The following is a 57,671-nucleotide window of genomic DNA, read 5'->3' as shown; positions in this document are numbered from 1 at the left end:
GGCAGGATCGTCATCATTTTCAAAGATACGATAGGTCAAAATCTTGTCAATCATACGCTGAGCAGTGGCAAAATTATCTTCATGACCTAAGCCAATATACGCCAATACCCCATGATCGATAGTACCAATACACTGCTCATCAACATCGACACTGGCGCGTTTTACCCGTTGTATAAGTGCTTTCATTTACTGAATCCTTAACAGATTATGCTCAGACAATAATATGCTGTCCATGATAAAATACTGACATTCACTTGCCTATTTATTAGGGCGTGTTTGATATTCACAAATAGGTACTGCTGATCGCTAAAACTGTTTCAGACAAGGCGTAAAACGACGGTAATGCTCATGCCTTGACTAGGTTTACAACGTAGTATGGAGCAATTTTAGCCACTGTCAGTGCCATGGTCGAATGTCCAACACGCCCTTATTACACTACATCCTATTTTGGTAGCTTTATTATGAATGTATTTACCACCTTACAACAGCTAGTACCGCAGCAAAAACTGAGTAAAGTCGCTGGACGTCTCGCTGCTAGTCGCCATCCTTATGTTAAGCGTACCTTTATCCGTAGCTTTGCCAAAGCTTATAATATCAGCTTGGACGAGTACGAGCGCCAAAGTCTCAATGCGTATGAGAGCTTCAATGACTTTTTTACCCGTGAATTAAGAGACGATGCGCGCACCATCGATGCCACTGCAAATGGCATTGTCAGTCCTGCTGACGGTATCATCTCTCAGCTTGGACAGATCGAAGATCACAAACTGCTACAGGCAAAAGGTCGTCACTATGATGTTGGCCAACTGCTTGCTGATAGCGAAGATGGCCATTATTTTGCTGATGGTAGCTTTGCGACTATCTACTTAGCACCTAGCAATTACCACCGTGTCCATATGCCGTTTTCTGGTACCTTGACCAAGACTCGCTACGTACCGGGTACGCTGTTTTCGGTCAATAATACTACGGCGGCTAACGTTCCAGACTTGTTTGCACGCAATGAGCGTCTGGTCTGTATGTTTGATACCAAATATGGCAAAGCTGCCGTGGTGATGGTTGGTGCGATGATCGTCGCTGGTATCGAAACGGTCGCAACTGGCAAAATTACTCGTACTGACGACATTCAAGAAGCCGATCATGACATGCAGTTTGCCGCAGGTGATGAGCTTGGACGCTTCTATCTAGGCTCAACTGCTATCGTAGTTTTGCCAAAAGCAGCAAAATCGGACTGGCTAGACAGCATGCAAGCCGATAGCATCGTACAAATGGGACAGTTACTCGGCACAGCCAACGCGTAATAAGCTTATAGTACTGATACCTATAAAAATAGAGCCCAGCCATGCATAACCTATTATGTATGGTTGGGCTTTTTTAGTTCAGTCAATCATATCCGTACTAGGCATCAATCAACCACCCTTGCTGGGTCGCATAGTCAATATTTTTTGACAGCCAATCATGAATAGGTGGAAAGCTGTCTTTGATAAAAGCAAGCGCGGCCGCCACTTGCGAACGCGTAACCTTAGCATCAACCCACGTTTTTCCCTCAGTATTGAGATTGAGTAAAAATGGCAATAATCGATCGACGACTCTGAGCAGCTGGCTCTCTTTACTATCGCCTGTCTCTTGCTCCTCCCAAACCGCGCTTAACTTCGCAATACCGTTACCCCTTTCTGCTTGCAATCGAGCTATACCTTCACGTTCTTCGATGTGTGCCTCGCTACGACTACTTGCGAATAAAAACGTATCCCCCGCATCAATCTCACCCAAGTCATGTACCAGTGCCATTTTAAGTAGTTTTTCATGACTGACATCTAGCTCAAACTGTTCAGCGATCGACCAGCATGCCATGGCCAAATGCCAAGAATGCTCGGCAGAGTTTTCATGGCGAGTCGTATTCGTCACATAGCTGCGACGATTGACACGTTTAAGCGCATCAAGTTCTAATAAGAAATGGGTGACATCATCTATGTCGATATTTGCAGCAGATTTTGAGTTGGTTAACGATATAGAACTGGTTTGTGACATTGATTTTCTCTGGTTATGAATTTTTTATACTTATAAACTTTATGCTGATGGGCTTTAACGATTAATAGTCTATGACAGTCATCAAAAAAAATAGCGCTTATTGTATCAAGCGCTATCGATTATGAGTTTGCAAATAAATGATTGTTTTATTATCTACTTAATCAGATTGCTAATGGTTTTGAACGCAGGGTCTTCACTGCTACGGCATAGCTCAAACAAAATGGTTTCAACCGTGGTAATCACTCCGCCAGCACGGCGAATACGGCGGATGGCTTGCTTTTTATCATAAGAAAAACGTGATCCAACGGCATCTCCAATGATGACTGGCTGCATACCATTATCCAGCAGATCAAGCGCGGTCTGTAGCACACAAACATGGGCTTCTACCCCAAATAACAAAACCACGCTACGGTTCTGCTGTGCCAGATGATTCCATGAGTCCTTGTTATCACAAGCGCTAAACGTGACTTTTTCAAAGCCCTTGGCGTTATTACCTTCTAATACTTCCCGTACCTCTGGCAAGGTATCACCCAGTCCTTTTTTATATTGCTCATTGAGCATAATGGGAATATTAAGTTCTTGCAGCCCTTTGATTAGAGTGACTGTTTTTTTGACGATATTTTCGTGATCATAGATATGCGGTGTTAGGCGTTCTTGTACATCGACGATCATCGCTTGGGTATCTTCACGAGCGATTCGATAAGTACGATCGGTAATCATAGTAGACATAGCACACTCCTTGTACTGACATTTATCATTAGAATCTATGTTAGCTCTATTGTTTATATTATCCCTATTAAGCCAACTCTTATTTAGTCACAGTTTCATGAATGCGTCAATGGAGATAATTTTTAATCATGATACATATGCTATTTTTGACCTCTTAAATCATTCATTGGCTAAGTATAGAGTTACCCATAAAAAAACCTCCAGCCATGATGACTAGAGGTTTTATTTATTAGCAAGTAGCTGCTTATTGCGTATTTAAATTATTGAGCATTCAAATAATTTTGTTCACATCAGTGAGACAATATTAAACACGCTCAATGATAGTAGCAATACCTTGGCCAAGACCGATACACATCGTTGCTAGACCGATTTCAGTATCCGACTGCTCCATTGCGTTTAGCAAGGTAACCGTGATACGAGCGCCTGAACACCCTAGTGGATGACCCAGTGCAATCGCACCGCCGTTGATGTTGACGATGTCTTGCTTGTCGGTCAAGTTCAACGCTTTCAGTACTGACAAGCCTTGAGCTGCAAATGCTTCGTTTAGCTCAATGGTTTGCATGTCACTGATGCTCATGCCAGCACGCTTAAGTGCTTTTTGGGTCGCAGGTACAGGACCATAACCCATGATAGCAGCATCACAACCAGCAACAGCCATACTACGAATACGAGCACGTGGCTTTAGACCTAGGTCTTTGGCTTTTTGTGCGCTCATGACTAGCATCGCAGATGCACCGTCAGACAATGCAGATGAGGTAGCCGCTGTTACCGTGCCGCCTTTTGGATCAAAGGCTGGGCGTAGCTTTTGCATTTGTTCCATCGTCGCATCTGGACGAATCACTTCATCAACCGTACACAGTTGCAGACGACCCGCAGCATCATGACCTTCGATACCGATGATTTCATTGTCAAAACGACCTTCGGTAGTCGCAGCCCATGCACGGCGATGTGACTCAAGACCGAAAGCATCTTGCTCTTCGCGAGTGATACCATTCATACGGCCCAGCATCTCAGCAGTCAAGCCCATCATGTTTGACGCTTTTGCATAATGCTTAGAAGCAGCAGGGTTTAGATCAACACCATGCATCATGCCGACGTGGCCCATATGCTCAACACCACCGATGATAAAGATATCACCTTGGTTGGTCATGATTTGCGCCGCAGCGGTATGTAGAGCCTGCATAGAAGAACCACACAGACGGTTGACCGTTTGGCCACCAGCCGTTTTTGGGATACCAGCTAGCAGGCCGATGTTGCGACCGATGTTTAGACCTTGCTCTAGCGTCTGGTTCACACAGCCCCAGATAATGTCTTCGATATCATTGGCATCAAAGTCATTACGTTCTACTAAGGCACGTACCAATTCAGCTGACATACTATCAGCACGTACATGGCGGAACATACCGTTTTTGGTTTTGCCCATTGCCGAGCGTACGCCATCTACGATGACCACATCTTTTGGACTTAAAGTTGTCATACTATCTTCCTTTTCAATTTTTATTATCAGTGTAGTCAGTTTATGTCAATGCTATGATTCATGCATCGGGCGTCAATCATTATGTTTCATGTATCTTGACGCTTGATGCCATTTATCAAATCTGACACAAACTGGCTAAAACAGTACGTCTACGTTTAGAAAATATCGAAATATCCATTACTATTTCTATTTTAGTAGACGTACCACACTTATCCTAATACGGTATGTTCATTAAGCGACTGAGTAAAAAGTCTCGCCAGCGGCTGCCATGTCGCGGATTCTTTGCGGCGCTTCATAGGCTTTGCCAAGGTATGCGTATTTTTCACACAATGCCAAGTAGTTCTCTAGACCCATTTGGTCAACATAACGGCAAGGGCCACCACGGAATGGTGGGAAACCTACGCCCATGATCATGGCCATGTCAGCTTCAGCAGGCGTGCTCACGATGTTGTCTTCTAGGCAGCGAACCGTTTCGTTGCAGAATGCAATCATGGTGCGGTCAATGATGGCTTGATCGTCAAACGTCTGCGTTTCGCTATCAGTCGTGGTTTTTAGCAGCTCATAAGTGGCTTCGTCAGCAACTTTCTTTGGCTTGCCGCGTTTGTCCATTTCATACTTATAAAAACCAACACCGTTTTTCTGACCTAGGCGTTTGTTTTCATATAAAAGCTCAATAGCACCTTTATAATCAGGCTTCATGCGATCAGGGAAACCATCTGCCATGACTTCTGCGCCATGAACACCTGTGTCTAAACCGACGACGTCGATTAGATATGCAGGACCCATTGGCCAGCCGAATTTTTCCATAACTTTATCGACATGAGCAAAGTCAGCGCCTTGTTTAAGTAGCAAGTCAAATGCACCAAAGTATGGGAACAGAACACGGTTCACGAGGAAACCTGGGCAGTCATTGACCACAACTGGCACTTTGCCCATTTTAGTTGCAAGAGCAACGGTGGTCGCAACCGCTTCTTCAGATGATTTTGCGCCACGGATAACTTCTACCAATGGCATACGATGTACTGGGTTAAAGAAATGCATACCGACGAAGTTTTCTGGACGCTCAAGCGCTTCAGCTAGGAAGGTAATAGAGATGGTCGAGGTGTTTGACGCTAGGATACAATCGTCTTTAACCAAGCCTTCTACTTCTTTTAGTACCGCACGCTTCACGTTTGGATTTTCTACAACTGCTTCGATAACGATGTCAGTCTCGCTAAAGTCACCATAGTTAAGTGTTGGACGGATACGGCTTAAGGTTTCGCCCATTTTTGCTGGGGTCATTTTGCCGCGATCGACCATTTTGCCTAGTAACTTGCTGGCTTCGCCCATACCAAGGTCTAATTGCTCAGACTTGATGTCTTTCATGATGATTGGCAAGCCTTTGCTGGCTGCCTGATAAGCGATACCGCCACCCATGATACCAGCACCTAGTACGGCGGCTTCATTGATTTCATGTGCTAATTTGCTATGCTGTTTTGCTAACTTTTTAACCAATTGATCGTTTAAGAACAAACCAACCAAGCTTTCTGCTTGTGGGGTTTTAGCCGCTTTTGCAAAACCAGCCGCTTCTACTTCGATCGCTTTATCACGTGGTAGGTTAACGTGTTTTTCAATGGCTTCGATCGCTAGCGCTGGTGCTGGATACTGCTTAGGATTGGCTTTGGCGAAGATAGCACCTTTGGCACTGTTGAATGCCATCGCTTGCTCAAGCTGGTTTAGCTTAACTGGAGACAGTTTTTCTTCACGTTTTGCTTTCCAATCAAGCTCACCTGAGACACATTTTTTGACCAAGTCAATCGCTGCATCTTGCAAGTCATCAGCTGGTACAGTCGCATCAACCAAACCTAGCTTTAATGCTGCTAGTGCCTTTTTAGGAGCGCCAGTCGCGATCAGCTCAAGCGCGTTGTCGATACCAATGATACGCGTACTACGAACCGTACCACCAAAACCTGGGAAGATGCCCAATTGGGTTTCTGGCAAACCGATAATCGCTTTGTCGCTCATGACACGGTATTCACAAACCAAGGTCATCTCACAACCGCCGCCCATCGCAGCGCCATTGATGGCAGCAACTTTCGGGAATGGCAGGTCTTCAAAACGATTGAAAGCGTCATTGACATGAACGACCCAATCTTTGATCTCGCTTTCTGATTTTTTGAAAGAACCCACAAATTCTGTGATGTCAGCACCAGCGATAAACACGCCTTTGGCTGAAGTAACGATAAGACCTTTTACGTCGTCCGCTTTTTCTAAAGCGGTGACCGCTTCACCAAACTGCTTATTGGTTTCGGCATCAAACTTGTTCACGCTCTCATTTTCGGCGTTGTACTGCATATTGGCGATGCCATCCTCTAGCATTGTCACCGTGATGCGATTTCCTTGGTATACCATGTGGAACTCCTTTCTATTATAACGAAAGCTACGTTTTGAATTAAAATAAATAGCCAGTTACTGTTAGTAAAATGGGTAATAGCACGGTGCGCTTGTCATGTTATAAAGACAAACATATAACGAGCGCACCAGTGAAGATGTCTTTATTATCCAGCGCTCATAATCATGCACTTATTTTGCGTCTCTTGCATGACATCATATGGCGCTTTGTTTATATACTATTGGTGCAGGTACCGATAAAAAGTACTGGCTGAGATACAACCTAACACCAATTACTGTCATTACCAGACCATTGCCACGCCAATTAGTGTAGGGGATTATGCCCCTTACTGTCACAAGCTAATGCCATACTCACAAGTCACTCTTAAATCACCTGTAAGCATTTACCTTATGCGCAAAGTGTTTTAGTGAATGTTTGTATACTCAAATCAAGCGTGGCACTGTCAGGCTTTGAGTAGATATCGTCTTGCAGCGCATAAATAATAGCAGCAACCATCAAACATACGCCTTTATCAGAACACATTCAATCTGTCAGTGAAATCAATGATAGGTAACGAGAGATTGTTGGAATATTACGGTCCCGAAAAACAGTCGCGAAAAACAATCGATTGATACTTTGTCACACATAAGCCATACGCTCTATCATGCTACACTAATGTCGTTTTTACCTTATCCCTAATAATTTTTACTGCATTCCTATAAACTGTATCCCTATAAATGGTTGGATTATGACTGTTTCTTCTACGCTAAACCCTACTCCTTTTGGCTTTATATCGTTTGATAATAATGAACAATTTCATAGCACGGTGCGCGAGCAATTGGCACAAGATATCGATGTGCTGTTTGCTTATGCCAAGCTCCCCAGCCCATTGTTGGATGCCTGCCGTTATGTGATGACTGGCCAAGGTAAATTGGTACGTCCACTGCTGGTCGCCAGCGCTTTCGCTAACGTGAATGATCATAGTGATAAGAATGTTGACAATAAGTTTGATAAAAACACTGCAGTCAGCGATGACTTAGCATCACTATTAGAAAATGACTCAGATTATGATATGGCGCGCCGTGCAGCGTTGGCAGTGGAGCTACTGCATACCTATTCGTTGGTGCATGATGATTTGCCCTGTATGGACGATGATGAGCTGCGCCGTGGTCAGCCGACGGCTCATATCGTCTTTGATGAAGCGACAGCACTGCTAGCAGGGGATGTGTTACAGACGCTCGCCTTTGAAGTATTGACCGCAGAGCTGCCTACCTTTGCGCCTTATGATTCAGATATCGCTAGCCAGCTATTCGCTATATTTGCGCCACGTGCCAGACGCATGGTCTCTGGTCAAATGCTGGATCTCAATGCAGAAGCCAGTGACAGCATCACACAAAGCGAATTGGAAGCCATTCACCGTGACAAAACAGGCGCATTGATTGAAGCGGCCATGCTCATGGGCGGCATCTGTGCTGGCGCGACGGCTCCGCAGCGCATGGCACTGCAAGAGTGTGCTCAATATATTGGTCTGGCCTTCCAAGTTCAAGACGATATTTTAGATGTGACGACTAGCACAGATACGCTGGGCAAACCTGCTGGCAGTGATGAAAAACTGGACAAGTCTACCTATGTAAAATTCATGGGTGTGGATCAGGCGACTGACTATGCACAATCGCTGTTTAATGACGGACGCGCCGCTATTATGCGTGAACTAAGTAGTGATGATTTGAGCAGTTATGAGCAAACGAATAGCACAGACAGTAATCCTAATACAGACAACGATGCCCTATTGGCATTGATTGAATGGCTATGGTCGCGTAAGAAATAGTCTAGCGAATAACCACTGAGTAAAAACAGCTCAACAAATTTTATTACTCAAAACGGCAGTGAGTGGTCAACATGGACAGTAACCCTACCCCGCGTATTTATCTTGGCACTGGTGGCTATAGCGATACCGACTTACTCGGTACGCTGTATCCTACTGGCACAAAAAAAACCGACTTTTTACGTGAATATGCCAAGCAATACGGTGCGGTGGAGATTAATAGCAGCTTCTATGCACCTATTGGGCAAAAAGCCTTTGCTGGTATGGTCAATAAAGCCTACGTGCAAGCTGACAGCCAGTTAAAATTTGCTGTCAAGCTGCATCAAGACTTTACTCATGCACGCAAAGGTACTGCCGAACATGCACAAGCATTTCTAAACGCCTTATCTCCGCTTATCGAAGCAAATGCTTTAGCGCCATTATTACTCCAGTTTCCGCATGGTTTTGATCGTACTCGTGAGCATCGTCTCTATCTGGCAGAGCTTGTCAGTTGGTTTCAAGATTATCCCTTAACCATTGAGTTTCGTCATAACGCTTGGCACACGCCGCAAGTGGTCGATAGCTTTCGGCAGCAAGGTCTCATTTGGTGTAGCGTTGATTACCCTAAGGTGCATGGCCTGCCACCGTCACGGTTGATATTTACCGAGCGCACTGGCTATCTGCGCATGCATGGCAATAACCTAAACTGGTGGGATGCGATGAGCGCAGCTGACCGTCATGATTATCGCTATAGCGAAGCTGAAATGCAGGACTGGGCGCAGGCAATTGCCAATCAGCGTCAGCACCTTGATACGCTCTATATCTTCTTTCAAAACACTACTAAAGCACATGCGTATTATAATATTGCGATGCTGCGTGAGGCATTATCCGCTCACCATTTTGATACTTTTTAAACCAAAAACTGTCTTGTGCGATAGTCAATCATTGCTCATACCTAAATTAGAAAGCAAATAAGCAATCAAATAAAAAAACATACAAGTAGATAACCATGGATTCACTCAGTCAGATTGTTTTAGGCGCTAGTGTGCAAGGTGCGGTACTGGGTAAATACCAAGGACGCAAAGCTTATCTGTACGGGGCAATGCTGGGTACTTTGCCTGATTTGGATGTACTAATACATTATCCTGATCCAATCAGCAATATGACCTATCACCGTGGTTTTAGTCATTCGCTAATCGTCCTCACGGCAGTGAGCATCGTGGGCGCATGGGCAATCAGTCGTTATCATGCATGGCGCAACTTGCCACTGCCTTACTCTACTGTGCGCTTGGCAACAGCCATGACGCTGGCGCTCACGACCCATCCAATTCTAGACAGCTTCACGGTCTATGGCACGCAATTACTGTGGCCGCTACAAGAGTCTTTAGCACTGACGCCTTTTAGTATTGCATCGATGTTCATCATCGATCCGCTATATACATTGCCACTGCTCATCGCCATGACTATAGGGCTGATAAAAGGAAGCAAGCTTGCTATCTTTAAAACTGGCATATTAGCTCATTGCCAACGGCTTGCCATTTGGATGCTGGTGATCAGTAGTGGTTATTTGATGCTCTCGTTAGGTCTAAAATATTACGCGCAAGACAAAGCTGAGCAAACATTGGCCGCTGCCAAAATAGACAATATAACCCGTATCAAAACCATGCCTGTGCTGCCTACTATCCTGATGTGGCGTACAGTCGCTGAGGACGATCAAAATAGACTGATTGAAATACGCGGTAGCGTTTTAGACAGTCGCTTGCCTGAGTATCGCTATCTGACGCAGTATGACAATTCGCAGACGCTACGCGCAAACCTGCCAATAGCGAGCCAGCCCTATACACAAAGGCTGGATTGGTTCTCTGGTGATTGGACAGGCTACCGAACGCAAACGATGCTTGATGACGCTGTTAAACCTAACAAACAAGACATCCAGTTGGTCGTTGATGACCTACGTATGATGGCAGGCGACACGGCGTTCTTTAGTTTTGTATTGGCAAATAAAACAGGACAAGAGTCGCCATGGCAATCTATTACGCTTATAGACGCGCCTATTGTCAAAGTTGACGGTGAACCTGAAGTATCGCGTATTGAATTGGTGAAACAAGGATTTGCGAGAGTGTTTGATGAGTCAGTTGTGGATAACGATGGTGATTGGATTGTGGTTGATGAGGATTAGTGCTGACCTTAAAACGTGCTAACAAGTCTCGCTTTGATAGTATGCGCGTTGATCCAAGCTGGGATCATGTAGGCGCTGAATCATTAAGTGTATACCGTAACGGTGAGCTAGTAGATATAGCTTTAGATAGCGGCCATTACCGTGACTATGTACGTGGTACTACATTATCATCGTACGATTACCAATTATGTCTAATTGAAGATGCATGTTATAACAACATTACGGTGTCATTTAATTAAGTAAACCACTACTCCTAAAATGACTTTAAGCCCAGCAATGCTGGACTTTTTTTATAAAGTTAACGCTTAACTAAGTTGTTGGTGTTTAGCACGATAGTTAGAAAATAATGTTATAAGAACTATAGTGATACTAGCCCCGATAAAACCAGGAACAACTCCAAACATATCGAATATACCTCCCTCTAATACTTCCCAAATTAGTGATGTTACTGCACCTATGATCATGCCCCATATTGCTGCTTGGCATGTCATAGACCGCCAGAACAAGCTAAATACAATAACAGGGCCGAATGCTGCGCCAAATCCACCCCAAGCAAAAGCAACCATACTCAACAGGGTTTTATCTGCCTTATTAAAAGCTAAGGCAAGACCTATTAAAGTAACGATTAATAGACCCATGCGTGCAACTAAAATAACTTCTTTATCATTCGCATTTTTCCGAAAGTAAGTTTTATATAAATCTTCAGAAATGGTTGTAGAGCAAATAAGTAATTGCGAATCTATAGTACTCATTATGGCCGCTAATATACCTGCAATGATAATTCCAGCAACAAATGGATGATAAAAGGCTTGGGCTAGTGCAATAAATACAGTTTCAGGGTCGCTAAGCTCACTTCCAAAATAGGCTGCGCCGAATACTCCTACTACTACAGCTGAAATCATTGTAATTGTAGACCATACCATGGCTATCTTTCGTGAAATTGCTACATCCTCTAAAGACCTAACACTCATAAATCTAACAAGTACATGGGGCTGGCCTACATAACCAATACACCAGCCACTAAAAGAAATCAGTCCAAATAGCCAGCCATCACTGGGTTCTAGCGCTTTAAATGTTAGTTTACTTAATACTTGAGATAACTCTGGACTCATTTCTGGTGTGTTAAATATAAAAAATAAACAAAGAGCGGTAATGAGTAGAGACAGAGACATCATTAGCCCTTGAAAAAAATCAGTCCAGCATACTGCTAAGTAACCTCCCATAAAGGTATATGAAACGATAACAATCGCACCAATGAATAAAGCGAGGTGATAATCTATATCAAAGACTCTTTCAAACAGCACCGCTCCACCACTTAGTCCCGCGCCTACATACAATGTAAAAAAGACGAGCATGACTAATGAAGCTATTAGCTGTAAGGTTTTTGAGTCCGTTTTAAACCGATTTTTAAGGTATTCAGGAATTGTTTGTGAATCATCTAATTCCTCAGTGGCAACACGTAGCTTGGGTGCTACGAGTTTCCAATTGAGGTAGACACCCATGAGTGTAAATACAACGATCCAAATAGCAGAAAGGCCAGTGGTAAATAATGCTCCAGGAAGCCCCATTAAAGCCCATCCGCTTAAATCGGAAGCACCAGAGCTTATAGCTGCAACACTGGGCGGTAAGTCTCGAGATCCTAAAATATAATCTGAGGAAGTACTGGTTTTACGGTAAAAGTAATAGCCAATACCTAACATAGCAAGCAGATATATAGCAAAAGCGCTGTATGTATAATTCATAGGTGTCCGCCCCTTTTTTGCTATTTAGTTAGTAGCTTGATGATCCATCTGCAGATAGTGAGTGCTTCTCTGTACCTGTGAGTGGCGGATTAAATACTGAAACCAAAATAAGATCCTGCTCTTCATCAGCTCTCAAAAAATGTTTGTCATGCTTGTCTAAAACATAAATAACACCTTCACTAATTTTATGGACATTACCTTTCATGTCTTCAATTTCGCCTTGTCCAGCAATGCAATAACATGCCTCTAGATGGTTTCTATATTCAAGTACAGATTCAGATCCTTTATTAACTTTGGTATGGCAAACTGTGAATCCCATACCATCTGTTTCAGTCAAAAGGCGATGGCTAGTTCCATTTCCCCAATGAACAAAAAAATCAGTGTTTTCAATATCTTTAAGCGCTTTAGTAAACATTTTTCTTACTCCGTTGATGTGACTGTTTGATTTCCTTTAGGTTAATCATCTGTTAAGTTACTAACAAGTCAGAAAAAATTCGCCTATTGTTAGAAAAACTAACATCTAAAATTAAGGTTCTAAAATGAAATTGCCACTTACTGCTATCTACTATTTTGACTCTGTGGCTAGAAACCTCAGCTATACAAAGGCTGCACAGGAGTTGTGTATAACTCATTCGGCAGTCATAGCACAGGTAAAAAAATTAGAAGATTGGTTGGAAGTTGCTCTAGTTAAAAGAAAAAATAACACGCTTGTTTTAACTGAAAAGGGATTGTGGTTGGCTGCCTCACTTGATAAATCAATGGTAAATATCCGAAATTCAGTTTCAGCTATAAGGCAAAATAATACGATAACAATTAAAACCATACCGTCTTTAGCCTCTGACTTTCTACTGCCTCACTTAAATGATTTAAAAAGTGCATTTCCAACTATTAATTTTAATATTAACTATGTTGGCTATGAAGAAACCTTTGTTGATTTAGTATTAGACTTTTGCGATAGAGAGCTTGAAGAAGACGAGGAGCTATTATTTTATGGTGAAACAATTCCTGTTTGTGGTGAGGGATATAAAAAATTAATTGGCGAATTTAACATTAAAAAAGCGAATAAATATGAATACCTTCACGACTGTGATTCACAAGCATGGAATAATTGGTTTAATATTTATACAGAGCAGTCTCGCGATTTGGCACATTTAGATAAAAGCTCTATTTTTGGTGATTTTAATTTAATGCGTACAGCCGCAATCAATAATAGTGGTATTGCTCTCTGCCCTAAGAGCTTGATAAAAAATGATTTAAAATCAAATAAGCTAATTCAGTTATCTGATAAAGGTGGAAACTTAGAAAGAAAGTACTTCATTAAAGCAGTAAACCCTGACAACCCAAGGATTGACAGGGTAAAAGAATTTTTAATTAAGCTCGCTTTAACTAATGAATATGCTTAGAAATATTATTAATCGGTTATTTAAAGCAAGGTGTGTACTAAATTAAGCCACATAACTCTTATTTATTCGTATAGTTTTTAGAATACTGACGAACTTGAACTTTGGTTAAGATATTTACCAAAATATTGAAATAAAAATTTATTTAACTTTTTTATTCTTTAGCTAAAAACAGCTGCTTGAGATAGCTTTCTTATCCAGATTTCTGGCTAATCTATTTTTTATACGAGTATGTTTTAAGCCAGTGCTCGACAATCTGCTTGCATGAGGCAAACCAAACCTGCTCGTGTGAGCTGGTGTATTCTAAAAACCATGCTAGTGCTTTAATTCGCCCGGGGCGACCGATTGAGCGGCAATGCAGACCTATCGACATCATTTTTGGTGTGTTTTCACCTAGTAGATCGCCTTCTTCGTATAGCGTATCAAACGCGTTTTTTAAATAATTATAAAAAAAAGGATGCCTCTCAGCGTCCTTTTTCTCATCCAAACCCTCAATAGCTAAAGAATACTTTTCAACACCAACATCCTCATCTTTATACTTTACATCTGCGTAGACACAATGGATAAGCTTATCCTAAAATAAATATACGTAACCGCTCTACTCATTGTCTTTGCACACTGGTAACGTCTATATCGTTAGTTAAAAATTATCAGTCAAAGCGCCATATAGGTGTGCTGATATTCATCTACAATAATAAAGAGAATAATAATGACAACACTAAAAAATAAAGTCGCGATTGTAACCGGTTCATCAAAAGGCATCGGCGCACAGATAGCTATATTACTAGCAGCAGCAGGTGCCAAAACAATTATTAACTATGCAAACGATGACGCAGCAGCCAATGATATCGTAAACCAAATTAAATCGGCAGGCGGTGAAGCTATCGCTGTGCAAGCAGATGTTAGTGATACTGAGCAAGTCGCCACGCTGTTCGACACCACCATCAGTGAATTTGGCAAACCAGACATTTTGGTCAATAGCGCAGGTATGATGATTAATAAACCTATCGCAGAAACTACTGATGAGGACTTTGATCGTACCTTTGCCGTGAATGTAAAAGGCACGTTTAATACGCTACGTGAGGCAGCGACCAAACTCAATGATGGTGGCCGTATTGTTAACCTCTCAAGCACCACCACTCGCATGATGCTACCCACTTATGGTACTTATTGCGCGACTAAAGGCGCAGTAGAGCAGCTGACCAGAGTCTTTTCTAAAGAAGTTGGGGCACGCAATATCACCGTCAATGCCGTATCGCCTGGACCAACAGATACCGAATTGTTCAATCAAGGTAAAACAGACGAAGCGGTTGAAAAACTCGCCAGCATGTCAGCCTTTAACCGTATTGGTGAACCAATTGACATCGCGCGCGTGGTGGCATTTTTGGTAAGTGAAGAAGCAGCGTGGGTCACAGGACAAAATATCGGTGCAAACGGTGGTGTGGCTTAATCGCGTTATTGTATTGACGGTATGTATATTAATACCTAAAACAAAACGACCAAACAAAAAAAGGACACCTCGCGGTGTCCTTTTTTCAATCAAATACTTAGCTGTTGAATATTATTCTTCAACGCCAGCGTCTTGACCTTTATATTTTGCATTTGCGTAGTCCCAGTTCACTAGCTTGTCTAGGAACGTATCTACGTAGTCAGGACGACGGTTACGATAGTCGATATAGTACGCATGTTCCCACACATCACAAGTCAATACAGCGATTTGGTCATGTGCAAGTGGGGTATCAGCGTTAGCAGTTTTAGCGATAGACAGTTTGCCACCGACTTTATCAGCGACTAACCATGCCCAACCTGAACCGAATTGAGTCAATGCTGCGTTTTTGAACTCTTCACGGAACTTGTCATAGCTACCGAAATCTTCTTCGATTTTAGCTTTTAGATCGCCAGTAGGTTCGCCGCCGCCGTTTGTTGGCGTCATGCAGTTCCAGTAGAACGTGTGGTTCCATACTTGAGCTGCTTGGTTGAACATACCTTGTTTGCTGTCATCTTTAGCAGTCGCTAGGATGATTTCTGGCAACGTTTTGTCTTCTAGACCAGAACCAGGTAGCAAATCGTTAAGCTTGGTCACATACGCATTATGATGCTTGTCATGATGATACTCTAGCGTCTCGGCACTGATATGTGGCTCTAGTGCGTCTTTTGCATATGGTAGTTCTGGCAATGTAATGTTTGACATAGTTATTTTATCCTTGCTGTTTAGCCGTTAGTTTATAAAACTTCTTATAGAGATTGAATCTTACGCTATTTTTACACCGTAAAAAACACTATAAAATAGCGGACTAAATTGGCTGAGTTTATTGTTTGAAATGAATGGTATTGCTTGATACACGGTACTGCTCAATACAATATCACGTATTATTATGAATCCAAAATGAACCTAACGGTTACTACCTGCTATTATTCTTTGCTTAAAAGCCAAGTGTTTGACTTCATGAGCATTTATTAATTAAATATTCAAAAGTTACAGGATATAACTCGCTGTAGCTTGGTTTGCATTATAGCAACAATGACCAAAAGTATCAGTTACCAAATGTTATAGACCGTACAATCAGTATAGCCATTGGCTATGTATTAGCGGATTGTGCAACCTATCTCAAAAAGATAAATGACAAGTCAAATATGACTGGTAAATGCGTTTATATCAACAGTAAAAGAATGCTAAAAGGCAAAATTAGATTAACCAGACTCTACGTAATTATTTAATGGAAAGACACTATGATCAACACAAGCACCATCGACACTCCTCTACACGCGACTCAACCAACGCCAAATACCCAATGGGTGCTCGCCAGTAATAATAAAGGCAAGCTGGCTGAGTTTAAACGGCTATTTGCTGAGGCAAATCTGGATGTGACGATCATCCCGCAAGGTCAGCTCGATATCGAAGAAGCCATCGAGGATGGTTTAAGCTTTGTAGAAAACGCCATTATCAAAGCGCGTCATGCCAGCCGTATCAGTGGACTGCCTGCTATCGCTGACGACTCAGGACTGTGTGTGCCCGCACTCGGTAACGCACCGGGGATTTACTCTGCTCGCTATGCTGGTGAGCATGGTAATGATAGTAAAAACAACGCCAAGCTAATCGCTGACTTACAGCCTATCCGAGAAGCGAAGCCAGATACTTCTGTTAAAGGTATGTTTGTTTGCGTACTGGCGATGGTGCGTCATGCTGATGACCCGTTACCGATTATCGCTCAAGGATTATGGCATGGCGAGATTTCAGAGACAGCGCATGGTGATGGTGGTTTCGGCTATGATCCATTGTTTTGGTTACCTGACTTACAAGCCAGTGCGGCCAGCTTGAGCGCTGCTGATAAAAACAGCATTAGTCATCGCGGTCAGGCCATTCAGCAGCTATTGGCGCAACTGCCTTTATAAGCAACTATAGTCAAGTCTATATAAATTAGCTACATCGTCATCCTCGCTAAGCATACTAATGTATAACTTGCACTCGGTTTCCTTGTATCGAAATTATATTGAACTGACTATAATATAAATCGGCTTGTATCGTATTTGGTCTGCTTTAAACCAATACGGTTAGACCCTATATAGTTAAGCTCAACACCGCATCAATCACATAAGCATGAATGATAGATGAAGTGCAACTAACGCGGCAATTTTTGAGCGAACAAGCGGCAAACAGATAATTTTTACTTTAATAATCAGATAGATTATACTGTTCTACTTTTAAAAATTTTGTCGAAAACCGTTATTTGTCTGTATAATTCACCAAAAAGCGTTATTATGCGGTGCATTAACGGTTTATTATTGATATTTGATAGCATTTACAACCTCAGCAGTTTTATATTTTGTGCTGGCAGCGATTGCTACTGACACTGATATGGACGTTGCGGGCTATCATTATCCCCTATTTATTCCAACGGCAATCCGTTGTACACGCCCGTATTTTGAGGCTCGGTTTGTCTATTACCATTTAATCCTAAGTACTGCTTAATTTTAAGTACTATCTAATCCTAAAGGTGTAATTAACATGGCTACAGATTTACAAGTCACAACCAACAAGCTATCTAACAAAGAAACCCAATTGACAGTTAAAGTACCTGTCGAAAAAATTCAAAACAAAGTCGAAGGCCGTATTCGCCAAGTTGCGAAAACTGCCAAGATTGACGGTTTCCGTAAAGGTAACGTCCCTATGTCACACATCCGCTCTCAGTACGGTGCTGGCATTCAACAAGAAGTTATCAACGATGTGATCCGTGATACCGTTTTTGAAGCGATCAAATCTGAAGACATCCGCGCTGTTGGCATGCCTAACATCGACGACGTAAAACTTGAAGATGATTTCTTGGTTTATCAAGCGACTGTTGAAATCTTCCCAGAAGTAGATGTACAAGGTATCGATGAGATCGAAGTTGAGCGTCATACTGCTAAGGTTGATGAAGCTGACGTTGACACCATGATCGAAAACCTACAAAAGCAACGTGAAGAATTCGTTGAGAAAAAAGGCATGGCTGCGAAAGACAACCAAGTGACTTTTGACTTTGAAGGCTCTATCGACGGCGAAAAATTCGAAGGCGGCTCTGCTGAAGACTTCAAACTGGTTATCGGTAGCAACCAAATGATTCCTGGCTTTGAAGCTGGTATCAAAGGCATGAAAGCTGGCGACGAAAAAGTTATCGAAGTAACTTTCCCAGAAGATTACCAAGCTGAAAACTTAGCAGGTAAAGAAGCTCAGTTCAAAATCAACGTAAAACTGGTTGAAAAATCTAAGCTACCTGAAATCGACGATGCGTTCCTTGAGCTATTTGGCGTAAAAGAAGGCGGCGTGGAAAAACTAAAAGACGACGTACGCAAAAACATGGAACGCGAAATCAAAAACGCTGCGCGTAGCCAAGTTAAGCAAGCAACTTTTGATGCATTGCTAGAAAAGAACGAGTTTGACGTACCAAACGCTATGCTAGAGCAAGAAATCGAGCGTCAACGCAACATGATGATGCAACGTTTTTCTCAGCAGTTCGGTGCCAATGCTGATAGCTTCGATAAAGACATGCTACCAAATGAGCTATTTGAAGAGCAAGCGCTACGTGCTGCCCGTCTTGGCATCATCGTTGCTCGTGTTATCGATACCAAAGGCTTAGAAGTAGATCAAGCACGCGTTGAGACGTTCATCAAAGAAGCGGCTGAAAACTATGAAGATCCAGCAGAAGTGATCGAGTACTACACCACTGATAAGCAACAACGCGCTAACATTGAGTCTGTTGTCCTAGAAGACCAAGTAGTTGATTATCTAATCGAGCAAGGTAAAGTAACTGACAAAGAAGTTAGCTACCAAGACTTGCTAGCTGCTCAGCAACAACAGCAGCAAGGCATGTAGTCTAAACTGAGCACTATCTGTTTTAGTTAGTTAGATAGCGCTCATGTTCTTAGCTCATAAAAATACGGCCCTAATCATTGATTGGGGCCGTATTTTTATGGGTAAATATAAATAGCAGTTTAGGTCAAAATAGTAATAAAATCCTAGGTTAAAACAGGAATGAACACTACCCCTAAACCTAGCATAACCAACCCACGTTGGAACCAGAAATGACCACCCAAACGCTGTTGCAACTGCTGATTAATCACCATACCAACCGCATAGAGTCCTAACATAGACACCATCATACCGGCATAAAAACCTAACTGACCTGATACACCGATCTGTGCTGGCAATTCTATCGCATGCGCCATACCATGAAATACTGCCAAGCCGCCAAAAGTCATGCTCAGTAATGGTACGTCACTTGTAGTTGCCGTGCTCGCTACTGACGTATTTAATGATGCAGCTTTTTTTCCGCGCCATTGACCCATTAACACAAATGCCAATACCGCCACTGATAATAGTATCGCCATCTCGACCATGCCAGCGGCCGAACCAAACGCAGCCCCACCTACCAAAGCACCGACTGTGGCTAAGACCGCACCCAATGATAGCCCTCCTGCCAATGACATCATACCCAAGCGCTGCTTTTGTAATCCATAAAACAACATGCCCATACCAACTGCCAAAAACAAATGATCAAAGCCTGTCAGTGGGTGCATCAACCCTGCTTGCAAGGCTCCTAACAGCGATGACGTGTGCGCAGTCGTTGAATGGATATGTCCTGCATGTGCCTGCGCCAATGACGGTAGCATCAATGAGGTCATCATCACCGTTGAGCCACCCACTATATTACGAGCGGATAGAGCCTGTGAAAAATGCGTTTTGATTGTCGTTTTTGTCTTGGTAGAGGCTGTCATGGGAGTGCTCCTTAATATTCATAATTTGGTTGTTCATAGCTTGTAAGTCATAGTTCGCGAGCTTCTATTAACTAAGCAAGCATGCCCTGCTCTTTGATAAAGGCGATAATTTCATTCAGTCCATCACCTGTTTTCATGTTGCTAAAGATAAAAGGTTTGTCACCGCGCATTTTTTTGGCATCTCTTGCCATGACTTCTAGCGAAGCCCCTACCATGGGTGCTAGATCAGTCTTATTAATAATCAATAGATCAGACTTGGTAATTCCCGGCCCACCTTTACGAGGTATCTTATCGCCTGCTGAAACATCAATAACGTATAGGGTCAAATCAGACAGTTCTGGGCTAAACGTCGCTGCCAAATTATCACCACCTGATTCGATGATAATCATCTCTAAATCTTCAAAAGTTGCTTGCAGCTCGGCAATAGCAGTCAGATTAATAGACGCATCTTCGCGGATAGCCGTATGCGGACAGCCACCTGTTTCTACGCCACGAATACGCTCAGCAGGCATGGCGTCATTACGGGTCAAAAACTCTGAGTCTTCTTTGGTATAGATATCATTGGTCACGACTGCCATATTGACCGTGTCGCGCATGTTTTGGCACAAACGCAACGTCAATGCGGTCTTACCACTACCAACAGGCCCACCAATGCCAAGGCGTAGGCACGATAATCCAGATGATGATAAATGGGTAGGATTAGCCTCTTGCGAGGTTTGTGGTTTGAGCGGAGTTAGAGACATATTAAATTCCTAAAACAGTTTGTATATTAATAAGTATAAATAGAAATAAGGGTGTAGTTATGAGCGAAACAATCGACTGTACTGCTCCTCATGCATGCTTGAGAGAATAGCCAGATTGGGTAAATTATTAGATATATTAAGCATCTCATAGAGGTCTTGGCATAGTTGCTGACAGTCTTGCTCTTTAAGCGAATCTGACGATGCCATTAATGTATCAAAAGCATGCTGTATGTTAGTGCTAACGGCATCAACCTGAGCTGCTAACTCACTTTGCAACTGCCACAGGATACGCTGGCCTGCCATCTGTCCTAACGGTACTGTCTTAACCGCAGCCAATACCATGTTCTCTAGTTGGGCGAAGCCATACGTGGTCATTGATTGTGCCAATGGTAGCTGCCAATGCTGTGCAATATGAGCAAAAAGTGGCAAGTATCCGTCTTCAGGTATCTCAGCAGGTATACCAAGGCTCAGCACTTCATTGAGCCAAGATACCATTGCTTGAGCCAGTTGCTGAGACTCAAGCACAAACTCTTTACTCTCTAAACTGGCATGATAATCGTGTGCTAGATTTGCGGCTAGCGCATCATTACCTTGACCAAGTGCGAGCATTATTAGCCCTAATACTGGCAACTCATAGCCGATAACAGCAAGCACTAAATAATCCTGCATAAATACCAGCGTACTGGCTTCATCAGAGATTACGCCTGACTCAATCGCTGACTCAACACCTTGCGAATAGGTATAGCTACCGATAGGTAAGTTGCTCGATGCCAGCATCAGCAGCCGACCAAGTTGGTCTGGCTGAGTAGACTGAGCACTGGTATCTACCATCACTTTGGCTGTCCTACAATCTCATCATGATGGCTGTGGCTGTGGTGATGTCCGTGATGATGGCTATGGCTATTTTCATGTTTGTGTTCATGGCTATCTGATGCGCCATGCGTATTGCCATGTATGTCGCTGTGCGAATGGCTATGTGAGTCACTACTTGAATGCGCATGTGAGTGAGAGTGACCATGTGAATGCCCTTGCCCCGACTGATAGGCCCCGGTTTCAGGTTCAAACGGTACCGAAGCATCTTCAACCCGCAATCCAAGACGCTCTAACATTTGAGCAAGCACATGGTCGTTTTCAAAATATAGCGCGTACTCCGCATCACCGTGGTCAAAACTTTGGTCAAACATCAGTGGCACATGTCGATTACCTAAATGATATGCGCCTTTCATCAACGCAAAAACATCATCAGCGGTAACTTTGGTGACGACCTGCGACTTGGCAATGACTTGTATTAGCTCACCTGCCTCATTGATTAGCACATCATCACCTTTGAGAGTACCTGTCCGAGGTAAGTCAATACCGACACTCTCACCTGCAACCGTAGTGGCTTTAAATCGAGAATGCTGGCGGGTATCAAAATCTAACAGTAGATAGTCATTGGTTTGGTGCTGTTTTGCTAATTGTATTTTTTGAGCGTCATTTGGGGCATTTAAACGGGTATTAAATATCTTCATCATTATTATACTCTGGCTGTTGTTGCTCAAACTTTTAAGGCGTAAAACTCACAATATTTAGAATAATAAAATACTTGGAATAACAAAGTGTTTAGCATAAAAAATACTTAGAATAAAAAGTAACGCTGCGCCATAGGCAATATATCGGCAGGTTCACAGGTTAGCATTTCACCATCGGCACGTACTTCATAAGTCTCAGGATTGATATCCATATCAGGGCAGTAGCTATTAAAGCGCATGTCGCTTTTGCGAATTTTACGGATACCGTGTACTGGTTGAATAACTTTGGTCAATCCAAGTTGTTTATCCACTTGTTTATCGATGGCCACTTGCGACATAAAAGTAATGCTGGTTTGAGCAATCGATTTCGGATACGTGGCAAACATAGGACGATAATGAACTGGCTGCGGGGTGGGAATAGAGGCATTAATATCGCCCATCGGCACAGCAGCGATAAGGCCACCTTTGATGATGCATTCAGGCTTTACCCCAAAAAATTTGGGCGACCATAACACCATATCGGCCCATTTCCCCACTTCGATAGAGCCAACCATATCGCTGATACCATGAGTAATCGCAGGATTGATGGTGTATTTTGCGATGTAACGTTTGATACGAAAGTTATCGTTGTCCGCGCTTTGGTCGTAGTCCGTCAGCGTGATGAACTGCTGCTCATCTTCTATGGTTGCTGTTGCATCAGGCGCAAGATGTCCGCGTTGCACTTTCATTTTGTGCGCGGTTTGCCACGTACGTATAACCACTTCACCTACCCGCCCCATGGCTTGCGAGTCACTACTCATCATCGAAATCGCACCCAAATCATGCAAGATATCTTCTGCGGCAATGGTTTCTTGGCGAATACGACTTTCAGCAAAGGCGACATCTTCTGCAATAGCAGGGCTTAGGTGATGACAGACCATGAGCATATCGAGATGCTCGTCAATGGTATTGACGGTATATGGGCGCGTTGGATTGGTAGATGATGGCAAAACATGCGACTCGCCAATTGCCTTTAGAATATCAGGGGCATGACCACCGCCTGCGCCTTCGGTATGGAAGGTGTGAATACAGCGATTCTTGAACGCTGCTAGCGTACTTTCAAGATAGCCACTTTCATTCAAAGTATCAGTATGAATGGCTACTTGCACATCATACTCTTCAGCGACACTCAAACAGTTATCGATGGCTTGCGCCGTCGTGCCCCAATCTTCATGTAGCTTTAGCCCTACGGCACCTGCTTTTATTTGCTCGGCAATAGGTTCTGGTACACTCACATTTCCTTTGCCCAGTAATCCGATATTCATAGGAATACTGTCGGTAGACTTTAGCATTGAGGCAATATGATAAGCCCCTGGCGTACAGGTGGTGGCAAGCGTACCTTGTGCAGGTCCTGTACCGCCACCAAGCATCGTTGTGACCCCTGACATGAGCGCTGTCTCACACTGCTGGGGCGCGATGAAGTGAATATGACTATCGACACCGCCTGCTGTTAGTATTTTACCTTCGCCAGAAATTATTTCGGTAGCACCACCGATCGCAATATCGATGGCAGGTTGTATATCAGGATTTCCGGCTTTACCAATGCCGCTAATGCGACCGTCTTTGATACCGATATCAGCTTTGTAGATGCCCGTATAATCCATGACCAAAGCATTAGTAATGACCGTGTCGGCAACGTCGGCACCCAGTAGTTGCCCTTGACCCATACCATCACGAATGACTTTACCGCCACCGAATTTAACTTCTTCACCTTTTATCTCGGTAGGTTTGCTAGCCTGCTCACCATTTTGCGACGTATTTGCTTGATCGATATCCTGATAACTGGTCAAGTCAGCCTCAACCTGTAGCCACAATTCCGTGTCGGCTAGGCGAACCTTGTCACCTGTCGTCGGGCCAAAATGCTCAGCATAAATATGCCGACTGACTTTCTTCTGCGAGGTAACTAGCGGATTTTTATTATCAGTATTGTCTAATGCTGTGTCTGAGCTAGCGGCACCCATCACACGCCCAGCAAAGCCATATACTTCCTGCTTGCCAGCATAAGCGACCAGTTCCACTTCACGTGACTGCCCCGGCTCAAAGCGTACCGCCGTACCAGGGATAATATTCAGGCGATAACCACGCGTCTGCTCTCTCTCGAAGCTCAAGGCATCGTTGACTTCGTAAAAGTGATAATGCGAGCCGATTTGGATAGGTCTATCACCAGTATTGCTAACACTAATGGTCTGTACCTGTCGCCCTTGGTTTAAGATGATATCGCCATCTTGAATATGGTATTCGCCTGCTTGCATAAGAGTCGCCTTATTTTATAGTTATCATTTCAGTGCTACACGATGGGATTATGTACCGTAACCAGCTTAGTACCATCAGGGAACGTCGCCTCGATTTGCACTTCATCCACCATCTCTGCCACACCATCCATCACATCATCAACAGACAGATAGGTAGCGCCTTCACTCATTAATTCGGCAACTCTTTTGCCATCTCTTGCGCCTTCCATCAGTAGCATGCTGATATAAGCGATGGCTTCGGGATAGTTCAGTTTTACACCTCGGTTTTTGCGGCGTTCAGCCACCATGCCAGCCGTGAATAGCATGAGCTTGTCTTTTTCTGTCGGGGTCAAATGCATGGAACTTCCTTATTTTATTTATAATATTCTGTATCACAGAGTAGCGTACTTCAAACGTTTAATACCTTAACCAAAATGGAGATTGTGTCTTTTTATATCAGAGTAACGTCATAACAAATTAAGTAATATCTAATCAAAAATCACGTATCCCAAATCCGTGGACGACACGGCTCAAGCTGCCACCAGTGCTTACGTAAGACTTCTCTCAGCTGATAAAACGCTTCAAAACATCCTCGTACATCTGTGCCAATATAGCGGATATTAATCGCCTGATAATTATGGGTGCAATAGACAGGTAGATCCGCGTCAGCGATTGCTTGCCGTAAAGTCAGTATCGTACTGTCCAAATAACGGGTTAATGCTTGCTTGGTCGTCGCTTGCGCAGTCTCTGTCGTTTCTCGTGCTTTTGATGACGGTAAAGGCTTTTGATGTACGTCACTTAAACTTGGTACTGCCCAAAACGACCCATAGATATGCTGCCCTGCTAGCCCTAAATGCGATGTAAACCAGCGACTTTGTGCTGACTGTGCTACACGTTCGGCTACGATGACTTTACCTTCTCGGTAGATATTCAATCCTGTATGGTAATAGCCTTGCAAAAACTGTTCATCATAGGCCTGCCGCCCAAAGACGCCAATCTCCCACGTCAGTAAGCTAGATGAGTCCGTCAAATCAAAGCGACTCGTCGCATGCATATTGGCTTCGTGATAAATAATACTCTCTTGCGGCAACCATTCTAGGCGAGCATCTGTATCTAATGTGGCGTATACCTTTTGGCTAGCGTATTCAGCCATGTCACTTTGAGCAATACCGTTGTTATCTATAGCAGTGTTCACCTCTCCTGTGGTGTTGACTGATTGGTTAGCTAAGATTTTGCTTTTTTGGCTGACACTGTCTTTGCCATACCATTTACCTGCCCCTGGTGTCGTAATAACAGCGTGACTCTCACTATCTAAACGCAGGTCTATAGCCAACGTATCACCACCTGCGATACCTGCTGGCGGATATAGCATCAATACATGACAAATACCCTGCTGCACACGCGGTTCGGGATACAGGGCACGCTGTACCATTAAGGCACCAGTATGCTTGCGGTGATATAGCCGCGTCTTAGAGTCGGCAGCCTTATGTTGGGCCGTACTCGTGCGTTTAACGCTGTCAAAACTTAATGCTAAGGAAGAAGCCCAACTCATTTTATATACTCATGTACCAATTAAATATAATCCAATATTTTACCGGTTTATCATCCAAAATCTTGTTCAACGTCATACCTTAAAGCCTTAGCTAAAATAATAGCTAAACAATCTCAGCGCCGTAGAACGAGAATAGCGTATCAAAAACAGCGCTGAACCAACAAATAAAGGGTCAATATGTTGACTGATACAATCATCGTGCCAACTATGAATAGAAAATAATCAATGAACTAACCATATCGGCTCAAAACTTTGATTTGCTTGTACTTTTCTCAATTTATATCCGTCATTGAAAACAGCAATATATTTTTGACCTTTCCATCATCAGTTTTTTTGATGTCTGCCATCCCTCAGCGTGGCGCTTTCATGCACCAAAACAATACATCTTATCTATAACAGTGCAATTTGTTGGTATAACTTTTGACTGGATAGTTTATGGTAACACCTGATCAGTAAAGGCATAAAATACCTTATTATTCTCAAACTTAGTCAGTAAGATAGGTAGATTGTAGTGCTGTTAATCAGGTATTCTATGGTAAAAAGTAAGGTTGCATATGATTTGTGCCGTTTGCATCAGTATGCGCTTATCAATATCTGTGCGATTTCATGATAGATAAGATAGTATCTATCTGTTTCTAGACATACTTTCGTTACTGGCTTTTAGTGCAGACGTTCAGCACAAGCAACGAGTACTAGAAATATAGGCGGGCCACTTTTTCCGCTATTTTATGCACAAACCGGTTTTATAGGCTTGAATAGTGAGCGCAGCCCCCTTATAAACAACCCATTAGGCAAAAACTACCAGACAATAAAATTATTCAATCCTTTTTTATTTTATACATTTATCGATAGGACGTTTCTATGACAGATTATGATCGCATCACTGCCAATCCACATTTTGATATGCTGATGAGTGCGCACAAAGAAGTACAAACCACCCAAGCCGCATTAGTGCCTATGGTTGTCGAGCAGTCTTCGCGTGGTGAACGCTCGTTTGATATTTTTTCACGCTTGTTACGTGAACGCGTTATCTTTTTAACTGGTCAGGTTGAAGACCATATGGCCAATCTAATCGTCGCGCAGCTGCTATTCTTAGAAGCTGAAAACCCAGACAAAGATATCCATTTATATATCAACTCACCAGGCGGCTCAGTCAGTGCCGGTTTAGCGATTTTTGATACCATGAACTTTATCAAGCCAGAAGTATCGACCATTTGTATGGGTGGGGCTTATAGCATGGGTTCATTCCTATTGGCCGCCGGTCAAAAAGGTAAGCGTTATTCACTTGCGAATGCTCGTGTGATGATTCACCAGCCATCAGGTGGCGCGCAAGGTCAAGCGACCGACATCGAAATCAATGCGCGTGAGATTCTAAAAACACGTGCACGTTTGAACGAGATTTTGGCAGAGCGTACTGGCCAGCCGTTAGAAAAAATCGAAAAAGACGTTGAGCGTGATTTTTGGTTAGATGCTCGTGAGGCTAAAGAATACGGTCTGGTTGACGAAGTATTAGAGCGCCGCCCTGATTCTTTGTAATCCAATCATAAGACCCTTTATAGTTTATTTACAGTATGGTCAATCAATACGCATGTCATACCCGACCTATTAAAGGGTATGACAATTGAATGGATACCGTAATCGATATACTACGAATAAACTGACCAGTTTTAAATTTTAGGAGCGCCTTTTATGGCAGAAGACAATACCCCGCAGTGCTCATTTTGCGGTAAAGCCAAAAGCGATGTAAAGCAACTGATTGCGGCTGACGATGCCAATATCTGTAATGAATGTATCGAGCTATGTACTGATTTAATTGCAGACAGCGCCGAGCATGGTGATGACGATAGCGATATCGATACCTCTTGGATCAATAAAAAGCTACCAACCCCAAAAGAGCTGCGTGCCAAACTTGATGAATATGTCATCGGTCAGGACGCTGCCAAAAAAGCATTGGCCGTTGCCGTTTATAACCATTATAAACGCTTAAAAGTTAGCCAAACGTTAGCTAATGACAGCAAAAAGTCTAAGATTGGTGCTGATGATGCAATGGTAGAATTGGCTAAGAGTAATATCTTGCTAATCGGTCCGACTGGTTCTGGTAAGACATTACTTGCACAAACCTTGGCTCGTCTGCTCGATGTGCCTTTTGCAATGGCTGATGCTACTACCTTAACCGAGGCAGGTTACGTTGGTGAAGACGTTGAGAATATCGTACAGAAACTACTTCAAGCCTCTGATTATGATGTGGCCAAAGCTGAGCAAGGTATCATCTATATCGATGAGATCGACAAAATCAGTAAAAAAGGCGACAACCCATCTATCACCCGTGATGTGTCAGGTGAAGGCGTGCAACAAGCATTGCTCAAGCTCATCGAAGGCACCGTGGCTGCTATTCCGCCGCACGGTGGTCGTAAGCACCCACAGCAAGAGCTGATCCAAGTCGATACCAGCAACATCCTAATCATCGTGGGCGGCGCGTTTGCTGGCCTAGACAAAGTCATTCAGCAACGTACTGAAAAAGGAGGTATTGGCTTTAACGCTGATGTCAGCTCAAAAGATGACAGCCGTCGTAGCTCAGAGTTGCTACAGGAAGTTGAGCCAGAAGATTTGATCAAGTTTGGTCTGATCCCTGAGCTAATCGGTCGTTTGCCCGTTCTTGCTGCACTACAAGAGCTAGATGAAGCGGCATTGGTACAGATCCTGACTGAACCTAAGAATGCACTGGTAAAACAGTACAAGTACTTGTTCGACATGGAAGGTGCTGAGATTAGCTTTACGCAAGAAGCACTAGATGCCATCGCTAAGAAAGCAATGGAGCGTAAAACTGGTGCTCGTGGTCTACGCTCTATTGTAGAAAACGCGCTACTTGAAACTATGTACGAGCTGCCTTCTATGGAAAATGCAAAAACGGTACTGGTTGATGAGCAAGTCATCAATGAAGGTAAAACGCCTGAAATTTCTTAAAATATCGTACTGTTAATATCACTCATTATGATTAATGAGTGATGACAACAAAAAAGCGTCTGGCTGCATAAGCTAAGGCGCTTTTTTTATGCCGACTCATTAACCAATTTAACCATCAAGACCTGACTATGCATAATGCTAGTACGAGCTAGTAATGACTCAAATACTAGCGCATGTCCTAAGTTGAAGTGACAGGTATCTATCATAAAATGACAGCAGCGTTTATCAATCGCGAGTAAGCATCAGCATAAATCATGCTAATGTAGATAGTGTCTGTTTCAAGCTTTATCTTACTGCCAGCACCAGCTTTGAATGTTCAACGGACCCTACTAATAATACAAAGGATTGTTTATTATGCTTAACCCTGTGACCGCTATAGCAACCTCATTACGCCAGCATCTGCCATTTTCTTCATCTCATGCCTCCTTAGATGAGTCGGACGTTGCTTCCTACTACCACAACCATGTCGCTGCTATCACAGGCGCAGGCTCTGGTATGGGACGTGAGTTAGCCATTCATTTAGCAAAAATGGGCTGTCATGTTGCACTATCTGACATCAATCCTGAACAGCTAGCAGCGACCAAACAGTTACTTGCCAGTTATGATATCAACGTCACTATGACCGTACTGGATGTGTCAGATAATAAAGCGGTGGAAGCATGGGCTGATAGCGTGATGGCAGAGCATGGCAAAGTTAACTTCATTTTTAACAATGCAGGCGTCGCACTTTATTCCACCGTTGAAGGCAGTAGCATTAGTGAGCTTGAATGGGTAATGAACATCAACTTTTGGGGCGTGGTATACGGCACCAAAGCGTTTTTACCTTTGATTAAAAATAGCGTCAAACAGAGCCAGTTTAGCGAGCATGGTCATATTATTAATATCTCAAGTCTCTTTGGTCTGACTGCTCAGGCGTCGCAGTCCGCCTATAATTCAAGCAAGTTTGCCGTACGCGGATTCACAGAGAGCTTACGCCAAGAGCTGAATATTCAGAACTGTGGCGTCTCAGCAACTTGTATCCATCCGGGTGGCATCAAAACCAATATCGCCAACAGCGCGCGCGGCAACGACAGCATCCACGATATAGGTATGAGCACTGGACCCAAAGCCATCAGAAGTTTTAATAAGTTTCTAAAGTTCGATGCCAGTCAAGCGGCTTGGATTATCCTGCATGCAGCAGCGACCAATCAGCAACGCTGCTTGATTGGTAATGATGCCAAGATGATTGATGCGATCCAACGCGTCTTCCCCTCTCACTACAGCCAAATACTAAATGATTTTCATCAACTGTCTCTAAAACTAAAGCCACATCGTCATAAAAAACTAAAGACCGTTAAGTAAAGAGTTCACATATAAAAAGCCCAGCTATTATCGTAGCTGGGCCTTTTTGGGGGTTGTCATTGTTGACTATGGATGAAAATGCGTTTTGATATCGTTGATAATATTTTAGTTCAACATTCTAAGCATTAAGGCAGCTTCATATCACCTGCGACCAACCAACCCATACGGCGCATGACATAAGCAACCAATCCTGCAATCAGCGCAGGCAATACAAACATCAATATAATAATCGCCGTCCACAGCTGACCTATGCTCATGATTTCTTGTGATGCCTCAATGACCCCAAACACACCGACCAACCCAGCAGTGCCCATACCTGCCCCTGTAGCAGTACAGGCAAGCCCGAACCCGACAGTCGCGATAGGGCCAACGATAGCACTGGCGATAACGGCAGGCAGTAGAATCAGTGGCTTTTTTAATACATTGGGAATTTGTAGCATGCTAGTGCCCAAGCCCTGAGATATCACTCCGCTTACACCATTGTCTTTGAAACTTGCAACTGCAAAACCAATCATATGCGCCGCACAGCCAACCACTGCTGCCCCGCCAGCCAACCCGCCAAGTCCAATCGCAATACAAATGGCGGCGCTCGATGTTGGTAGCGTTAATAAGAGACCAACCACGACGGCAATCACAACACCCATGAGTAATGGCTGTAGCTCAGTCGCTGCATGAATACCTTGTCCGATAGCGGCGACCGCTGCCACGATAGGTGGGTTGAGTAACGCACAGACCAATAGCGCAACGCCGCATACCAGTAAAGGCACGAGTAAAATATCAAGCTTAGTCTTACCCGCAATCCAAGTGCCAGCGCGATAAGCGAATACAGATGTCAAATACGCCCCTATCGGATTACCCGGCAGTGCTACAAATGTCGCAGGTCCGCCCTCTTGTGGTATGAAAAGCGTCCCCGCCATTAACGCTTCAGAATGTGCACCCAGCATACCTGCCACTAGACAGCTGAGCATGACTAACGTTGGCGCTTTTAGGTAATAAGCAATACCCACGCCGATACCTGCGCCCATTAATATCGAGGCAAGCTTACCGACAGCGACCAATGCGGGCAGACCTAACCAGCCACCGATTTGCGAGATAATTAGCCCAGCAATCAGCGTGACAAACAAACCTAACGCCATACCCGTAAACGCATCGATAAAATACTTCTGAAAGAATGCTTTAATAATACCTACTTGCGGTGTTACTGAGTTAGATGCGGTCATAATCATACTCTTCGTGAATATTTTGATTGGACAAAACAATTAGAAAGCTTGGTGATAAAATAAAGCGATAAAAAAAGCGTCATGACGACGCTTTTTTATTGATAAATACAACAAATGAAAGCCGATTACGCTAACGGCGCTGCTCAACGATGATAGAGTCTATACCATTGTTTTGTAGACGCTGCTGTGCCGTCGTCACCGCCTGACGGTTATTCAGTGGGCGTGAGATGACCTGATAGATAGGTAAGCCATTGCCCGTCGTGTTTTTGACCACACGAGCATCAACCCCTGCCATCAGCACTTGCGCACGGCGGCGATCTGCCTCGTCTGCATCACTAAAGCTATTGATCTGTAAAATATAGGTCGCCGCAGGTTTGGCCGCTTGAACACTCGCCGTCCCTGCGCCTGCATTATTATTGCGGGTTGTCGCGTTACTACTGGTGCTAGCAGGTGGCGTGCCGTCGTATGTCGCATCTTCTTCAACGACAACGATATCATCGCCCGCAGCATTACCACTGCCCGACTCGCCCGACGTGCTTTCAGAGACACCAGTGCCTTCTGTAGCACTGGTGCCCGCCGCATCAGGCTGTGTCACCACAACATCTGGCTCAAATGCACCGATATCCCCTATTCGATCATTATCAATGTCAGCGATGTCTTCATCAGGAATCGTTGCCATCTCTTGATTGGGTAAAATATCGTAGAACTCATAATCACCATTATCGGTATCGGTATCCACGCGTGGCTGCACTTGACGATCAGGATCATTGTCAGCGCTACCATCAGCAGGGCTGAAATTGAATAATGGTGAGAGGTAGATAAATACCCCAATCATAAGGGTCAATACGGCCCCAACAAACATCCACAATAAGCCTGATACGCTACTAGATTTGCGCTTTTCAGTTGCACCTTTAGGTTTTTTGGCTAGCATGGATCTCGTTCTCCCTACTGAATTTAACTGTCATCATCGAATTACTGCTATCAGCTGTCTATACTCATTCTACATATCATAGAGTTGCTATATGTTAGAAGCTTACTACTTATTAGCAAGCGACTACATGCTAGACGGTGCAGACAAACCAAGTAGACCAAGCCCATTTGCCAGTACTTGCCTAGTGGCTTTAGACAAGCGCAGACGGGCTTGCATCAATTCTATCTCATCCGAGCTTGGCGTATCACCGGAGGTCAAACTCATCGGCAAAATCCGATTGCTGTCATACCAGCCGTGGAACAATGCCGCTAGCTCTTTTAGGTAGTTGGTCAAGACATGTGGCTCATAACCGGTCGCTGCACGTAACAGTGTCGCAGGATAGCCTGCCAACAGTTTAATCAGCTCATCTTCATTTGGTGCAATAAGCAGGTTTTGATGTGCCAAACCAACGGCATCATCTACTGTTAAGTCATAGGTTGCCAGTTTTTCTAGCACGCGGCAAACACGCGCATGCGCATATTGAATGTAATACACTTGATTGTCTTTGCTCTGTGATTTGGCAAGCTCTAAATCAAAGTCCACATGCACTTCAGGCTTACGTGCCACATAATAAAATCTCGCAGCATCATTACCGACTTCTGCACGTAGCTCACGCAGAGTCACAAACTGTCCAGAACGCGATGACATTTGCACTTTTTCAGAACCGCGCCATAACGCCACAAACTGTACAAGTACTACATCTAAACGTTCGGCATCGATACCCAGTGCTAGTAGCGCTGCTTTTACACGTGGGACATAACCATGGTGATCTGCGCCCCACACGTTAATGACTTTATCAAAGCCGCGATCGAATTTATTTTTATGATAAGCAATGTCAGAAGCAAAATACGTTGACTGACCATTGGCACGGCGTACCACACGGTCTTTTTCATCACCGAAATCAGTTGATTTGAACCAGATATTGCCGTCTTTTTCGTATAAGTAGCCTTTTTCGTCCAATATCTGTAGGACAGGCGCAATCTCGCTCTCGATAGAGCGCTCGCTAAACCAGCACTCATAGCTCACGCCAAAGTCATTTAAGTCGTCTTTGATATCAGCCAAGATACTGCTCAATGCAGCATTTAGAAACAGCTCATAGCCATCGCCAAGCAACGCTTTACTATTGGCTATTAGCCCATCAATATGCGCTTCTTTATCACCAGAGACCAGCGTTTTTTCGCCGTCCGCATTGATTTCAAACTGAGCATCTGCAGGCACGTCTTTTGCAATGTCTGCAAAGCTGTGTACGTAGCTATCGCCATGTTGTGACTTGACCGTTTGTGCGATATCGCTGACATAGTCGCCTTGGTAAGCATTGACCGGGAAGGTCACTTTTTCGCCATTGGCTTCCAAATAACGCAAATAGGTACTGGTCGCTAAAATATCCATTTGACGGCCCGCGTCATTGACATAATACTCACGCGTGACATCGTAGCCGATTGCTTCTAGTAAGTTGGCCACGCTCATGCCAAACGCCGCACCGCGCCCATGACCGACGTGCAAGCTCGACGTTGGGTTGGCAGAAACGAACTCAACTTGGACTTTTTGACCATCAAACTGATTACTCAAACCAAAACGATCTTGTAAGGTGAAGATATCGTCTAATACCGAAAACTTGGCTTCTGCATTTAAAAATACATTGATAAACCCTGGCCCTGCGATTTCTACTTGGCGAATATCTTGGTTCTCAGGCAGTGTGCTGACGATTTTTTCGGCAAGCTGTCGTGGATTGGCTTTGGCCGCTTTAGCCGCAGTCAAGGCGATGTTGCTAGCAAAATCACCGTGGCTTAGGTCTTTGGTACGAGTGATTTGGCTGTTATTCTGCCAATCGCTTGGTAGCGTACCATCTGCTTGTAGGGTTTTAATCGCATCATTGAATAGTGATGCAAGCGTATCAATTTGGGCTTGTGACATAAGGATTTGAACTCAATTAAATAAACAACAAAACGGTATGAATACGAGCAGTCGATAACGGCTGATGATAATCGCAACCGACATTGTAGGGATAGAAGTGTGTAAAAAGATAAGTAACCTGTAAATATAACAATCTTTGCACGTTATTGCACTATTTGCGCCAAAATTAGCACTAAAATCTTATCGTTATGGCAATTCGTCTTAGTAGCTAGGGCGTGTCTTCAATTCACTCGACAGTCATCTCAATGGGCTAAAAATGGCTAAATCTTGCCAAACATCGTCAAATAGCTGGTTAATATCCCGATATTATCTGCGCTATTTTCCTTGTTTGACGGCAATTTATCTCATTTTTATCACCATTTTTGAATTGAAGACACGCCCTAGAACAAGGAAAAGCCTTGTTGACGTATTTTTTTGAATACATAAAACTAAGATGATGTTAACCCTAAAGCATTAGCGATTTGATTGTCTTATCAATTGTAGCGTTACTGTTGCCTCGTACTGGGCAGTAGTTTATACATGCGTACTTCCGCGTTATAATCACCGTTTGTATGACGCTTCTAAATATAGATGATGCGTGACTACTACATAGGATTATGCCATGTTTGCGATTGCCGCCAGTACCGTCACCAGTTGGGGACTGTATGTCTTGTTACCCATTTTTATCACTTTTCTGTTCTTTATCGTATGGGATATCTCTAAAAAGTCTGAAGCTGGGCGCGCTGGTACTTTTTGGATATTTTTAGCGCTGGGTGCAGGTTTTGTGGGCTTTCTACTCAAAATATTACTAGAAGTAGCGTTTAAAAGATGGCTGATATAGTTAATCCTCTATAAGTTATATTGAAACGACTATATAAAGCCTATGGCTATTTATCACTTTTGCGATTGCCTTCAATGACCTCGCTCACATAAGTGGGTAAGTCCCATGCGCCACCCGCAAAGCCTTTGCACATGCCTGTACTAGAATCTGCCATTTTTGCAAAGGTGGTACCATTCCACACCCATGTTTTGCTGTTCCAGCAGTCGCCAATGCCTCTATCTTTATGATTGGCCGAAATCTCACCCTCAAAATAATCATTGCCTGCGGTGGTAATTATCTGAGGATTACGAGGTTTTGCATTGTCTATAAGCCAATATCCGCTAGCTGCGTTGTAAGCACCCATCCAACAGCTATGGACAGCTAAAGTATGAGTAGCATCAATAGGGATAAAATCCCATCCAGCGCTGTTGCCAGCATACTTTGCAAAGTTTATAGAAGTCTCACTTTTAGGATTTATAAGCTCACAGCTTCCCGTCGTATCTTCAGATCCTACAAACTGCTCATCATTAATATTTACCCACGTGTTGATATTGGCCTCAAAGTAAGCCTGTTTTGATGCAGATAATGTCTTATTGTCTTTTTCTGAATACGAAAATGCCTTTTTGATGACTGGCTTTGGCTTGGCAGATTTGGGCGTTTGCTTGTGCGTACTGTTTTTACTGACCAATGCGATTGGTGTGCCCACTCTTCCTTGTACCTCATCCAGCTTCAGCAGCACAGCGCCCATGCCCTTGTCACTGACCGTCCAACTGTCGTCACCCGCTTTTATCTCTATTTTAGTATTCAGGCGAGCACTGTTGATCAAGCTATTAGTTTGCTTAGCTGTTAAATCATATAGACCGCCATCCGAACTTGGTTGCAGGCGGCCATAGTTTTTACCATTCAGCCACAGCGCAACGTTATTTTGGCTTTTCTCTGAAACCTCTGGTAAAAACTGAACCATACCTGTAGGCAAAGCCTCTTTTGGTATAGCAGTTAATAAAATAGAGATAGGCTTGTCCCACTGGTCATCATCTGCGTAACCCACTGCTCGGCAGGTCAGCGTGTTGTCGCAAACCACTTGCCAATCATCTTTGACAAAACCCCAGCCTTCAAAGGGATCGCCATACGCATCTGATGCCACAGCGGGTAGCGAAAACAAACCAATCGTCATCAAAGCCATTACTGTTTTCATAATCTCTCACCCTTGTTTGATTGCAGCTTGTATTGGCTGATATCTGTTATGACTGTCATTTATGTTGGCGACTGTTTATGCTGACTGATGGGATCTCTACTACCCTGAAAAACTATCTTTTGGCAATCAATGTCGCGCGCATCGGGGCAGGATAGCCTTCCACGGTTTTAGTCGAGTCATCAGGATCCAAGAAGTCTGCTAGCGAATGGTAGGTCATCCATTCCGTTTTGCGCTGCTCTTCCGTCGATGTCACTGCCACATCGACGCAGCGCACCTCTGAGAATCCAGCTTTTTCTAGCCAACCAATCAATGCTGCGACAGATGGCAAAAAGTATACGTTGTTCATTTGTGCATAACGATCGTGCGGTACGAGTACGGTATTGGCATCGCCTTCAATGACCAATGTCTCAAGCACCAATTCACCGCCTTTGACCAACTGACCTCTGAGCTGCTGCAGATGCTCAAATGGCGACTGGCGATGATAAAGCACGCCCATGCTAAATACGGTATCAAACAACTGACTGTGCGCAGGTAAGGCTTCCAGCGGTACGGGGATGTAGTGCGTACGGTAGCGGCCTGTACCATAAGCATGAGTATGAGTATGAGCATCTGCCGCACCAACAAAATGACGAATCGCCATAAACTGATGGTAAAACAAGCATGACGGGTCAACGATAATGACCGTATCTGCCCCTGCCCCTGCCATACGCCAGCCGTGATAACCGGAGCCACCGCCCACATCTAACACTCGGCGACCTTTTAGCTCACCCAAATGCGGTGCGACCCGTTGCCATTTCCAGTCACTGTGCCACTCGGTATCAATCTTAATACCTGATTCATCATCGCCAATCTGAAAGGGCCCTTTACGCCATGGCATCAGCTGCTTTAACAGTGCCGTTGCTTGTTTACGCTCAGACTCATTAAGACTGGCATCAATCGTCAAGGTGTCACTGTTTAGATCGACATTATTGACGGTTAATGTTGGCAAACGAGCGACTGATGCTTGATAGGCAGGCGCGTGTGCATAATTGGCTTTGTCTTTAATAGCATTTAGCCAAGTGGGTAATTGCTTAAGCCACTCATAAGCGATCGGCTGCTGCTGTGTCAGCTCTAGCAAGGTTAAATACAATTCGCGTTCGGCGTTGATGATAGTGTCGTTGAGCATAAAAGCAGATTACCGTGTTGATTGAGAAATAACTGTGTTAAAAGTAATGATTATTTAAACGCCACAATAGACACAAAGTTCAAAAACTGAAACCATGTCAGATGACGTTTAAAGCCAACATCGCTCAATCTTGCATGATGCTCATCTAAGGTATCAGTAATAAGGACATTTTCTAATGCATTACGCTTGCCACTGATTTCCATCTCGGTATAACCGTTGGCACGTTTAAAGTCATAATAACGCTCAACCAACCATGCATCGTACTGCTCATCAAATGCATGAGTCTTTTCAGTCAATACCAGTATCCCACCTTCACTTAATGCCGCATAAATCTTCTCCAATACTGCGACTCTATCGGCAGCTGGTAAAAACTGTAGCGTTAAATTTAAAATAACCATATCGCACGGTTCAAGCTCCACATCACGAATATCTGCAGTAATCACTTCGATATCGTGCTCAGGATAGTTCTCACTTAGCAGCGTGGTCGCTTCTGTCGTCATCGCCGGTGAGATATCAATCGCCTTAATCTGCAAGTCCTGCGGGTCAAACTCGCCTGCCAACGTCATACTCGCGGCACCCAGTGAGCAACCCAAATCATAAATCCGGCTAACGCGTTGACCATTATCACCTTGTTGACGATACTTACAATGACGACGGGCAAATATGGGTAGCATCGCCAGCACTTGACCATAACCGGGCACACTGCGGCGTATCATGTCAGGGAAACAAGCCACTACTTGCTCATCAAAAGAAAAGCGCGATGCTTTATCTAATGGTGTGGTAAATGGTTTGTCAAATAGGGTGTCATGTTTGATAGTAGGCTTGGATTGGCTCATGGGGTGGCTCGTTTTGTATAATAGAACTTAAATTGAGAAATATGTGGTGGCTTTTGCTTGGTAGTTGCGCTCGTCATTATTAGTTGTAAACCAAGCAACGTAGCAAAAGCCCATTATAACATTACTGTTTGTTACTTATCGCCTTTGGCTCACCTGCTAAGCTGAATAAATAGGGCTGAAGGTAGTGAGGCGTTTAAAAGAAGCATTGAAAAACGAACACATTACTACCAAATATAGCCCTTAACTCATATCTATAATAATAGGAAAAATTATGCAAACCATTATCTTAGGCGGCGGTTGCTTCTGGTGCACCGAATCCGTGTTTTTATCAGTGAAAGGCGTACAGTCTGTCGTCTCAGGCTACATGGGCGGTGATGCTGTCTCTGCCAATTACGAAGATGTCTGTAGCGGAACGACAGGGCACATCGAAGTGATTAAAGTCGAGTTTAATGACTCTATCGTACCTCTCGAAGTGATATTAGATGCCTTCTTTGTCACTCATGATCCCACCACCAAAGACCGCCAAGGCAATGATGTGGGCAGTCAATACCGTAGTGTGGTGTTCTACACTGACGAAGATCAAAAACCAACGGTTGACCGTACCATCAATAAACTACGCGACATGGGCGTTAACGTGGTCACAGAAGTACATCCTGCCGTTGATTTCTATAAAGCTGAAGAGACTCATCAAGACTTCTTTAATAAGAATCCAGGACAAGGGTATTGCAACTTTGCCATACCGCCAAAGCTCATTAAATTGCGCAAAGAATTCAGTCAATATATGGTGGATTAAACACTGAAAGCCATCTTATACGTTTTAAAAGCCAAGGATTTATGCGCTTGGCTTTTTTATTGCGTTTAGCGGTATGATGGTCACCAATGCTCTATGACATTGATATGTTAGGAATAGTCTATGAACCCTAAATTTTGGCAATCACGCTGGCAAGAAGGTCGCATTGGTTTTAATCAATCTGCCGTCAATCCATTGCTCATCAAGTATTGGCCAGATTTGCAGTTGCCAGCTGGCAGTCGTGTCTTTGTCCCTTTGTGCGGTAAATCTATTGATATGCAATGGCTAGCAGCGCAAGGCTACGATGTGATTGGTGTTGAACTGATTGAATCCGCCATACAAGCATTTTTTACTGAACAAAATATTGTACCCACCGTACATGAGCACACCACTACTTCTACTTTCAAATATTATCAAGGTCAGTTATCAGGACAAACCATTACCTTATGGGTCGCTGATATCTTTGCGTTAACGGCTGATGATATTGGCACTATCGATGCCGTCTACGATAAAGCGGCATTGATTGCGCTACCTGCGGATATGCGGGTAGCGTATAGCGAGCAGATACATAAAATTAGTGGCCATGCTCCGCAATTATTAATCACGCTCAATTATGACCAAAGTAAAAAAAATGGACCACCCTTCTCTATCAGTGATGAGCAAGTACAGCAGTATTATGGCGAGCATTATCAAATCAGCGAACTCGCGAGCGAACCTACATCTATAGGATCGACATCTGATTTAACGGTCACAGAGCATGTTTGGCTGTTAAACCCTAACTAAAATGCTGAGCACATAGGCACAGCGATTGAGCAGTTATTAAAGAATAACGGAGCGTTCTAATGAAAGTTTTAGTCAGTATCATAAGTCTAATCGCGTTTTTGCTGGTTGCACTGTCAGGCCCTCTTTATAAATATGGTGTTGTCGAATTGGGCACGGCATTTGCTGGATTCAAATTTGGTGTTTATACCGGTATTGCAGCACTGGTACTGTTTGCGCTACAAGTGATACTAAAGCGTAAAACCATCACGATTGGCAGTGCGGTCATAGCCGTCGTGTTTTCTGCGATTGCCATCATTGTTCCTATTAGCATGATGAGCAAAGCCAAAGACGTACCGCCTATCCATGACATTTCAACCGATTTAGTCAACCCGCCGTCATTTGTCGCCATCGCTCCGCTACGCGCTGATGCACCAAACCCTGTTGAATATGCTGGCATCGAGGCCACAGAACAGCAACGCGAGGCTTATCCAGAGCTGAAAACGCTTACTTACTCTCAATCGCAGCCTATGCTGGTCAAGGCAACCGAACAAGCCATTAATAATTTGGGTTGGGAGCTTGTCAATACTGATGCCGACACTGGCATTATCGAAGCGACGGATACGACTGCTTGGTTTGGCTTCAAAGATGATGTGGTGGTTCGTGTGACTGACAATGGTAGCGAACGTTTGGTTGATATCCGCAGCAAATCACGCGTCGGTGGTAGCGATTTGGGTAAAAATGCGGCGCGTATTCATGCGTTGATGGATGAGTTGGATGTGGTTTTGAATAAATAATGAACTTTAGATAATCAGTTCACTATCAACAAAATACAGCTTATTTATTGTACTAAGGATTGACCGAGGGCATATATGTCTAAGCATTGCACAGACATCACATTGTCCAACCAACCTTAACCTCACGCATATATCAACCTAGAGTAATGATTTATAGTCTAAGCCCTGCGATATCTTTTCTTTGTACCAAATATTGGGTACTCTAAAGCTTGACCATCGTATTGAATGCTTGATTTATTTTTTTGCACCGGTATTTTTAACACTTATAGGATATTCCCATGCGTATGACGCCATTTTCTACTTTATCCCTGCTTAGCCTAGCAGTTGGATTCAGCCTTGCCAGCACCGCTCAAGCTGCTCAGCCGCCAGCACCCGACTTATCTAACAGTGAGCTGCAACAGTGCCTAGATGGATTAAAGAACTCTAGCAAGTTTCGCGATGTTGACAGCTTTACCTTTAATAACTATCGCCCAAGTCAACCCGATCCTAGCGTGATTCAGTCGCTCAATTATCAGCCAGAGTTTCAAAAAGACGTTTGGGATTACCTCTCATCACTGGTTGATAAAGAGCGCGTCGAAGACGGTGTCCGCGCCAAACGTCAATGGGGCGACACGCTACGACAAATCGAATCACGTTATGGCGTAAAGGCTGAGCACGTCTTAGGGGTATGGGGCGTTGAGTCCAACTTTGGTCAGATCTTGGGCAAAAAGCCTTTGTTTGAGTCTTTAGCGACACTGTCTTGTTTTGATCGTCGTCAGAGTTACTTCCAAGGCGAATACGCCAATGCACTTAAAATCGTCCAAAATGGTGATATCGCGCCAAATGACATGACCGGCTCTTGGGCAGGCGCTTTTGGGCAAACGCAGTTTATGCCAAGTACTTTCTTAGAGCTAGCCGTTGATTTCGATGGCGACGGACGCCGTGATTTGGTCAATAGCGTACCTGATGCGCTCGCCTCTACTGCCAACTTCTTGGACAACCGTGGCTATCGCACTGGTGAACCTTGGGGTTATGAAGTCAAACTGCCTGATGGGTTTTGGGCTGCCTCTGACCGTAAAAACAAAAAATCGATGAGTTATTGGAGCAATCAAGGTCTAACCCTTGCAAATGGTGGCTCGCTGCCTTCTGATTTGAGCAGCGCAGGGTTATTACTACCAGCAGGTATTGAAGGCCCTGCATTTTTGGTCGGAAAAAACTTTGATACGTTCTACTCGTACAATGCCTCAGAAAATTATGCACTGGCCATCGCTCATTTATCAGACCTAATCACCCGCGAAGACAGTAGCAAAACTGACTTTGTCACGGCATGGCCAACAGATGACCCTGGTATCAGCCGCCAGCAATCTAAAGAAATTCAGCAAGCATTATTAAATGCCGGTTACGATATTGGTGGGGTCGATGGCATCATCGGAGACAACACTCGTACCGCTATCCAGCAGTACCAATCTAGTAAGGGTATATTCCCCGCTGATGGCCGCGCAGGACAGAAATTCTATCGTGCAATTGTAGGTAACGCTGCACCTAGTCGCTCACAATATGGCAATCAATATAGCCAGCCTGCAAATAGCCAACCGTTAAACCCTGCCTCTGCCGACCGCATGGGGCAGCTAATACAGCGACAGACAACGACGCCTAATACCTACTCGGCGCAACCCACTATTCAACCATCAACGCCTAGCAATACACGCTATCGCCGTGTGACTGATGCTAATGGAACCATAAAGCTCGTCCGTATCGATGAAGGTTCATAGGGTTAAATAATCTTATCTTTAGCATATAAAAAGGCCACGCTATGGTTAGCGTGGCCTTTTTATATTTTGACTTGTGCAACAAATCATATGGACTGTCAAAGGCTAGAGTAACCCCTTAAACGATAGGTGGTGGGTTTGGCTTGCCATTGTCACCATCCCAGTTTTCGCGGGCTTTATCATCTAAGTCAGCAGCTGTTTTTGGTTCCCACTTGCCATTTTCTTTCCACGTCGCATCACCCCAATCTTCGTCTTGTTCTTTTCTATCCAAATCTTTGTATGCTTGGCTAGGATCGATACCACGGCGTTTCATATCTGCCACTTGCTCTTCTAATGTATGAAACTGCTCGGAATCATGCATGGTTTTCTCTAAGCCATTAAGTTCTGTCAGTAGTGCATCATTTTTAGCATTGCTCATGGTGTGCTCTCCTTCATTAATGAATGTCATTATACTTTTAGGAATACTTTTTATACGCTCATATTTTGTCTTATACGCTCATATTTTGTCTGTTTTCTGTCGATCACTTACTAACTCATATTATTACGGGTCTTGAATCGATTCACAACCGCTGACACGTATGCTTTGTATTACAAAACGTAGCCATAACTTGGACATCACGGTGTATGACAGACAGTTTATTAACCAATTGGAGAGACGGCAATAGATACTGAGGGTTATTCGAGGGGTGCAGACGTACTGAGTTTGGATAAGTTTTTTGCATAGAATGTCAATTTCCATAGCTCTTGTGAGACCCGCGTGCCATAGGTCATGAGCTGTATCCAGTTGGCACTCACCAGCTGGCGCTGTAAACTATTCATATCGGATTGAGAGATTTGGCAACGGGCAACCGCATGGACATTGGGCATGTCTTTTTTAATGTCTGTTTCTGCTTTTGCAGTGATCAAGCGATTAACCGTATTTTGCAGTCCATAGCTGGAAAAAGTGGAAGGAATTTTCATGAGTGCATCTAGTATTTCTTGCCAAGACAGAGTCATTGCTCGAGTCACATCGGTCAAGTTGCCACCTTCATACGCTTGGGCACTATACTGAATGTCAAAGGATTTCAGCAATGCAATTGGCTGACTGACATTATCTGACGCGAAACTCTCATCGTCACCACTGTCTTTATCTGCTTTTATGTCAGTAGGCGCAGAATCCAGCGCCTTTTCGATAATAGATTTCCTGCTGAGCTTAATGAGCTCTTCGTCGGCTCTCACCCAGCCGCCCATCACTTTATGATTGGCTACTGCTTTGTAGTAAGCCTGCACCATCAACGGCTCAATGTCATCTTCTGTATCATAGTAATATATTTGGTTTTCTTGCCTAGTGACTGACTTAATAAATTCTTGTAGCTGACGGCTAAGGCCTGATTCTTGATAGTGATTTTTAATTAAAATAAATAAGGGTTTGGTCTTTGCTTTGGCATTCAGATAACTTAAATGCATCTGACTCACACCGTTTTTTTGGACAGTTCCATAACTGTCTCCAATAATCATCACAGCATAGTCACAAGCGTCGATACATTGACGACCGTATAGTGAGGCTTTTGATAATTTGCTAGAGACATCATAAGTCAAAAATGCACGTGCTTGAAAAAATATCGCCAAGCTGTCTAAAACCAACAACTGATCGTTGTCAGCGCATATGACATGAATATGATAGCGGCGATTTGGCACAATTACCTCTAAGTTTGACTTATAACATAGAAAAATATGAAACGGAGTACAAGTGTATCGTTTTGCACAGCCTAGCACACTATCAACCAGATGCACTCAGTTTATTTTGGCTAGACAAATACGACGATACAGGCATCTATATCAGTACATTTGGGAATGATTATTCAGAATAGTATTGCAATGACGTCTCTTCGCCAAGTAAGCGCTCAACCAACGCGCCTAGTTTATCACTATACTTGGTCGCATGAAAAGTTAATGGCAATCTAATCTTATCACTCGTCTGACGCTTTTCGTCATGGGGTCCCTCTGCATCATTTAGGGGGGCTGATAGCTGATTCAATATCAGCAGCTGTTTGACTCGTTCAGCAATGGCCTGCCCAGAATCAACGATTTGTATGGGCAATTGCTTTTGGATAATTTCATTTAGTAAGAATGTCTTAAAGAAAGGATAATGCGTACAGCCCAGTACCAACTGATCCACACCCTCATCTACAAACACTTGTAGCTGATGGCGTAGGTTTTGAGCCGTATCGTCATCTTCTGACATACCCGACTCGACCCAAGGCACCAGTTTGGGATCAAAGTATTTAGCCACCACAGTACCCTTGGGATTGGCTACATTGACGACGACATCATTCAATAGTGACCCATTCAACGTCGCCTTAGTCGCAAGGACTGCTACATGGCCGCTTTTGCTAGCCAGTACTGCAGGCTTTAATGCGGGTACCAGACCGACAATAGGCAGCTGTGGATAGCATCTCCTTGCTGTCTCCAAGCCATAGGCTGACGCGCTATTGCATGCAATGATAACCATCTTACAACCTTGCTGATACAGCCACTCTACGGCTTTTAACGTCAGAGTCTCGATATCATGACTATCCCGATCGCCATAAGGCACGTTTAGGGTATCTGCATAATACACATAATGCTCATTGGGGAGCTGCTGCGCTAAATGTAGATAAACGGACAAGCCGCCGATACCCGAATCAAATAAGCCAATGGGGGCACTGCGGTCTTTGTCAGTTACTATCGTATTACGACCAAGTCTATCCATCGAATTAGCGTCAACAGAATCCTTACTAAACACATCTAAGCTTGCTTTCATTTTCTTCATCGTATGAGTTGCGGTCATATCCATCTCTACTGTGCCGCCATTTTATATATATAAACCATCAATTTGCTTAAACCATTCATCCATCAAGCCCTTAACCTCTCAATCCCTGCCGTCAAAATTTTATTGCATAAACAGGTAAATATTATTGATATAGTTGATTCAGTTTAAAAGAGGTACAAGGCAACCGAGCGCAGATGTATATGTAATACTTCAAGTGAGATTAACGCTGTAACTCTTTTATAGAGGATTGACTATAGTACAAGGACTCAAAGACCGCCAATTTTAGTCTTCAGTGAGCTGGCATTGACAAGGTATAAGACTGCCCGCCACTCTGTAGCGTCAGTATGGTCGTGCCATTATCTTCTGTCAATTCACCAATTTCTGCCAAATGATAGAAAGTATTGCGACCGATAAGCGCACTCAAACCATTTCTAACGGGCATATAAGGGCGTACTTGCGCTTCAGTGGCCGTATCTTGTATACCTTCACTGGCGCTGATGTTTTCTGTTTCATCATGATGTTCAGGCTGATACGCTTTTAATGTAATGGGGTGCTCATCATCCAAGCGCACCACGTCGCCTGTGGTAGTGGTGAACTCCAACCAGCTTATATCATTCTCTTTTACGATACCGACATCATTAATCAAGAGCGGCGCATCTTCTACTTGAATACGAATTTTTTGTACTGGTGTTTTTAGAAAGTATTCAGCCGCGCCATTATTGTCTTCTTTCCATAAAATAGTCGCAAACAAGCTGACTAATGACTCACGGGTCATGTGCCCGCCTTCATGCCACCATTCACCATTAGCTTTAATGGTCAAATCCATGTCAGCTATCTCTTTAGGATGCCATTTTTCGAGTGGTGGAATTGCGCGACCTTCACGTGTCCCAGCAGTAGACTTTAGATACTGGCTCAATGCATCTACATTAGTTAAGCTAGAAGCCACATCAACCATAGGCTGAGCCTTATTTTTAAGGCTGTCATTTACGTCTTTATTGTTATCACTCATCACTCAATCCTTTATTTATTATTCAAAGTTTGGCAAATCTATTATTACTATAAATTTTAGTTTCGGGTATGATAAAACCCTATCGCCTAAACACCCTTATTGCCTTGATATTACCTTAGCACCTATACTCATAAATGCGTATCGTGTTTGTAGGACTTTTCTTTTATAATGAGTAACGATTTTTTATTGAAATGGTCAAGCGGGTGTTTTATTGATGACGCATGTTATGTGTTGATATCTTTGAATAAATTATCCTCAGCAGTAACGTATCAACCAATACCGTAAAGACAGTTTTATCGGGCAGCCATATGTCTGAGCGACATTAGCACCGCAAGTCTATTATTCGGTTGTTAAGCTAATGATGCCCTGAGATAAGCCACTAAAAGTTTAGGAGTAGGTATGCAAGAGCAAGACAATCAAACGCCAGTCACTGATGGCAACCCTGTGACAACTGACGCCACAACAGCGACAGAGACATCAAAACCAGTTACCGCGGCACCAGTCGTAGAGCCTGTAGCCGCAGAGCCTGAGATCGAACGTGAGTCAATGGAGTTCGATGTCATTATCGTTGGTGGCGGGCCTGCCGGTCTATCTACTGCCATTCGTCTGCGCCAGCTCGCGATTGAAGCGGGCAATGATGAGTTTATGGTCTGTGTGGTCGAAAAAGGCTCTGAATTTGGTGCCCATACCTTATCAGGTGCTGTCATCGAGCCACGTGCCCTCAATGAGCTTATTCCAGATTGGAAAGAAAAAGGCGCACCACTTAACGTGCCAGCGACTGAAGATCGTTTTTATTACCTAAACTCTGCTACTCGCTCGACCAAAGTACCTGACTCATTGATTCCGGGGCCGATGCACAATGAAGGCAACTATATTGTCTCATTAGGCAATGTCGTTCGCTGGTTGGCCGTACAAGCAGAAGAGCTTGAAGTCATGATGTTCCCAGGCTTCCCTGCTGATGACATTTTGTACAATGACGATGGTTCAGTACGAGGTGTGTTGACGGGTGATATGGGTGTGGCTGCCAATGGCGAAGCCAAGCCGAGCTTTGAGCCGGGTTATGAGCTGGTTGCCAAGTATACTGTCTTTGCCGAAGGCAGCCGTGGTCATTTGGGTAAACGTCTCATCAGCCGTTTTGATCTCGATAAGGACTCTGATCCACAGCATTATGGTATCGGTCTAAAAGAGCTATGGGATGTCGATCCTGCAAAGCATGAGCAAGGCGTGGTCATGCACGGTCTTGGTTGGCCATTAACCGAAACTGGCTCAACAGGTGGCTGGTGGTTGTACTTTGATGAAAACAACCAAGTCAGCTTTGGTTTGGTGGCAGACTTGTCTTACCATAACCCATATGTCTCGCCATTTGATGAAATGCAGCGTCTAAAAACACACCCTGTTATCAAGAATGTTTTAGAAGGCGGTAAGCGCATCTCTTATGGCGCACGTGCTTTGACCAAAGGTGGCCTCAACTCACTACCGAAATTCACTTTCCCAGGTGGCGTTTTGGTGGGTGATGATGCTGGTTTCTTGAACCCTGCAAAAATCAAAGGTACTCATACTTCAATGAAGTCAGGCATGCTCGCAGCCGAAGCCATCTTTGAGGCACTCCAAGCCGGTCGTCAGCACGATGAAGTCATTACCTATAGCACCATGTACAAAGAATCATGGCTGTATCAAGACAACTATGAGTCGCGCAACTTTTCGCCTGCGATACATCGCATGGGTCTGTTCATGGGCGGTGCGTTCACCTTTATCGAGCACAACTTGTTAAAAGGTAAAATGCCCTTTACCCTACATGACAATATCCCAGATTACGATCAGTTAGAGCGTGCCAACCACGCCTATCAGCCAACGTACCTCAAGCCTGATGGTAAGCTGGTCTTTGATAAACTGTCGTCAGTGTTTATCTCTAACACCAACCATGCAGAAGATCAGCCAACACATTTGAAGCTCACTGATCCAACCGTGCCTATCTCCATCAACTTGCCACTATATGCTGAGCCTGCGCGTTTGTATTGCCCAGCAGGTGTCTATGAAGTGGTCAAAGATGCTGAAGGTGCTAAGTTTGTCATCAATGCGCAAAACTGTGTACATTGTAAAACCTGTGATATCAAAGATCCGTCACAAAACATCACTTGGGTAACGCCAGAAGGTGGCGGTGGCCCTAACTATCCAAACATGTAATCTATGATTTGGATAAATAGAAGTCAATAAAAAACCGCTCTTAATAATAAGGGCGGTTTTTTTGTGCTAATAGCTTTATTTGTTAAATAAATATGCTTAATATTTTACCTGCTACAAAATATATTAAATGATGGTTCAGTGGTATAAAATAGGCGTCTGTCGTATCATTTTAATGCATCTGATACTTTAAATACCATCTACCAAACCACCTATCGGTATTTTCTCTGAAATGAATATGCAATGGTTTTCAATGAAATTTGTTGACTAGTACTCAGATAAATCCTATATTCACTTATGCCGTTTTATAATTTTTAATCAGTACAATGATTTAAAGCGTTGAAAGCGCAAAGTTTCTTGTTAGGAAGACAAGAGCATAAAAAGACATAGGATAGTCATGCTTTCCTTCCTCGATAGACACTGTTTTTACCATTCAACACCTTTTATCTATGTGCGCAGCATGCTGCCAAAACACACATTTGTCGTCAGCAAAAACGACAGATAAATAGATCATGACGCATCATCGTTTTCACCATATAAAGCAGTACCTGTTTATTTTTTATGCTGTTCGTCAGTGATAAAGAATAATCGCTGTTCTTTTTATATTGTTGGTATTTTTTGGGTAAGACAAAAGGAGTTGTCCCATGGAAAATCATAACGATCCATCCGGTTATTGGCGTGCCAATATCCGTCTCATTAGAGGCTGCTTAATCGTATGGGCGCTATGCTCGTACGGCTTTGCTATCTTATTACGTCCCCTCTTAGCTGGCATCAAAATCGGTGGTACCGACTTGGGTTTTTGGTTTGCCCAACAAGGATCCATCGGGGTGTTTATTATTCTGATTTTCTTTTACGCATGGCGTATGAATAAGTTAGATAAACAATATGGCGTAGACGAGGAATAGCCCCATGAGTCAATTTGTAGTTAATCTTATATTTGTGGGTCTATCCTTCGCTCTGTATTTCGGTATTGCGATTTGGGCCCGTGCTGGTTCGACCAGTGAGTTTTATGTTGCTGGCGGCGGCGTCCATCCAGTCGTTAACGGTATGGCAACCGCTGCTGACTGGATGAGTGCGGCGTCATTTATCTCAATGGCAGGTCTTATTGCTGCTGGCGGTTATGGCGCTTCTACCTATTTGATGGGTTGGACTGGCGGTTATGTTCTACTTGCGATGCTCTTAGCCCCTTACTTACGTAAATTTGGTAAGTTCACCGTTCCTGACTTTATCGGTGATCGCTTTTATTCCAAGACGGCAGCTATGATTGCTGTTGTCTGTTTGATTACCGCGTCGACCACTTACGTTATCGGTCAGATGACTGGTGCTGGTGTTGCATTCTCGCGCTTCTTAGAAGTTGAAAGTACCACTGGTCTGATTATCGCAGCAGTCGTTGTATTCTTTTACGCGGTACTGGGCGGTATGAAAGGGATTACTTACACGCAGGTTGCACAGTATGTCGTTCTAATGATTGCTTATACCATTCCTGCTGTGTTCATCTCACTTGAATTAACGGGCAACCCTATTCCAGGCCTTGGTTTGTTCTCAAATCATGTTGAATCAGGTGTTCCTATCTTGACCAAACTGAATCAAGTGGTTACTGACTTAGGTTTTGCATCCTATACGGCTGATGTGCCTAACAAGCTAAACATGGTGCTATTTACCTTGACGCTCATGATCGGTACTGCAGGTTTACCACACGTTATCATTCGCTTTTTTACGGTTCCTAAAGTGGCTGATGCGCGATGGACCGCAGGTTGGACATTGGTATTTATCTCGCTCCTGTACTTCACAGCGCCTGCCGTTGGTGCGATGGCACGCTTAAACTTAGTAGATACTATCTATCCACAAGGTGTCGAAAATCAGCCTATTCTCAATGAGGAACGTCCTGACTGGATGAAAACATGGGAAGAGACCGGTCTCATTAAGTATAACGATCTAAATAATGATGGTCGTATCCAGTTATATAGCGACAGTGGACTTGGTGCTGCTCAAATAGCCCTTAATACGGCTCAAGCTGACGGTGGCGATGTTGCTACTGCAACTGCAGCGGTAGAAAAAGCTCGCATTGCACATGATGCAGAGCTTGATGGTCGTTTTGCTGATGCCGGATGGGCAGGTAACGAGCTTGATGTAAACGCTGATATCTTAGTACTTGCTAACCCAGAAATTGCTAATCTGCCATCATGGGTTATTGGCCTTATCGCGGCAGGTGGTTTGGCAGCAGCCCTATCAACAGCAGCTGGTCTACTCCTTGCTATTTCATCAGCGATTAGTCATGACTTAATCAAACGTAACCTAAACCCAAATATCACGGACAAACAAGAGCTAAAATATGCTCGTATTACGATGGGTGTGGCAATCGTAGTAGCTACTTATCTGGGTATCAACCCACCAGGGTTTGCTGCGCAGGTTGTTGCCTTAGCCTTCGGTATTGCGGCCTCTTCATTGTTCCCTGTGTTGATGATGGGTATTTTCTCTAAACGTATCAACAATCTTGGTGCTATTGCAGGGATGTTGACTGGTTTAATCGTCGTTCTTGTCTATATCTTTATGTTCAAAGGTTGGTTCTTTATCAGTGGTACTGCTAACTTCCCTGATACCGAAGAGTACTGGTTATTTGGTATCTCACCACTATCATTTGGTGCAATTGGTGCGTTACTTAACTTCATCGTAGCATTTGCTGTTTCTTATGCTACTGCGCCGCCACCAGCGCATATCCAAGAGTTGGTTGAGAGCGTACGTTCTCCACGTGGCGCTGGCGGTGCAGTCGACCACTAAGCTTGCAATTGAGGATATATCTTCTGTTAATATATCACTCACAGGCAGTCACTGCTTGTGAGTGATTTTTTTATCTTGGCGCTATAATAACGATATTTTAGATTCTTCCTTTATCCAATAATTTCAATTAAACATATCTCACGCATTAAGGAATATTTTATGCTTTTTGAGTTTATCGCTACCATCGCCGCCGCATTTGGCATGGCTGGACTAGCACTTATCATAACTCACCTTAGCAAACTGGCAGGCAAACGTGCCCCTAAATGGCTGATTCCCTTATTTGCTGCTATTGGTATGTTTGCATTTCAGATAAACCAGGAGTACAGCTGGTATGGTCAACAAGTGGAGAAGCTACCAGAAGGCGTAGAAGTCGTCAAAACAGCAGAAAGCACGGAGTGGTTCCGCCCATGGTCTTACGCTAAGCCGCAAATATTACGGTTTATCGCTGCCGATATTGGAAGTGCGAGTGTGCAAGTCGATAATCCAGATATACATTTATTCAATTTATATCTATTTGAAAGACGAAGAGCCGTAGAGACAGTACCTCAAGTTATCGATTGTAGTATTCCTGCACGTGCAGACTACGTTATACCTGAGAAAGGCAATACGCTATCCATTGATGAACATGTAAAGCAAACGACTGCATGGCGAGATCTAGCAACAGATGATCCGCTATTTATCAGTATTTGCACTGATAAACAAAGCTAACGAATTAAGAAAGATTTAGAACAGGCAATCCATCAGCAGTAAAGTCTTCAAAGAAACATGTGATGATAAAGCGGTATTTTAGATGAATAAAAAATCTGGAAATATCGCCTTATTTACTTTGCTTTTCACTGATGAGACGTTGTCGTATAAGTGTGCTTAGAATTGGCACCTAGCAGTAGCCCCGCACATAAACCACCGAAATGGGCGGCAAAAGAGATGCCTTCTTGTGGCATCAAGCCTTCTTTGATAGTGAGCCAGTACCCTGCGCCCATCACGATACAAGCGATTAAATAACCCCAACGCCGTGCAAATATAGCCCCTCCTATCATGTAACCGAGCATCGCAAAGCATAACCCTGATGCACCAATATGAATAGAAGAAGGTGAGCCAAGTACCCAAGTGACTAAACCTGATGCGACCACCAGTTTAATCACGGTACGATAGGCATTTTTTTCAAACAGTCCAAACAAAAATAAAATCTGCAACAGCGTCACAGTGTTGCCAGTCAAATGGGACAAGTTGCCATGCATCGTCCATGACGCAAATACTCCTATCATACTCCCCACATCTAATGCTCGCGGGACAATACCAAAAATATTCCACAGTCCAAACAGAAACACTTCATTCAACAAAAACATGCCCCACATCGGTATGAGTACAAATGCGTACAAGCCAACGACTTGCTTCAGTCTTGCCATCACTAAGCTAAGCAACTGCTGCCAATTCATAGACCGTCCTATTCCTTTGCTCTAATGTTATATGTCTGCTAATGATTTACTGCAAATGGTGGGCGCACAGCGGGTATAAACGATAAAGGTGACGCGTCTGTATCCGCATTCAAATAACTATTACTATGCAATAACGACGTCGAATGATAAGGCACCAGTGCGGTCGGGATAAAGTGACGTGCGGCATCAATATGCTGAATAGAATCATCAAAAAAGATATGCGGCGCAAATGTTCTCAGCACGGCTGTTTTCTCTAATCCTCCCAAAAAAAACGCCATATCCACATTTACACCCCATTCACGCAGCGTTTTGATCGCTCGTAGATCTGCTGGTGCATTACGGGCGGTTACAAGCGCGATTTTGATTGGAGAGTATTGCAAACCAGCAGGCAGACGCTTTTGTAAATTAGATAATTTAATCAATAACTCAGCATAAGGCCCTTTTTCTATTGGCAAATCACGCATCTGTGACTCGCGATCATGGAAAGCACGCAGGCCTTTTTGTTTATAGAGCAGCTCTCCTGAATCATCAAACAGCACGGCATCGCCATCAAAGGCAATGCGTAGCTGACCGGTATCCAGCTCATAAGTATTAACAGGGGTCGCATCCAATATCGCACAAGCGCAAATATTAGCATCAGCCACTTGCTGCGCATCTTCACGATTGGTGGTCAAAAACAAATCTACGTTAAAATCTTTGATATAAGGAGCGACCGGACTGCCTGAAATAAATGCCGAACGTGAAATATTGATATTGCGCTCTAGAATAGCATTTAGCACCTGAATGCCAGTATCTGGACTACTTTTTGAGACAATCACGACTTCCACGAGAGGTGCTTCAAGCTCTAAATCTCGCTTACTATCTTCGCAATAATTGTTTAGGTTTAGCAGCGCCTTAATTAACGGATAGCCAGCACCGATGCTCAGAGACTCATTTTCACGCTCTATCATGTAGTCACGAAACTCTTTTATTGCGCTTGCAGGTCGCTGCTCTAATAGTTCTAGTAGATGATTTTCTGACTCTGTGAGATCAAAAAGTGCCGTCGCAGAAATTGCAACGATGAGTGTATTGCTGAAATCGACGGCCATAAATGTGTGCTTCTATGATAAGTAATGAGAATTATAGAATTTATTTTACTATATATATGAGTTAGCCGTGTAGCTACTCGCACTCATATTAAGACCGCTAATACACATTTTTTGTGCAAAAAAAAGACTGCAATGGCAGTCTTTTTGATCTTAATCAATATTTAACTGATATCAGTACCATCATCAATGACAAAGCTTACAATCATAATGACATGATATTTACTGATTTTTCCATCAGTGACACCTACTTTTTGCTCTTTTATCCAAGCGCCTTCAACATTTTTAACCGTCTTAGAGATTCTCGCAATACCTTGTTGAATAGCATCTTCGAAACTGGTTTCAGAAGTACTGCTGATCTCAACATTCTTAGCAATAGTCATAATATTTTTCACATCCATATGATTTTAGAATAGTTTTTTTAAAATAAAATGATGATAAAAACGTAGACTCAACATTCTATCTCTCAATTATTCTAGCGCTATACCGAATGCACAACAATGATTCTATGTTATTTTATGTATGACTTATCCCAATAACACAAGCGAAATAGCAGGGAACATCACTAATATGACCAGACGAATCACATCGGACACAATGAATGGTGCCACTCCTCGAAACATATCGCTAAGCTTAATGTGCGGCGCCATTGCTTTGATCACAAAGATATTCATCCCCATCGGCGGCGTGATCAATCCAAGCTCTACCGTCAATACTGCAATGATACCGAACCATACTGGATCAAAACCTAAGGCCAAAATAATCGGATAGACCACTGGAATCGTAATCACTAGCATCGCTAGGGCATCCATAAACAGCCCTAATAGAAAGTACATGATCAAAATACAAATCAGCACAATCATCGGACTGACTGCCAACCCACCAATCCAAGAAGCCAGTGAATAAGACAAACGTGATACTGAGATAAAATACCCCAATGCCTCTGCGCCCAGTAGCATAAAAAACACCACCGCAGATAGTGCCAGCGTCTCAATCAACGACTGCTTTAAACCATCTAAACGCATGCCTTTGGCAAACGCATATGCCCAAGAGACAAATGCCCCAACAGCCGCGCCTTCTGTTGGCGTAAATAGACCAAAGAAAATACCGGCAATAATAACAATAAAGATAAAGCTAAACGGAATCAGACCCGTCAATGATAAAAACTTTGCTTTCCAAGTGGTTGGCTCACCACGTCTTGCTAGATGCGGTTTCCAGCGCACCATCACCATCACAGTGATGGAATACATCACCATACCCAACATACCGGGTAAGAACCCTGCGATGAACATGTCGCCTACTGATTGCTGAGTTAAGATGGCATAGACCAGTAACGCGATACTGGGCGGAATCATGATGCCAAGCGTCCCACCAGCGGCCAAAATACCGCAGGCAAACCCTGGCTGATAGCCGTACTTCTCCATTTGTGGCAGCGCGACTTTGGTCATCGTAGAAGCAGTGGCGAGCGATGATCCTGAAATAGAGGCAAAGATACCGGACGAGCCGATACCAGCAATACCAAGACTGCCTCTGACTCCGCCAAAAATGGTACGAGTGGCTTCAAACAATTTACCTGCCATACCTGAATGGGTAGCAAACACCCCCATGAGAATAAATAGCGGAATGGCACTAAAGTCGTATTTGGCTAAGACATCAACGGGGATGTCTTTGAGCATTTGCAGAGCACCACTAGGGGCTGTAACCGCACCAAAGCCGACAAGTCCAACGCCTAGCATGGCAAGGGCGACTGGTACACGGAACAAGACGAGAAAGATCATGACAATTAAGCCAATAGCGCCGATAATTTCTGGACTCATGCGCCTGTCTCCTCGGCGTCAAAGAACTCGCCTGTTTTAAAGATATTGATGGATTCGATCAATGAGCGAATGGCAAGCAGAATGCTTAAAAAGGCACTAAGGGCATAAATAGGCATCATAGAAATGCGCAAATCTTGGGTGACTTTGCCATACTCGACAGCATCAATAGCACTTTCATAAAGTCCCCATGAGAAGACGATACCAATGATAAAAAAGCCCATCATGAAGATTCCCATCATGTAGCCTTTGATAGATTGGGGCATCTTCTGAGTGAACACATCGACGATGATTTGTGAGCGTTCAACGAAGGCCGCAAAGGCGGCCAACAGGGCAAATAGCATAAAGTAGGAGACGATCTCGACGCTGCCCTTAACCGTAAAACCAAACTCACCGCCGCTAAGTTTAAAGATATAGCGGGCGACGACGTCGAGCATGGTGGTAAGGACAATGATGATGAGACTCACGCCGCCAATAAATTGACATAGGCGTGAGATGGTTTGGCTGATTTTGACTAGAAATGCCACGTGATACCTCCAATGGGTTATACCTTACAAGCAGCACTAGCAGCTTGAGCTTTTGCATAAACACCATCAGCATCTAGACCCAAAGCTTTGACATCACTTAGGTATTTTTGCGTTCCTTTCTCAAGTGGCCCTTTCCAGTCTGGATCATTTAGCGGATCAGGAATTTCGATAATCTCATCACCTTTATCTTTAGCAGCTTGAATAGCCATTTTATCATGTTTATCAAATACCTCACCAACTTTGCTAGCAAGCGCCATTCCTGAATTTTCATCCAGAACTTTTTTCAAGTCATCAGGTAGATTGTTATACTTGTCCTTGTTCATAGTCACCATAAGTGCCGAGCTATAAAAAGGAATATTAGTGTGGTATTTGGTAATCTCGTCAATCTTAAAGGCTGTTACCGCTTCCCAAGGGAAACTCAAACCGTCAACGACACCGCGCTGTAGAGAGGTATACATATCATTTGCAGGTAGACCTACTGGAGAAGCACCAGCACTTTCTATAATGTCACCAGCAACTGCAGAAGGACGACGGATGCGCATACCTTTCATGTCTGCAGGCGTCTTAATGAGCTTATCCGTGGTATGAAGTGCACCAGGGCCTCCACCATACATGAATAGCAAATGAGAGTCTTCATACTCACTAGCGAGCGTGCCATCATCATAAAGAGTCTGCAGCATGCAGCCCATTTGGCTGGCTGAGTTTGACAATCCTGGGAGCTCAGTAATTTGAGTTAAAGGGAAACGACCATTGGTATAGCCATGGGCTTGTGAGCCAATATCGATCGTACCTTTGGCAGCAGACTCATAAGTAACATCTGCTTTAGCAAGACCAGCTGATGGATAGAGCTCAACTTTTAGACGACCTTTAGAATCTTCTTCTATTTTCTTGGCCCAAGGTTCAAAGACCTCTATACTAATAGATGAGGTAGCAGGCCAAAAATGTGAGAAGCGCAAGACGGTGGTTTCTTGAGAGGTGGCTGATGAACCATCAGCAGTGTCAGCAGACTGGTTAGAGCAACCGAGAAGACTAATAGCGGCTAAAGCACCAATTGAAAAAAGAGGAGCTAACTTCATTATCAATTCCTTTTGATAATTATGAGAATAGGAGTAAAACCTCATAAGTAAATAATTTAATCCATACTAGATCCAATCATTTACAAGGTTTTAATATATATTTTACATACCTGTAATAAAAACCTAGTTTAAAATTAGCAGCTATAATGATATAAGTCAAATCATTTTGATGATATGAATAGAATATATATTCATAAAATAAAATAGTATATAAACACATATATTCGCTAATTCAAAAAATGTACTTATGAATTTTGAATCACAAGTGCAAGCTAAATTAGATATCGCACTGGCATTTTTTACAGGCAAAGAAAAACCCCCGACAAGCTAATGTCGGGGGATAATTCAGAATAGAGAGCTGACGATGACCTACTCTCACATGGACGAATCCACACTACCATTGGCGCAACGATGTTTCACTTCT

51 protein-coding genes and 1 pseudogene (1 of these 52 running past the window's edge) are annotated in these 57,671 nt (G+C 43.6%); 20 read left to right on the top strand and 32 right to left on the bottom strand.

Annotated features, from left to right (window positions below):
• Positions 1-186, bottom strand: the 5' end (the start) of a protein-coding gene (gene dtd, locus IP485_RS12105) for a D-aminoacyl-tRNA deacylase (RefSeq protein ID WP_198327420.1). It extends 267 nt beyond the left edge of the window; 186 of the gene's 453 nt are visible here — the first part of the coding sequence; its start codon is at positions 184-186; its stop codon lies off the left edge, out of view.
• A 275-nt stretch (positions 187-461) separates the two neighbouring features.
• Here dtd and asd point away from each other — a divergent pair, with 275 nt between their 5' ends.
• The gene (asd, locus tag IP485_RS12100) at positions 462-1,295 is read left to right on the top strand and encodes an archaetidylserine decarboxylase (protein WP_198327419.1); all 834 of its coding nucleotides are present in this window, start codon (positions 462-464) and stop codon (positions 1,293-1,295) included.
• 97 nt (positions 1,296-1,392) lie between these two features.
• Here asd and IP485_RS12095 read toward each other — a convergent pair whose 3' ends face one another.
• From IP485_RS12095 to fadB, 4 genes are all read right to left on the bottom strand, one after another.
• Positions 1,393-2,022 carry an HD domain-containing protein gene (locus IP485_RS12095; protein WP_198327418.1) on the bottom strand — a complete coding sequence of 210 codons (630 nt, stop codon included), beginning with the start codon at positions 2,020-2,022 and terminating at the stop codon, positions 1,393-1,395.
• A 153-nt stretch (positions 2,023-2,175) separates the two neighbouring features.
• Positions 2,176-2,751: an isochorismatase family protein gene (locus IP485_RS12090; RefSeq protein ID WP_198327417.1), complete on the bottom strand. Its 576-nt coding sequence runs from the start codon at positions 2,749-2,751 to the stop codon at positions 2,176-2,178.
• A gap of 304 nt (positions 2,752-3,055) precedes the next feature.
• Entirely contained in the window at positions 3,056-4,228 is a 1,173-nt protein-coding gene (gene fadA, locus IP485_RS12085) for an acetyl-CoA C-acyltransferase FadA (RefSeq protein WP_197177824.1), read from the bottom strand.
• Positions 4,229-4,459: 231 nt separating this feature from the next.
• Complete coding sequence (gene fadB, locus IP485_RS12080; protein WP_198327416.1) at positions 4,460-6,619, bottom strand: fatty acid oxidation complex subunit alpha FadB; 2,160 nt, start codon at positions 6,617-6,619, stop codon at positions 4,460-4,462.
• Between the two features lie 728 nt (positions 6,620-7,347).
• On the opposite strand from fadB, the gene IP485_RS12075 reads away from it, so the two are divergent.
• The 3 genes from IP485_RS12075 (at position 7,348) to IP485_RS12065 (ending at position 10,582) form a co-directional block, all read left to right on the top strand.
• The gene (locus IP485_RS12075; RefSeq protein ID WP_198327415.1) at positions 7,348-8,427 is read left to right on the top strand and encodes a polyprenyl synthetase family protein; all 1,080 of its coding nucleotides are present in this window, start codon (positions 7,348-7,350) and stop codon (positions 8,425-8,427) included.
• A 71-nt stretch (positions 8,428-8,498) separates the two neighbouring features.
• On the top strand, positions 8,499-9,317 hold the full coding sequence (locus IP485_RS12070) for a DUF72 domain-containing protein (protein WP_198327414.1): 819 nt from the start codon (positions 8,499-8,501) through the stop codon (positions 9,315-9,317).
• Positions 9,318-9,412: 95 nt separating this feature from the next.
• The gene (locus tag IP485_RS12065; protein WP_198327413.1) at positions 9,413-10,582 is read left to right on the top strand and encodes a metal-dependent hydrolase; all 1,170 of its coding nucleotides are present in this window, start codon (positions 9,413-9,415) and stop codon (positions 10,580-10,582) included.
• 305 nt (positions 10,583-10,887) lie between these two features.
• Here the strand turns inward: IP485_RS12065 and putP are convergent, their stop codons facing one another.
• Both putP and IP485_RS12055 read right to left on the bottom strand, forming a co-directional pair.
• On the bottom strand, positions 10,888-12,324 hold the full coding sequence (gene putP / locus IP485_RS12060; RefSeq protein WP_198327412.1) for a sodium/proline symporter PutP: 1,437 nt from the start codon (positions 12,322-12,324) through the stop codon (positions 10,888-10,890).
• A gap of 28 nt (positions 12,325-12,352) precedes the next feature.
• Entirely contained in the window at positions 12,353-12,739 is a 387-nt protein-coding gene (locus tag IP485_RS12055) for an ectoine synthase (RefSeq protein ID WP_198327411.1), read from the bottom strand.
• A 124-nt stretch (positions 12,740-12,863) separates the two neighbouring features.
• Between IP485_RS12055 and IP485_RS12050 the strand changes: the two genes are divergently transcribed.
• The gene (locus IP485_RS12050; protein ID WP_198327410.1) at positions 12,864-13,727 is read left to right on the top strand and encodes a LysR family transcriptional regulator; all 864 of its coding nucleotides are present in this window, start codon (positions 12,864-12,866) and stop codon (positions 13,725-13,727) included.
• Positions 13,728-13,938: 211 nt separating this feature from the next.
• On the opposite strand, the pseudogene IP485_RS12045 reads toward IP485_RS12050, so the two are convergent.
• Positions 13,939-14,175, bottom strand: a pseudogene (locus IP485_RS12045) (allantoinase); the annotation flags it as partial.
• A gap of 258 nt (positions 14,176-14,433) precedes the next feature.
• Between IP485_RS12045 and IP485_RS12040 the strand changes: the two are divergent.
• A complete protein-coding gene (locus IP485_RS12040; RefSeq protein WP_198327408.1) occupies positions 14,434-15,174 on the top strand; it encodes an SDR family oxidoreductase in 741 nt (246 codons plus the stop codon).
• 111 nt (positions 15,175-15,285) lie between these two features.
• Here the strand turns inward: IP485_RS12040 and IP485_RS12035 are convergent, their stop codons facing one another.
• A complete protein-coding gene (locus IP485_RS12035; protein WP_198327407.1) occupies positions 15,286-15,915 on the bottom strand; it encodes a superoxide dismutase in 630 nt (209 codons plus the stop codon).
• Positions 15,916-16,454: 539 nt separating this feature from the next.
• On the opposite strand from IP485_RS12035, the gene rdgB reads away from it, so the two are divergent.
• Together rdgB and tig are read left to right on the top strand one after the other, a co-directional pair.
• Entirely contained in the window at positions 16,455-17,117 is a 663-nt protein-coding gene (gene rdgB / locus IP485_RS12030; RefSeq protein ID WP_227686534.1) for an RdgB/HAM1 family non-canonical purine NTP pyrophosphatase, read from the top strand.
• Between the two features lie 613 nt (positions 17,118-17,730).
• Positions 17,731-19,074 (top strand): trigger factor, encoded by a 1,344-nt coding sequence (gene tig, locus IP485_RS12025; RefSeq protein ID WP_194365243.1) that lies wholly within the window; start codon positions 17,731-17,733, stop codon positions 19,072-19,074.
• A 143-nt stretch (positions 19,075-19,217) separates the two neighbouring features.
• Here the strand turns inward: tig and IP485_RS12020 are convergent, their stop codons facing one another.
• The 7 genes from IP485_RS12020 to IP485_RS11990 form a co-directional block, all read right to left on the bottom strand.
• Positions 19,218-19,976: a HupE/UreJ family protein gene (locus tag IP485_RS12020; RefSeq protein WP_198327406.1), complete on the bottom strand. Its 759-nt coding sequence runs from the start codon at positions 19,974-19,976 to the stop codon at positions 19,218-19,220.
• 71 nt (positions 19,977-20,047) lie between these two features.
• Complete coding sequence (gene ureG / locus IP485_RS12015) at positions 20,048-20,719, bottom strand: urease accessory protein UreG (RefSeq protein WP_198327405.1); 672 nt, start codon at positions 20,717-20,719, stop codon at positions 20,048-20,050.
• Positions 20,720-20,776: 57 nt separating this feature from the next.
• Positions 20,777-21,550 carry an urease accessory protein UreF gene (locus IP485_RS12010; protein ID WP_198327404.1) on the bottom strand — a complete coding sequence of 258 codons (774 nt, stop codon included), beginning with the start codon at positions 21,548-21,550 and terminating at the stop codon, positions 20,777-20,779.
• A complete protein-coding gene (ureE, locus tag IP485_RS12005) occupies positions 21,550-22,233 on the bottom strand; it encodes an urease accessory protein UreE (RefSeq protein WP_227686533.1) in 684 nt (227 codons plus the stop codon). Before ureE ends, IP485_RS12010 begins: the two co-directional genes overlap by 1 nt.
• Positions 22,234-22,337: 104 nt before the next feature.
• Positions 22,338-24,521, bottom strand: a complete 2,184-nt coding sequence (ureC, locus tag IP485_RS12000) for an urease subunit alpha (protein WP_198327403.1) — start codon at positions 24,519-24,521, stop codon at positions 22,338-22,340.
• A 35-nt stretch (positions 24,522-24,556) separates the two neighbouring features.
• Entirely contained in the window at positions 24,557-24,859 is a 303-nt protein-coding gene (gene ureA / locus IP485_RS11995) for an urease subunit gamma (RefSeq protein ID WP_198327402.1), read from the bottom strand.
• 140 nt (positions 24,860-24,999) lie between these two features.
• Complete coding sequence (locus IP485_RS11990; protein WP_198327401.1) at positions 25,000-26,052, bottom strand: urease accessory protein UreD; 1,053 nt, start codon at positions 26,050-26,052, stop codon at positions 25,000-25,002.
• Between the two features lie 909 nt (positions 26,053-26,961).
• Here IP485_RS11990 and clpP point away from each other — a divergent pair.
• From clpP to IP485_RS11975, 3 genes are all read left to right on the top strand, one after another.
• Positions 26,962-27,588, top strand: a complete 627-nt coding sequence (gene clpP / locus IP485_RS11985; protein WP_227686538.1) for an ATP-dependent Clp endopeptidase proteolytic subunit ClpP — start codon at positions 26,962-26,964, stop codon at positions 27,586-27,588.
• A gap of 153 nt (positions 27,589-27,741) precedes the next feature.
• Positions 27,742-29,016: an ATP-dependent Clp protease ATP-binding subunit ClpX gene (gene clpX, locus IP485_RS11980; RefSeq protein ID WP_194365238.1), complete on the top strand. Its 1,275-nt coding sequence runs from the start codon at positions 27,742-27,744 to the stop codon at positions 29,014-29,016.
• A 354-nt stretch (positions 29,017-29,370) separates the two neighbouring features.
• Positions 29,371-30,357: an SDR family NAD(P)-dependent oxidoreductase gene (locus tag IP485_RS11975; RefSeq protein WP_198327400.1), complete on the top strand. Its 987-nt coding sequence runs from the start codon at positions 29,371-29,373 to the stop codon at positions 30,355-30,357.
• 125 nt (positions 30,358-30,482) lie between these two features.
• Here IP485_RS11975 and IP485_RS11970 read toward each other — a convergent pair whose 3' ends face one another.
• From IP485_RS11970 to argS, 3 genes are all read right to left on the bottom strand, one after another.
• Positions 30,483-31,577, bottom strand: a complete 1,095-nt coding sequence (locus IP485_RS11970; RefSeq protein WP_198327399.1) for a PTS transporter subunit IIC — start codon at positions 31,575-31,577, stop codon at positions 30,483-30,485.
• A gap of 130 nt (positions 31,578-31,707) precedes the next feature.
• On the bottom strand, positions 31,708-32,508 hold the full coding sequence (locus tag IP485_RS11965; RefSeq protein ID WP_198327398.1) for an SPOR domain-containing protein: 801 nt from the start codon (positions 32,506-32,508) through the stop codon (positions 31,708-31,710).
• Positions 32,509-32,631: 123 nt separating this feature from the next.
• Positions 32,632-34,461: an arginine--tRNA ligase gene (gene argS, locus IP485_RS11960; RefSeq protein ID WP_198327397.1), complete on the bottom strand. Its 1,830-nt coding sequence runs from the start codon at positions 34,459-34,461 to the stop codon at positions 32,632-32,634.
• A gap of 601 nt (positions 34,462-35,062) precedes the next feature.
• Between argS and IP485_RS11955 the strand changes: the two genes are divergently transcribed.
• A complete protein-coding gene (locus IP485_RS11955) occupies positions 35,063-35,281 on the top strand; it encodes a DUF2788 domain-containing protein (RefSeq protein WP_194365234.1) in 219 nt (72 codons plus the stop codon).
• 46 nt (positions 35,282-35,327) lie between these two features.
• Here IP485_RS11955 and IP485_RS11950 read toward each other — a convergent pair whose 3' ends face one another.
• The 3 genes from IP485_RS11950 to cmoA form a co-directional block, all read right to left on the bottom strand.
• Positions 35,328-36,455, bottom strand: a complete 1,128-nt coding sequence (locus IP485_RS11950; protein ID WP_198327396.1) for a DUF1176 domain-containing protein — start codon at positions 36,453-36,455, stop codon at positions 35,328-35,330.
• 112 nt (positions 36,456-36,567) lie between these two features.
• Positions 36,568-37,620 (bottom strand): tRNA 5-methoxyuridine(34)/uridine 5-oxyacetic acid(34) synthase CmoB, encoded by a 1,053-nt coding sequence (cmoB, locus tag IP485_RS11945; RefSeq protein ID WP_198327395.1) that lies wholly within the window; start codon positions 37,618-37,620, stop codon positions 36,568-36,570.
• A gap of 50 nt (positions 37,621-37,670) precedes the next feature.
• The gene (cmoA, locus tag IP485_RS11940) at positions 37,671-38,456 is read right to left on the bottom strand and encodes a carboxy-S-adenosyl-L-methionine synthase CmoA (protein ID WP_198327394.1); all 786 of its coding nucleotides are present in this window, start codon (positions 38,454-38,456) and stop codon (positions 37,671-37,673) included.
• A gap of 271 nt (positions 38,457-38,727) precedes the next feature.
• Between cmoA and msrA the strand changes: the two genes are divergently transcribed.
• The 4 genes from msrA to IP485_RS11920 all read left to right on the top strand — a co-directional run bounded on the left by msrA (position 38,728) and on the right by IP485_RS11920 (position 42,553).
• The gene (msrA, locus tag IP485_RS11935) at positions 38,728-39,249 is read left to right on the top strand and encodes a peptide-methionine (S)-S-oxide reductase MsrA (protein ID WP_198327393.1); all 522 of its coding nucleotides are present in this window, start codon (positions 38,728-38,730) and stop codon (positions 39,247-39,249) included.
• A 120-nt stretch (positions 39,250-39,369) separates the two neighbouring features.
• Positions 39,370-40,029, top strand: coding sequence for a thiopurine S-methyltransferase (gene tmpT / locus IP485_RS11930; protein ID WP_198327392.1), 660 nt, complete (start codon positions 39,370-39,372; stop codon positions 40,027-40,029).
• A 59-nt stretch (positions 40,030-40,088) separates the two neighbouring features.
• A complete protein-coding gene (locus IP485_RS11925; protein WP_198327391.1) occupies positions 40,089-40,802 on the top strand; it encodes a DUF1499 domain-containing protein in 714 nt (237 codons plus the stop codon).
• Between the two features lie 278 nt (positions 40,803-41,080).
• Positions 41,081-42,553: a lytic murein transglycosylase gene (locus IP485_RS11920; protein WP_198327390.1), complete on the top strand. Its 1,473-nt coding sequence runs from the start codon at positions 41,081-41,083 to the stop codon at positions 42,551-42,553.
• A 115-nt stretch (positions 42,554-42,668) separates the two neighbouring features.
• Here the strand turns inward: IP485_RS11920 and IP485_RS11915 are convergent, their stop codons facing one another.
• From IP485_RS11915 to IP485_RS11900, 4 genes are all read right to left on the bottom strand, one after another.
• On the bottom strand, positions 42,669-42,968 hold the full coding sequence (locus IP485_RS11915; protein ID WP_198327389.1) for a hypothetical protein: 300 nt from the start codon (positions 42,966-42,968) through the stop codon (positions 42,669-42,671).
• A 257-nt stretch (positions 42,969-43,225) separates the two neighbouring features.
• On the bottom strand, positions 43,226-44,227 hold the full coding sequence (locus tag IP485_RS11910) for a DUF4062 domain-containing protein (RefSeq protein ID WP_198327388.1): 1,002 nt from the start codon (positions 44,225-44,227) through the stop codon (positions 43,226-43,228).
• Positions 44,228-44,387: 160 nt separating this feature from the next.
• Positions 44,388-45,281: a glutamate racemase gene (gene murI / locus IP485_RS11905; protein ID WP_227686536.1), complete on the bottom strand. Its 894-nt coding sequence runs from the start codon at positions 45,279-45,281 to the stop codon at positions 44,388-44,390.
• Between the two features lie 349 nt (positions 45,282-45,630).
• A complete protein-coding gene (locus IP485_RS11900) occupies positions 45,631-46,350 on the bottom strand; it encodes a DUF1285 domain-containing protein (RefSeq protein WP_198327386.1) in 720 nt (239 codons plus the stop codon).
• Positions 46,351-46,896: 546 nt separating this feature from the next.
• On the opposite strand from IP485_RS11900, the gene IP485_RS11895 reads away from it, so the two are divergent.
• The 4 genes from IP485_RS11895 (at position 46,897) to IP485_RS11880 (ending at position 52,017) form a co-directional block, all read left to right on the top strand.
• Entirely contained in the window at positions 46,897-48,534 is a 1,638-nt protein-coding gene (locus tag IP485_RS11895) for an electron transfer flavoprotein-ubiquinone oxidoreductase (protein WP_198327445.1), read from the top strand.
• A 641-nt stretch (positions 48,535-49,175) separates the two neighbouring features.
• Positions 49,176-49,436, top strand: coding sequence for a DUF4212 domain-containing protein (locus IP485_RS11890; protein ID WP_194365223.1), 261 nt, complete (start codon positions 49,176-49,178; stop codon positions 49,434-49,436).
• Positions 49,437-49,440: 4 nt separating this feature from the next.
• Positions 49,441-51,309 (top strand): sodium:solute symporter family protein, encoded by a 1,869-nt coding sequence (locus tag IP485_RS11885; RefSeq protein WP_198327385.1) that lies wholly within the window; start codon positions 49,441-49,443, stop codon positions 51,307-51,309.
• 159 nt (positions 51,310-51,468) lie between these two features.
• Positions 51,469-52,017, top strand: coding sequence for a hypothetical protein (locus IP485_RS11880; RefSeq protein ID WP_198327384.1), 549 nt, complete (start codon positions 51,469-51,471; stop codon positions 52,015-52,017).
• 125 nt (positions 52,018-52,142) lie between these two features.
• Here IP485_RS11880 and IP485_RS11875 read toward each other — a convergent pair whose 3' ends face one another.
• From IP485_RS11875 to IP485_RS11850, 6 genes are all read right to left on the bottom strand, one after another.
• The gene (locus tag IP485_RS11875; protein WP_198327383.1) at positions 52,143-52,745 is read right to left on the bottom strand and encodes a rhomboid family intramembrane serine protease; all 603 of its coding nucleotides are present in this window, start codon (positions 52,743-52,745) and stop codon (positions 52,143-52,145) included.
• Positions 52,746-52,783: 38 nt separating this feature from the next.
• Positions 52,784-53,833: a 5'-nucleotidase gene (locus tag IP485_RS11870; RefSeq protein WP_198327382.1), complete on the bottom strand. Its 1,050-nt coding sequence runs from the start codon at positions 53,831-53,833 to the stop codon at positions 52,784-52,786.
• Positions 53,834-53,994: 161 nt separating this feature from the next.
• Complete coding sequence (locus tag IP485_RS11865) at positions 53,995-54,213, bottom strand: dodecin family protein (RefSeq protein WP_194365218.1); 219 nt, start codon at positions 54,211-54,213, stop codon at positions 53,995-53,997.
• A gap of 144 nt (positions 54,214-54,357) precedes the next feature.
• Positions 54,358-55,647: a TRAP transporter large permease gene (locus tag IP485_RS11860; RefSeq protein ID WP_197177855.1), complete on the bottom strand. Its 1,290-nt coding sequence runs from the start codon at positions 55,645-55,647 to the stop codon at positions 54,358-54,360.
• Positions 55,644-56,171: a TRAP transporter small permease gene (locus tag IP485_RS11855; RefSeq protein WP_194365216.1), complete on the bottom strand. Its 528-nt coding sequence runs from the start codon at positions 56,169-56,171 to the stop codon at positions 55,644-55,646. The genes IP485_RS11860 and IP485_RS11855 overlap by 4 nt, the downstream gene beginning before the upstream one ends.
• Before the next feature lie 17 nt (positions 56,172-56,188).
• On the bottom strand, positions 56,189-57,247 hold the full coding sequence (locus tag IP485_RS11850; protein WP_198327381.1) for a TRAP transporter substrate-binding protein: 1,059 nt from the start codon (positions 57,245-57,247) through the stop codon (positions 56,189-56,191).
• Between the last annotated feature and the right edge of the window lie 424 nt (positions 57,248-57,671).

This window comes from Psychrobacter sp. NG27 (assembly GCF_016106655.1).
In the GTDB taxonomy this organism is placed as follows: Bacteria; Pseudomonadota; Gammaproteobacteria; order Pseudomonadales; family Moraxellaceae; genus Psychrobacter.
The sequence above is the reverse complement of the archived record's forward strand: the minus strand, read 5'-3'. Positions and strand labels throughout refer to the sequence as shown.

Bases quoted from the DNA above. Each gene is read 5' to 3' on its own strand.
- asd (WP_198327419.1), top strand. From the start codon at position 462: ATGAATGTATTTACCACCTTACAACAGCTAGTACCGCAGCAAAAACTG.
- IP485_RS12095 (WP_198327418.1), bottom strand. From the start codon at position 2,022: ATGTCACAAACCAGTTCTATATCGTTAACCAACTCAAAATCTGCTGCA.
- IP485_RS12090 (WP_198327417.1), bottom strand. From the start codon at position 2,751: ATGTCTACTATGATTACCGATCGTACTTATCGAATCGCTCGTGAAGAT.
- fadA (WP_197177824.1), bottom strand. From the start codon at position 4,228: ATGACAACTTTAAGTCCAAAAGATGTGGTCATCGTAGATGGCGTACGC.
- fadB (WP_198327416.1), bottom strand. From the start codon at position 6,619: ATGGTATACCAAGGAAATCGCATCACGGTGACAATGCTAGAGGATGGC.
- IP485_RS12075 (WP_198327415.1), top strand. From the start codon at position 7,348: ATGACTGTTTCTTCTACGCTAAACCCTACTCCTTTTGGCTTTATATCG.
- IP485_RS12070 (WP_198327414.1), top strand. From the start codon at position 8,499: ATGGACAGTAACCCTACCCCGCGTATTTATCTTGGCACTGGTGGCTAT.
- IP485_RS12065 (WP_198327413.1), top strand. From the start codon at position 9,413: ATGGATTCACTCAGTCAGATTGTTTTAGGCGCTAGTGTGCAAGGTGCG.
- putP (WP_198327412.1), bottom strand. From the start codon at position 12,324: ATGAATTATACATACAGCGCTTTTGCTATATATCTGCTTGCTATGTTA.
- IP485_RS12055 (WP_198327411.1), bottom strand. From the start codon at position 12,739: ATGTTTACTAAAGCGCTTAAAGATATTGAAAACACTGATTTTTTTGTT.
- IP485_RS12050 (WP_198327410.1), top strand. From the start codon at position 12,864: ATGAAATTGCCACTTACTGCTATCTACTATTTTGACTCTGTGGCTAGA.
- IP485_RS12040 (WP_198327408.1), top strand. From the start codon at position 14,434: ATGACAACACTAAAAAATAAAGTCGCGATTGTAACCGGTTCATCAAAA.
- IP485_RS12035 (WP_198327407.1), bottom strand. From the start codon at position 15,915: ATGTCAAACATTACATTGCCAGAACTACCATATGCAAAAGACGCACTA.
- rdgB (WP_227686534.1), top strand. From the start codon at position 16,455: ATGATCAACACAAGCACCATCGACACTCCTCTACACGCGACTCAACCA.
- tig (WP_194365243.1), top strand. From the start codon at position 17,731: ATGGCTACAGATTTACAAGTCACAACCAACAAGCTATCTAACAAAGAA.
- IP485_RS12020 (WP_198327406.1), bottom strand. From the start codon at position 19,976: ATGACAGCCTCTACCAAGACAAAAACGACAATCAAAACGCATTTTTCA.
- ureG (WP_198327405.1), bottom strand. From the start codon at position 20,719: ATGTCTCTAACTCCGCTCAAACCACAAACCTCGCAAGAGGCTAATCCT.
- IP485_RS12010 (WP_198327404.1), bottom strand. From the start codon at position 21,550: ATGGTAGATACCAGTGCTCAGTCTACTCAGCCAGACCAACTTGGTCGG.
- ureE (WP_227686533.1), bottom strand. From the start codon at position 22,233: ATGATGAAGATATTTAATACCCGTTTAAATGCCCCAAATGACGCTCAA.
- ureC (WP_198327403.1), bottom strand. From the start codon at position 24,521: ATGCAAGCAGGCGAATACCATATTCAAGATGGCGATATCATCTTAAAC.
- ureA (WP_198327402.1), bottom strand. From the start codon at position 24,859: ATGCATTTGACCCCGACAGAAAAAGACAAGCTCATGCTATTCACGGCT.
- IP485_RS11990 (WP_198327401.1), bottom strand. From the start codon at position 26,052: ATGAGTTGGGCTTCTTCCTTAGCATTAAGTTTTGACAGCGTTAAACGC.
- clpP (WP_227686538.1), top strand. From the start codon at position 26,962: ATGAGTGCGCACAAAGAAGTACAAACCACCCAAGCCGCATTAGTGCCT.
- clpX (WP_194365238.1), top strand. From the start codon at position 27,742: ATGGCAGAAGACAATACCCCGCAGTGCTCATTTTGCGGTAAAGCCAAA.
- IP485_RS11975 (WP_198327400.1), top strand. From the start codon at position 29,371: ATGCTTAACCCTGTGACCGCTATAGCAACCTCATTACGCCAGCATCTG.
- IP485_RS11970 (WP_198327399.1), bottom strand. From the start codon at position 31,577: ATGACCGCATCTAACTCAGTAACACCGCAAGTAGGTATTATTAAAGCA.
- IP485_RS11965 (WP_198327398.1), bottom strand. From the start codon at position 32,508: ATGCTAGCCAAAAAACCTAAAGGTGCAACTGAAAAGCGCAAATCTAGT.
- argS (WP_198327397.1), bottom strand. From the start codon at position 34,461: ATGTCACAAGCCCAAATTGATACGCTTGCATCACTATTCAATGATGCG.
- IP485_RS11955 (WP_194365234.1), top strand. From the start codon at position 35,063: ATGTTTGCGATTGCCGCCAGTACCGTCACCAGTTGGGGACTGTATGTC.
- IP485_RS11950 (WP_198327396.1), bottom strand. From the start codon at position 36,455: ATGAAAACAGTAATGGCTTTGATGACGATTGGTTTGTTTTCGCTACCC.
- cmoB (WP_198327395.1), bottom strand. From the start codon at position 37,620: ATGCTCAACGACACTATCATCAACGCCGAACGCGAATTGTATTTAACC.
- cmoA (WP_198327394.1), bottom strand. From the start codon at position 38,456: ATGAGCCAATCCAAGCCTACTATCAAACATGACACCCTATTTGACAAA.
- msrA (WP_198327393.1), top strand. From the start codon at position 38,728: ATGCAAACCATTATCTTAGGCGGCGGTTGCTTCTGGTGCACCGAATCC.
- tmpT (WP_198327392.1), top strand. From the start codon at position 39,370: ATGAACCCTAAATTTTGGCAATCACGCTGGCAAGAAGGTCGCATTGGT.
- IP485_RS11925 (WP_198327391.1), top strand. From the start codon at position 40,089: ATGAAAGTTTTAGTCAGTATCATAAGTCTAATCGCGTTTTTGCTGGTT.
- IP485_RS11920 (WP_198327390.1), top strand. From the start codon at position 41,081: ATGCGTATGACGCCATTTTCTACTTTATCCCTGCTTAGCCTAGCAGTT.
- IP485_RS11915 (WP_198327389.1), bottom strand. From the start codon at position 42,968: ATGAGCAATGCTAAAAATGATGCACTACTGACAGAACTTAATGGCTTA.
- murI (WP_227686536.1), bottom strand. From the start codon at position 45,281: ATGGATAGACTTGGTCGTAATACGATAGTAACTGACAAAGACCGCAGT.
- IP485_RS11900 (WP_198327386.1), bottom strand. From the start codon at position 46,350: ATGAGTGATAACAATAAAGACGTAAATGACAGCCTTAAAAATAAGGCT.
- IP485_RS11895 (WP_198327445.1), top strand. From the start codon at position 46,897: ATGGAGTTCGATGTCATTATCGTTGGTGGCGGGCCTGCCGGTCTATCT.
- IP485_RS11890 (WP_194365223.1), top strand. From the start codon at position 49,176: ATGGAAAATCATAACGATCCATCCGGTTATTGGCGTGCCAATATCCGT.
- IP485_RS11885 (WP_198327385.1), top strand. From the start codon at position 49,441: ATGAGTCAATTTGTAGTTAATCTTATATTTGTGGGTCTATCCTTCGCT.
- IP485_RS11880 (WP_198327384.1), top strand. From the start codon at position 51,469: ATGCTTTTTGAGTTTATCGCTACCATCGCCGCCGCATTTGGCATGGCT.
- IP485_RS11875 (WP_198327383.1), bottom strand. From the start codon at position 52,745: ATGAATTGGCAGCAGTTGCTTAGCTTAGTGATGGCAAGACTGAAGCAA.
- IP485_RS11870 (WP_198327382.1), bottom strand. From the start codon at position 53,833: ATGGCCGTCGATTTCAGCAATACACTCATCGTTGCAATTTCTGCGACG.
- IP485_RS11865 (WP_194365218.1), bottom strand. From the start codon at position 54,213: ATGACTATTGCTAAGAATGTTGAGATCAGCAGTACTTCTGAAACCAGT.
- IP485_RS11860 (WP_197177855.1), bottom strand. From the start codon at position 55,647: ATGAGTCCAGAAATTATCGGCGCTATTGGCTTAATTGTCATGATCTTT.
- IP485_RS11850 (WP_198327381.1), bottom strand. From the start codon at position 57,247: ATGAAGTTAGCTCCTCTTTTTTCAATTGGTGCTTTAGCCGCTATTAGT.